The organism is Anaeromyxobacter sp. SG66, assembly GCF_022690805.1.
GTDB classification, from domain to species: domain Bacteria; phylum Myxococcota; class Myxococcia; order Myxococcales; family Anaeromyxobacteraceae; genus Anaeromyxobacter; species Anaeromyxobacter soli.
On the sequence record NZ_JALCZC010000014.1, the window covers coordinates 1 to 56,818 of the forward strand.

Sequence of the window (56,818 nt, forward strand, 5' to 3'; positions counted from 1 at the left end):
CGGCCGGGGGCGCTCGCCGCTCGCGGCGCGGGGCGCGGCGCCGCCGGCGGTCGCGGGCGCCGGAGGCGCCTTCGGCGCGGGCTCGTCCGCGAGCGCCGGGGCGGCGAGCAGGGCGGCGAGGGTCAGGATCAGGGCGCGGGTCATGGAACCTCCAGCTCCTGTGCATAGCACGGGCGGGCGCGGGGTCGTCCGGGATTGACCGCCGGGGGCCGCGCCGTCATGAGAGCAGGCATGTGCGAGCACCTGAGCAGCCTCCAGCGACCGAGGTCGCACGCCCTGACGCCGAGCTCGCTCGGCTGCGAGGAGTGCCTCCAGAGCGGCGACGCGTGGGTCCAGCTGCGGCTGTGCATGACCTGCGGCCACGTGGGGTGCTGCGACAGCTCACCGAACAAGCACGCCACCCGCCACTTCCACGCGACGAGGCATCCGGTCGCGAAGGCGTTCGAGCCGGGAGAGGACTGGGCGTGGTGCTACGTGGACGAGGAGCTGGTCGAGGCGATCCCCGCGTTCCCCGCGGAGTCGCCGCGAACGCACTACGCCGCTCACCCCCGCGGCTTCCCCTCTCCGTAGCCGCCCGCGGTCTGGACGCCGATCACCGCCTTGCGGTGGAACTCCGGCACGGTCAGCGCGCCCGCGTACGTGAAGGCGGACTGCACGCCGGTGATCACGTCGACGAGGATCGCGCCGACGCTCTCGCGCCCCTCGCGGATGTAGATCCGCGACGTCGAGATCCCCTCGCGGAAGAAGCCCTTCTTCGCGCGCTCGAACGCGTCGAGCCCCGCGGAGCGATCGCTCACCGCCCGGGCGCTGGCCATCCCGTAGTTCTCCTTGTACGGGCGCCCCTCGCGATCCTCCTTCACGTCGCCCGGGCTCTCGTAGGTGCCGGAGAGCGCGGTGCCGATCATGACGCGGGAGGCGCCGGCGGCGAGGTAGAGGGCCACGTCGCGCGGATCGCGCACGCCGCCGTCGGCCCACACGTGTCGCCCGCGCCGGTGAGCCTCGCGGGCGCACGCGAGCACCGACGAGAACGTCGGCCGGCCGGCCCCGGTCTGCATGCGGGTCGTGCACATGGCACCCGGCCCGACGTTCACCTTCACGATGTCGGCGCCCGCGTCGAGGAGGGCGCGGGTGCCCTCGGGGGTGCACACGTTGCCGGCCACGAGCGGCAGCGCGCCGATGGCGCGGCGCACCTCGCGGATCGCCTCGATCATGCGGCGCTGGTGCCCGTGCGCGGTGTCGAGCACGATCGCGGCGACGCCGAGCTCGGCGAGGGCGGCGGCCGCCGCGGCGGCGCCGGCCGAGATCCCGACGGCGGCGGCGACCATGAGCCTGCCCCGCGCGTCGAGCGCGGGCTCGAGCAGCTCCAGCCGCACAGCGTCGTCGCGCGTCAGCACGCCGGCCAGCCGGCCCTCGGCGTCGAGGACCGGCGCGGCCTTCACGCGCTGATCCTCCATGAGCAGGAAGGCGTCCCGGTTCGGGGTGCCGGCCGGGAGGGTCACGAGGCGCGACGACATGAGCGAGCCGACGGGCGAGTACTGGTCCCGGTCGCGCAGGTCGGCGTGCGTGACGATGCCGAGCGGCCGGCGCTCGTCGTCGACCACGACCACCATGTCGTGCGCGCGCTTGCGGATGATGCCGAGGACGTCGCGCAGCGTGGCGCGCGGCGACACGGCGAGCGGGGTGTCGTAGCGCGGGTCGGCGGCCTTGATGTGCCGGATGATGCGCGAAGCCGTCTCCAGGTCCATGTCCTGGGGCAGGACGCCGAGGCCGCCGAGGCGAGCCATGGTCTCGGCCATCCGCTTGCCGGTGACCGCGTTCATGTTCGCGGACACGACCGGGTGCGCGCCCCCGGAGAAGTCCACGGGGCGCAGGTCCACGTCGAGGCGCGAGCCGCCGTCGAAGTAGTCGGGGACGAGGAAGACGTCGTCGAGGGAGAGCTCGAGGGCCTCGTCGTGCTCGGGATGGAGGAAGCGCATGACCAGGCGATAAGCGAACGGGGGTCGCAAGGGAAGGAAAACGCTCAGAGCGTCTCCAGCACCTCCCGCGCCGCGCGCTCGCCGCTCCGGAGCGCCCCCTCGACGGTGCCGGCCAGCCCGGCGGCGGTGGCCTCGCCTGCGAAGAACAGCGTCCCCTCGACGCTGCGCGCGAGCGCGGCGGACGCGCCGTCCGAGCCGACCGGGAAGACCGCGTAGCCCCCGCGCGCGAACGGGTCGCGCGTCCAGTCGGCGATCGCCGCGCCGTCGAGCAGGTCCTCGAGCTCGGCCGGCGGCACGCCCAGGCCGTGCGAGGCGGACCGGATCGCCGCCCGCAAGACGTCCTGCTCCCGCTTCCCCGCGAGGCGGGCCGCGCCCGGTCCTCCCGCCCAGCCGACCAGCACCGGCGCGTCCACGGGCGCGAGCGTCCAGAAGACCGGCACGGCGGCGCCGGGGACGTGCAGGAACACGAGGCGCCGGCCTCCCCACGGCGCGCGCCGGAACCGCAGCAGGACCTTCACGACCGGCCCCATCGCGAGGGCCCTCGCGGCGCTTTGCTTCTCGGGCAGCGCAGGGACGAACCGGACCGCGCCGTCGCGCAGGATCGACAGCGGCAGGGTCACGATGGCGTGACTCCCCGTGATCGGCGCGAGCCGGCCTCCGGCGCGACCGCGCGCCCGGAGCCGCACCTCCCGGCGACCCCACCCGACCTCCTCGACGACGGTGCCGAGGCGGAGCACGCCGCCGCGAAGCGCTCGCGCCAGCGGGGAGAGGATCCTCGCGTAGCCTCCGTCGATCCGCGCGGCGGTGTCGCCGCCGAGCTCCTCCATCCCGCGGCTCAACCGCGCGAGGGCGAGGGACGACGCGGTGCGCGGCTCGGCGAGGTAGAACCCGCGCACGAGCTCCCGGGCCAGGGGGATCGCCTCCCGCGACCGTCGCAGGGCGGAGCGGCGTCGGAGCAGGGCTCCGATGCTCTCGTCGTCCCGGGTGCCGAGCGCGAGGAGCTCCTGCGCGCGCGCGTACGCGGCCGTGATCCCGGCGAGCCGACTCCCTCGCGGGCGCTGGTGCCGGTCCGGCACCTCGCGGATGGCGGCCCGAGCGCGGCGCGCGAGCGCGAGCGTCCGGTCCGGGTGGCCGTGCACGAACTCGGCGCCGTGCTCGAGAGAAAGGCCCAGCACCGGGTCGAGGCGCGTGTCGATGCGCCCGCCATACCGATCGCGCGCCTCGACGAGCGTCACCGCCACCCCGCGGTCGCGGAGCAGCGCGGCCGCCGCGAGCCCGGCCGCGCCGGCTCCCACGACGATGACGTGCGGTGCGCGTCTGGCCGCCATTTCTGCACGGACAGGCTACGTCTCCCCGCCTTCCCCCGCGCCTGCCCGGCCGGAGAGCCGTCCGCGCGCCGGGGCTCGTGCCGGTTCGGTCACAGCCCGGCGCCAGGCTCGTCCGCGCCCTTCGGCATGCGGTCGCCGCCCACGCCCGTGTCGTCGTCGGCCGCCCGTCGAGCGGGCATCCTCTCATCGGGAGCGTCGCGCCGAGGAGCCGGTACGTCCTCCGTCGTGCGGGCGGGCTTCACGGGAGCGCTCGTCTGAGTGCGCGGCCGCTCTCCACCTTCGTTCGGCATGTGGCACCTCCGCGCATGACGATGAGGACGGCGCCCGGCGTGAGCGAGCCCGCGGGAACGCCTTCAACGCGTCGGCGGACGTCGCTGCGGCAGAGCCCGTCTTGCGGCAGGGCGTCCCTCCAGGGGTGCTCCCGGCGGTCGGCAGACCATTCAAGGAGCTGCCAAGGAGTGCGATGAATCGCCCCGCATTTCCATAGGTTGACGTTCCGTGACCACGCCGGTGGGTGAAATCCCCCGGGTGAAATCACGCAGGGTAAGACCACACCCGTGCGACCCCGCCACACACGCCGCCGGTCGCGGATCGCCGCTTGTGGCCCTGGCAGAAAACGCCCGACCGCCGGGCCGGCTGCGGCGGAGGGACGGGCGCGCTCAAGGGCACGGGATCACTCGGCGCGCACGACACGTCGCCGCGCGGCTCGACCTCGCGGGGCTCCCATGCCGCCGTGACGACGTTACGCGGTACACGGTGAGTGCGGGCGATCAGCGAGCGAGCGGCCCGGCTCTCGCACGTGCACCGCGGGCACCGCCGGCCGTGTGACCGGCGGTGTCTCTGGAATCGACTCTTCACGTTAAGTAATTGGGGGGAATCCCTTCATGGATGCGACGAAGCATCGCGTGCTCTCGCTGGTGATGGTCCTCGCGCTCGCCGGCTGCTCCGGTGGCTCGAACGGCAAGGACGGCAGGGACGGGCTGAACGGCCAGGACGGCGCGGCGGGACCAGTGGGGCCGAGCGGCCAGGACGGCGCGGACGGCAGGTCGACGGGTGGGGTGATGGGCAAGCTGACGTTCAAGGTCGCGGGGAAGGAGTATCCGGCGACGAACGTCACGGTGACGAGCATTCCGGACTGGTGCGGGACCGCCACGTCCGACGCGAACGGCGAGTACGAGCTCGGCTCGGGCTGCGCCATCGGCGTCTACACCATCGTCTTCTCGGGCAACGGCTTCAAGACGCTCGAGGTGCCGAACATCTCGATCGCCGCGGGCAAGGAGTACATCCTGAACCGCGAGCTCACCGCGATCTCCCCGCTCGTCCTCAAGGCCGCGAAGCCGCCGAACCCGGCCGGCTTCGAGCGCGAGGTCACCCTCGGCGTCACGGTCACCGGCGGCACGCCGCCCTACGCGTACAAGTGGACGCCGCGGACCACGAACCCGACGGCGGTCACGCTGTCCGCGAATGACGTCGAGGCCCCGACCTTCACGACGGGCGCCCTCGCCGACATCGTCGCCGCCGACAAGAAGGTGATCGGGTTCGGTCCGTCGCTCGACGAGGAAGGGAAGCCCTTCCGCCCCGAGTTCCTGGGCGTCAGCAACCGGCAGCTCACGGAGATGACGTACAACTTCGACGTCGTCGTCACCGACCAGATGGGCTTCGAGGGCAAGGTCACCGTCGCGGTCGTCCCGGCGACGCTCGCCCAGGCCAATGGCTCCATCCCGACGGGCACCCTCGTCATCGCCAGCATCCCCGGCAACGCCGCCGCGCTCGTCTTCACCGAGAAGCCGATCGCCTCGAGCGCCGTGCTGAACGACGCCGACACCGCGTTCCCCTGGTTCATCGCGGACGCCCCGGGCGTCTACCGGTTCGACGGGCTCCGCGTCGCCGTCTCGAACTACGTCAGCTCGAACCCGAGCTGCGGCGGCTGCCACGAGTACCTCATGTCCGCCGAGAAGCAGGCGGCCATGGCGCTCAAGTTCAAGAAGTGGAGCAACTCGGCGCACGGGAACCACTTCTTCAAGTACATGGAGTACGACGCGAACGGCCAGCTGGTCTGGAAGACCGGCCCCGACGGCAAGCCCATCCCGGCGCCCACGGCGAACCCGACCGTCTTCTGGACCGAGCCCGGCGCGATGACGACGTTCGAGTACGGCATGACGGGCGCCGAGGGCACGCACTACGGCGAGAACTGCGTGGCGTGCCACACGACCGGCTACAACGCGGCGCTCCAGAACGACGGCTTCGACGACGTCGCCAAGGCCGCGGGCTGGACCTTCCCCGACCTCTCCAAGTACCTCACCGGCCTCACCGGCACTCCCCCCGACCTCGTCACGACGGAGCCGCAGTACGGCGCCTGGGACCTCGTCCCCGCGGACGCCAAGGCCTACGCCGGCATGCAGTGCGAGAGCTGCCACGGTCCGCTCGGCCGCCACGCCGCGAACGGCGGCTCGAAGCCGGCGGGCGAGTACGGCGTCGCCGCGTGCGCCGTGTGCCACGACCGTCCCACGAACCATGACCGCGTCGCGCTCTGGCGCCGCTCCGGCCACGCGAACACCGGCCTCGCCTTCGGCGAGTCGACCGGGGCCCGCGCCAACTCCAGCTGCGCGCGCTGCCACTCGGCGCAGGGCTTCGTGAAGTACGCCGCGAACACGCTGCAGGACTCGGTCGACAGCGGCGCCACGAAGGAGAACGTCGAGCCGCAGACCTGCGCCGCGTGCCACGACTCGCACTCCACCACCGTCCGCATCGACGGCAAGGCCCCCGTCTACGTCGCCGCCGGCTTCACCGTCTCCGGCGCCGGCACCGGCGCGCTCTGCATGACCTGCCACAACGGCCGCCGCGGTCTCAGGGGCGACGCCGTCCCGATGACGGGCTTCGCGACGCCGCACGCGCCGACCCAGACCGAGGTGCTGATGGGCATGAACGCGTACTTCATCGGCGACGCCAACGGCTACAAGGTCTCCGGCCACGCCGCCGTGTCCGAGACCTGCGTCGGCTGCCACATGAAGACCGCCGTCGAGGGCCTCCGCTACACGATCACGAACCACACGTTCGGCTTCACGAACGACGCGGGCTTCGACGCGGCGAAGTCGATCTGCAAGGAGTGCCACGGCGAAGAGGTGAACGGCGAGGCCATCGAGACGGCGTACGCGAACGCGCGCGCCCAGGTCATCGCGCAGCTCAGCGCGACCCTCGAGGCCGCGGTGGCCGGCACCGCCGGGTTCACCGTCACGCCCGCGGGCGCGGGCCACGGAGCCCCTGAGGGCACGCCGCTCGTCCTCGCGCTCACGAACATCGCGAGCATCGACGTGGAGGGCACGACCATCGTGTTCAACCTCGTCGCGGCGGTGGACGTCACGTTCCCGTCGGGAACGGTCTCGACCAAGACGGTCCGCGCCTCGGCCGGGAAGGTCATGGACGCGACGGGCGCGTTCGCGCTCGCCGGCGTGGACGGCGTCCTCTCGCGGTCGCTGTGGAACCTCGGCCTCGTGAACGACGGCTCGAACGCCATCCACAACCCGACGTTCGTGTTCGAGGTGCTGCAGGCGACGGACGAGGCGCTGAAGGCGGCGACGCCGGCGGCGGCCTGCGCGGCGACCTGCCTGTAGGCGACGCCCGCTCCCGGCGCGCTCCGCCGCGCCGGGAGCGTCGCTCCTGAAGCTCCGGGCCCGCGCCCGCCGGTCCACCGCGACCGGCGAGCCCGGGCCCGGCTCGGCGACGGCATCGCGCGTCTCGCGACGGCTCGACGCAAGCGACGGGCGCCATCAGCTCCGCGGCTCCTCGCGATCGTCCCGGTACAGCTCGTACGCCGCGGTGTACTCCATGACGCGCGCGACGTCGGCGATGAAGCTCTCCGGATACCCGGCGCGGCGGAGCAGATGGAAGCCCATCTCCATCCCCGACGTGATCCCCCCCGCGGTGATGATCCGTCCGGCGTCGACGACGCGGGCGCGGCTCGGCTTGCACGCCGGCGCGATCCGCGCGAGCCGCTCGAGCGGCACGAGGCCCGGCGGCGTCGCCTCGGCGCGGTCCGGCTCCTTGCGGTTCGTCGCGGGGAGGCCGTCGAGCAGGCCCATCGCGCCGTAGATCCAGGAGCCCGTGCAGACGGAGACGAGGAGCGTCTCCTGGGGCTGGCTGCGGATGAACTCGTGGAGGCGCCGGTTGTGCAGCTCCTGCCTCGTGCCGTAGCCCCCCGGGATCAGGAATGCGTCCATCGCAGGGCGGTCCGAGAAGCCGTAGTTCGGCAGGACCGTGAAGCCGGCCTGGGCCTGCACCGGGCGCATCGCGTCCGCGACCAGGAACGCGTCCAGCTCCGGATCGTACCGGCGCGCCACCGAGAAGACGCCGTGCGGAGCGGCGAAGTCGACGATCTCGGCGTCCTTGAAGACGTAGATGCCCAGGCGGAACCCCGGGCGAGTCGGGGCCATGTCGTACCTCCTCGTCGAGCTCTCCTCACCGATGCACGGCGCGCGCTGCCGTGTCGGGGCCTCGGCGGGGCGCGTCGCGCTCCGCTCGGGCGACGCGCCGCTCGGTCGTGCGGCCCGCGCGCGGGCGTCCGCCGAGCCCATCTGGGCCGCGCCGAGACGGCTGACGTACCGGTAAGCAGGTCTGCCGCGTCCCTGTTGCCGCGGCGCTTCGCGCTCAGGCCGGGCGCGTTCGCGGCAGCCGCCCGGCGCCGGACCGCGCGGCGAGCCGCACCACCGCCTTCTTCGCCTCCATCACCCACAGCACGGAGCTCGCGACGGCGACGCAGAGGAGCCAGTCCTTCGCGTCGAGCGCGACGGTCCGGAACGGACGCTGGAGGAACGGGGCGTGGACCACGGCGACCTGCAGGCCCGCCGAGATCGCCACCGCGAGCCAGAGCCAGCGGTTGGCGAAGGCCCGGTGGAAGGCGCTGCGGGCCACGAAGCGGGCGTTGAAGGCGTTGAACAGCTGGAACAGGACGAGGGTGGTGAACGCCAGGGTCTGGGCACGGCGGAGGCCCTGCCCCGGCGCCGAGGCGCCGCCGCCGAGGAGCCCGCCGGGCAAGGCGAGGTCCATCACCGCGAGCGTCCCGGCGGCCATGACCACGCCGACCAGGATGAGATCGAGCCAGGTCCGTGCGTCGATCACCCGGCTCCGGGGGTCGCGCGGCGGCTCGAGCATGACGTCACGGTCCGGGGGCTCGACCCCGAGCGCCAGCGCCGGGCCCGAGTCGGTCAAGAGGTTGATCCAGAGGATCTGGGTCGCGAGCAGCGGGACGACGACCGCCGAGCCCTCCTCGGGCGCGAGGCCGACGACCCCGGCGAGCAGCACGCCCAGGAGCATGACGAGCACCTCGCCGATGTTCGACGAGAGCAGGTAGCGCAGGAAGCGCTGGATGTTGGCGAAGATCGAGCGGCCCTCCTCGACGGCGGCGACGATGGAGGCGAAGTTGTCGTCGGTGAGGATCATGTCGGCGGCGCCCTTCGCGACGTCGGTCCCGGTGATGCCCATCGCCACGCCGATGTCCGCCGCCTTCAGCGCCGGGGCGTCGTTCACGCCATCGCCGGTCATGGCGATGATCTCGCCGTTCGCGCGCAGCGCCCGGACGATCCGCAGCTTGTGCTCGGCGGACACCCGGGCGTAGACGGAGACGTCGCGGGCGGCCTCGCGCAACGCCTCGTCGTCCATGCGCTGGAGCTCGGCGCCGGTCAGCACCCTGGCGCCGGCGGCGGCGATGCCCAGCTCGGCGGAGATGGCCGCCGCGGTGATCGGGTGGTCGCCGGTGATCATCACGGGCCGGACGCCTGCGCCCTGCGCCTGCGCGACCGAGGCGCGGGCCTCCGGGCGCGGCGGGTCGATCATGCCGACCACCCCGAGGAACACGAGCTCCTGCTCGACCTCGTCCGTCAGCTCGCCGGTGACCGCGTCCCGGCCCAGCGTGCGGTAGGCGACGCCCAGCGTCCGCAGCGCCGACGCGGCGAGCCTGTCGACGGCGCGCGAGAGCTCCGCGCGGCGCTCCTCGCCGAGCGCCCTCGTCCCCTGGCCGACCCGCTCCTGCGTGCAGCGCGCGAGCAGGATGTCGGGCGCCCCCTTCGCGAACACGAGCACCCGCTCCTGCTCGGCGTCCGCGTGGGCGGTGCTCATCATCTTGCGGTCCGAGGAGAACGGCACCTCGCCGACGCGCGGGTAGCGCGCCTCGAGCTCCTCCGCGGCGAGCCCCACCTTCCTCGCGGCGACGAGGAGCGCGCCCTCGGTCGGATCGCCCTGGATCGTGAAGCGGCCGTCCTGCTCGACGAGCGTGGCGTTGCTCGCGAGCCGCCCGGCGCCGAGCGTCTTCTCCACCTCCTCCAGCAGCGCGGGGTCCTCCACCGGCGCGCCGTCCCTCCGCACCTCGCCGGTGGGATCGTAGCCCGTCCCGCTCAGCTCGACGGCGCCGCTCGCCGTGACGACGGCGCGGACGGTCATCTCGTTCCGGGTCAGGGTCCCGGTCTTGTCGGAGCAGATCGTCGTGGTCGAGCCGAGCGTCTCGACCGCCGAGAGCTTGCGCACGATGACGTGGCGCGCGGCCATGCGCTGCGTCCCGAGCGAGAGCACGATCGTCGTGATCGCCGTGAGCCCCTCCGGGACGGCGGCCACGGCGAGCGAGACCGCCAGGAGCAGCACGTCGACCAGGTCGGTGAGCGACCGCAGCTCCTCCAGCACCAGGATCGTCGCGCTGATCGCGAGCGCGATCGCGACGACCGCGACGCCGAGCTGCTTGCCCACGCGGTCGAGCTCCCGCTGGAGCGGCGTCGCGACCTCCTCGGTCTCCTGGAGCGAGCCGGCGATCCGGCCGAGCTCCGTCGAGGGTCCGGTGGCGGTGACGACGGCCCGGCCGCGGCCGGAGGCGATGGCCGTGCCGCTCCACACCATGTTCGTCCGATCGGCGATCCCGGCCTCGACGGCGAGCGGGGCGCTGTCCTTCGAGACGGGCGTGCTCTCGCCCGTGAGGGCCGCCTCGGCGACCCGGAGCGCGATCGCCTCGAGCACGCGGGCGTCCGCCGGGACCGTGTCGCCCTCCTCGAGGAGCAGGACGTCGCCCGGCACGAGCCCGGCGGTCGGGACGAGCTCCTGCTTCCCGTCGCGCAGGACGCGGGCCGTCGGGGCGGTCATCGCCCGGAGCGCCGCGACCGCCTGCTCGGCCCGGCTCTCCTGGACGAAGCCCAGCACGCCGTTGAGGAGGACGATCGCGACGATGGTGAGCGTCTCGTACGGGAGCGGGGTCTCCCGCTCGATCCACCAGGCGACGAAGGAGACCACCGTCGCGACGAGCAGCAGGATCGTGAGGACGTCCGCGAACTGGGCGAGGAAGCGTCGCCAGGCGGGGACCGGCGGCGGCGAGGGCAGCTCGTTCCTGCCGTGGCGCCGGAGGCGCTCCTCGACCGCGCCGCCCGAGAGCCCGCGCCGCGCGTCGCTCGCGAGCGCGGCGACGACGTCCGCGACGGCGCGGCGCTGAGGAGATGCGTCCGTGGGGCTAATCGCGGCCAACGGCGTCCCCCGCCGGCCACCGCCAGCCCACGATGTCGGGCGGGTCGATGCCGTACTCCTGGGCGTGCAGCCGGCACTGGATCTGCCGGTTGCGGAACCGCTCCTTGGCGTGAGCGCCCGGGCCGAGCAGCCGCGGCACGCGGTCGATCACGTCCATGGCCAGGCTGAACCGGTCGATCTGGTTCTCGATCGCGAGCTCGAGGGGCGTGTTGATGCTCCCCTTCTCCTTGTAGCCGCGCACGTGCAGGTTCGGGTGGTTCCTGCGGCGGTAGGCGAGCCGGTGGACGAGCCAGGGGTAGCCGTGGAAGTTGAAGATGATCGGCGCGTCCCCGGTGAAGAGCGAGTCGAAGTCCCGGTCGGAGAGGCCGTGCGGGTGCTCCGTCTCCGGCTGGAGCTTGAACAGGTCCACGACGTTCACGAAGCGGAGGCGCAGGTCGGGGAACGCCTCCCGCAGCATGGCCGTGGCGGCCAGCGCCTCCAGCGTGGCGACGTCGCCGGCGCACGCCATGACGACGTCGGGGTCGTGCCCCTCGTCGCTGCTCGCCCAGTCCCAGATGCCGATCCCCTTCGCGCAGTGCGCGACGGCCGCCTCCATCGAGAGGTACTGAAGGTGGACCTGCTTGTCGGCGACGATCACGTTCACGTAGTTCTCGCTCCGGAGGCAGTGGTCCGCCACCGAGAGCAGGCAGTTCGCGTCGGGCGGGAGGTAGATGCGGGTCACCTCGGCGCTCTTGTTCACCACCACGTCCAGGAACCCGGGGTCCTGGTGGGTGAAGCCGTTGTGGTCCTGGCGCCAGACGGTCGAGGTGACGAGCAGGTTGAGCGACGCGATCTCCTCGCGCCACGAGAGGCGGTTGCAGATGGAGAGCCACTTCGCGTGCTGGTTGAACATCGAGTCGATGATGTGGACGAACGCCTCGTAGGACGCGAGGAGCCCGTGGCGCCCGGTCAGGAGGTAGCCCTCCAGCATCCCCTCGAGCGTGTGCTCCGAGAGCACCTCGACGGCGCGGCCGTCGGGGGCGAGCCGGCCGCCGTCGGCGTCCTCCGGGAGGCTCGCGCCGAGCCAGAGCTTCCCCGACGCCTCGTACACCGCGTCGAGCCGGTTCGAGGTGGTCTCGTCGGGCGAGAAGAACCGGAAGTTCCGGTCGTTCGCGCGCAGCACGTCGCGCAGGAAGGCGCCGAGCGGACCGGTGTTCCCCGCCTGCGAGCCCCCGGGCGACTCCACCGTCACCGCGTAGTCCCGGAAGTCGGGGAGCCGGAGCGCCTTCTTGAGGAGCCCGCCGTTGGCGCGCGCGCTCGCGCCCATGCGGCGCGGCCCCCGGGGCGCCGCCTCGCGCACGGCGGCGACCGGCGCGCCCGCCGCGTCGAAGAGCTCCTCGGGGCGGTAGCTCCGGAGCCAGCGCTCGAGCAGCGCGAGCCGGGCGGGGTCCCGCTTGACGCCCGGGATGGGGACCTGGTGCGCGCGCCAGGAGCCCTCGAGCGCGTGGCCGTCCAGCTCGGCCGGCGCCGTCCAGCCCTTGGGCGCGCGCAGCACGATCATCGGCCAGCGCGGCCGGGCGGCGACGCCGGTCCGGCGTGCCTCGGCCTGCGCCCCGCGCACGAGCTCCACGCAGCGATCGAGGGTGGCCGCCATCGCCTGGTGCATCGACTCGGGCTCGGAGCCCTCCACGAGGAAGGGCGTCCAGCCGTAGCCGGCGAGGAGCTGCGTGAGCTCGTCCGAGGGGATGCGGGAGAGCAGGGTGGGGTTGTCGATCTTGTAGCCGTTCAGGGACAGGATCGGGAGGACCGCGCCGTCGCGGATCGGGTTCAGGAACTTGTTCACGTGCCACGACGTCGCGAGCGGGCCGGTCTCGGCCTCGCCGTCCCCCACGACGGCCGCGACGATGAGGTCCGGGTCGTCGAACGCGGCGCCGCAGGCGTGGGAGAGCACGTACCCGAGCTCTCCGCCCTCGTGGATCGAGCCCGGCAGCTCGGGCGTGCAGTGGCTGCCGACGCCGCCCGGGAACGAGAACTGCTTGAAGAGGCGCCGGAGCCCCTCCTCGTCGAGGCTCTTGTCCGGGTAGACCTCGGAGTAGGTGCCCTCGAGGTAGACCGGGCCGAGCACGCCGGGCGCGCCGTGCCCCGGCCCCGCCAGGAAGAGCACGTCCAGGTTGCGCGCGCGGATGATCCGGTCGAGGTGCGCGTAGACGAACGACAGGGCCGGGCTCGCGCCCCAGTGGCCGAGGAGCCGGTTCTTCACGTGCTCGGGGCGGAGCGGCTCGCGCAGGAGCGGGTTGTCCTGCAGGAAGATCATGCCGAGCGCGAGGTAGTTGCAGGCGCGCCAGAAGGCGTCGATCCGGCCCACCTCCTCGGGCGCGAGCGGCGCTCCGCGCACGGTGGAGCGCGCAGGCCCGAACGCGGACAGGTCGGCGATTCCCGGGGTCCTCGGCGCTTGCTCGCTCACGGCTCGTCCCTCCCCCGCGACCGCGCGCGCCAGGATCCGGCGCGCGTGCCGCGCGATCATCAGCTCCTCGTCGGTGCGGACCACCCAGGCGGACACGCGGCTCCGGCCGCCGGAGATCCGCGGGCCCCCCGCGGCGTTCGCCGCAGGATCGAGCTCGAGGCCGAGCCAGGCGGCGTCGCGGCAGACCCGCGCCCGGATCTCGGCGGAGTTCTCGCCGATACCCGCCGTGAACACGACGGCGTCGAGTCCGCCGAGCGCCGCCGCGAGGGACCCCAGCTCGCGGTCGATCCGGTAGACGAAGAGGTCCACGGCGAGCCGCGCGCGCGGATCGGGCGAGGCGAGCAGCGTCCGGAGATCGCTCGAGATGCCCGACACCCCGAGGAGCCCGGACTCGTCGTACAGGAGCCGCTCGATCGCGCGCGGATCCAGGCCCCGCTCGCTCGCGAGCCAGAGCACGACGCCCGGATCCAGCGCGCCACAGCGGGTCCCCATGCAGAGCCCGTCGAGCACGCTGAACCCCATCGTCGTCGCGACGCTGCGACCCTCGAGCAGGGCGCACATGCTGGCGCCGCTGCCGAGGTGCATGACGACCGTCCGCCCGGACGCGGCGGCGGGATCGAGCGACCCGAGCGTCGAGGCTACGTACTCGTACGAGAGACCGTGGAAGCCGTAGCGCCGGAGGCCCGCCGCGTGCAGCTCCTCGGGGAGCGCGAAGCGCTCGGCCACGGGGGGCAGGGTGCGGTGGAAGGCGGTGTCGAAGCAGGCGACCTGCGGGAGCGCCGGGTCGAGCTCGCGCAGGATGCGGATGGGCGCGAGGCCGTGCGGCTGGTGGAGTGGCGCGAGCGGGACGAAGGTCTGGAGCCGGGCGAGCACGCCGTCGTCGACGAGCTCCGGCCCGGCGAAGACGGCGCCGCCGTGCACCACCCGGTGCGCCGCGCCCGCGAGCGCCCCGCCCTCCGCCGCCCCGCGGACGAAGTCGAGGAGCGCCCGCACCGCGCCCGCGTGGTCGAGGTACGCGCTCGCCGGCCAGCGACGCTCCGCGAGCACCGCGCCGCCCGGCCCGCGCGCCACGAAGCGCGGCGCGCCCTCGGGCGAGAGCCCGTCGACCTGGCCGCGGACGTCGGCCGCGAGCGCCCCATCGCGCCCGCGGAAGAGCGAGAACTTGATGGACGACGAGCCCGCGTTGAGGACCAGGATCCTATCGGGCATTTGCCGGCGCACCCCGTCGGTGCCGGATCTTCGACCCGCGCGCCTCGCGCGCAAGGCCAGGAGCGCGCACCGCCCCGATGGCCCGTGCGAGACGAGCCCTGCGCGCTCGGGCGCGGCATGGGACGCGATGAGCGAGGTTCGCACGATCGAGGCGGCCCGGAGAGGCTCGTGATCCTGGCAGGGGACATCGGCGGGACGAACGCCCGCCTCGCCACCTTCGACGTCCGGGGCGGACGGCCCGCGCTGCGCGCCCTCCGGATCTACCCGAGCGACCGCTTCGGCCGCCTCGAGGAGATCCTGGAGCGCTTCCTGCGCGAGGAGGGCGGCTCCATCGACTCGGCGGCGTTCGGCGTGGCCGGGCCGCTGCGGGCCGGCGTCGTCGTGACCACGAACCTGCCCTGGGTGGTCGACGCGGATCGCCTCGCGGCGGCGCTCGGGCTCGCCGAGGTCGTGCTCATGAACGACCTCGAGGCGCTCGCGTGGTCACTGGACGTGCTCGGCGCGGACGCGCTCGGGACGATCCACGCGGGCCGCCCGGACCCGTCCGCGGCGCGGGCCGTGATCGCGGCGGGGACGGGGCTCGGCGAGGCGGCGCTCCTGTCCATCTCCGGCCGCCTCGTCGCGCTCCCGAGCGAGGGGGGGCACGCGGACTTCGCGCCGCGCACCGACCTCGAGATCGAGCTCCTCCGCTGGCTCCGGGCGCGCCACGGCCGCGTGAGCTGGGAGCGCGTGCTCTCCGGCCCCGGGCTCGGCGACGCGTACCGCTTCCTCCGCGAGCGGAGCGGGGTCCCGGAGCCGCCGGAGCTCGTCCGCGCGATCGCCGGCGCGGGCGCGGCGAAGGCCGTGTCGTCGGCCGCGCTCGAGGGGCGCGATCCCGTCTGCGCGGCGGCGCTCGATCTGTTCGCCTCGGCGTACGCCGCCGAGGCGGGGAACCTCGCCCTCCGCGTGCTCGCGACGGGCGGCGTCTTCCTCGGCGGCGGCATCGCGCCGCACATCTTGCCCTGGCTCCGGCGCGGGGTGTTCCACGAGGTCTTCACGGACAAGGGACGGCTCGCCGCGCTGCTCGAGGAGATCCCGGTCCACGTCATCCTCGACGACCGCGCCGGGCTCCTCGGCGCCGCGCGCCGCGCGATGGAGGTCCCGGCGCGCGGTTGAGAAGAGCGCACGGAGCGCGCGTCCGTGCGGGCGCTCGCGCACTCGCAGGACGATCCGGTACGCGAGCGCCGAGGGGATGCGATCGGCGCGCGTCGCATCCAGATCAGGAGCCGTGGTGGACCGCGATGTCGACCAGCTCTCGGTGGCGACGCTCCGCACCCTCGCCATGGACGCCGTCCAGAAGGCGCGCTCGGGCCACCCGGGCACGCCCATGGCCCTCGCGCCGGTGGGCTACGTGCTGTGGCAACGCTTCCTGCGATACGACCCCGAGGATCCGGTCTGGCCGGACCGCGACCGCTTCGTGCTCTCGAACGGGCACGCGTCGATGCTCCTCTACGGGCTGCTCCACCTCGCGGGGGTGAAGGCCGTCGATCCCGACTACGAGACGCTGGGCCGGCTGGCCGTCGAGCTCGCGGACATCGAGCGGTTCCGCCAGCTCGACAGCAAGTGCCCCGGACACCCCGAGTACCGGTGGACGAGCGGCGTCGAGGCGACGACCGGTCCGCTCGGGCAGGGCGTCGCGACGAGCGTCGGCCTCGCGATCGGCGGCCGCTGGCTCGCCGCCCGGTACAACCGCCCCGACCTCACGCTGTTCGACTACGACGTCTACGCGCTGTGCGGGGACGGCGACCTCATGGAGGGGATCTCCGAGGAGGCGGCGTCGCTCGCGGGCCACCTCCGGCTGCCGAACCTCTGCTGGATCTACGACAACAACCGGATCACCATCGAGGGGCGGACCGAGCTCGCCTTCAGCGAGGACGTGGCGTGCCGCTTCATCGCGCTCGGGTGGAGCGTGACGCGCGTGGGCGACGCGAACGACCTCGACGCGCTCGCTCGCGCGCTCGAGCAGTTCCGCGCGACCCGCGACCGCCCGACGCTGATCGTGGTGGACAGCCACATCGCCTGGGGCGCGCCGCGGAAGCAGGACACCTCCGAGGCGCACGGCGAGCCCCTCGGCGAGGACGAGGTCCGCGACACGAAGCGGCGCTACGGGTGGCCGGAGGACGGCCGGTTCCTCGTGCCGGAGGGAGTGCGCGAGAACTTCCGCGCGGGGATCGGGGCCCGCGGCGCGCGCCTGCGCGGCGCGTGGGAGCGGACGTTCGCCGCGTACCGGGCGCGCCACCCGGACCTCGCCGGCGAGCTCGAGCGGATCCAGCGCCGCGAGCTGCCGGAGGCGTGGGACCGGGGGCTCCCGGCGTTCCCGGCCGACGCGAAGGGGATCGCCACGCGCGACGCGTCCGGGAAGGTCGCGACCGCCGTCGCCGCGAACGTCCCCTGGCTCCTCGGCGGCGCCGCCGATCTCGCGCCCTCCACGAAGACCCGCCTCGCCCTCGACGGCGCCCTGGACCTCGAGGCGGACACCCCCGGCGGCAGGAACCTGCACTTCGGGATCCGCGAGCACGCCATGGGCGCGGTGACGAATGGCCTCTCGCTCACGAAGCTGCGCCCCTTCGAGGCGACCTTCCTCGTCTTCAGCGACTACATGCGCCCCGCGCTGCGGCTCTCCGCGCTCATGGAGCTCCCCGTCATCGCCGTCTTCACGCACGACTCCATCGGGCTCGGCGAGGACGGCCCCACGCACCAGCCCGTGGAGCACCTCGCCTCCCTCCGGGCGATCCCGGGCCTCGTCACGCTCCGCCCGGCGGACGCGAACGAGGTGGTGGAGGCCTGGCGCGTCGTGATGCAGCGGCGCTACGGCCCGGTGGCCCTCGTGCTCACCCGCCAGCCGGTGCCGATCCTCGATCGCACCCGCTACGCCCCGGCGTCGGGACTCGCGCGCGGCGCCTACGTGCTCGCCGACGCCCCCGGCGGGCGCCCCGCGCTGCTGCTCCTCGCCACCGGGAGCGAGGTGCACCTCGCCCTCGCGGCCTGGGAGACGCTCTCGGCGCGGGGCGTCCGCGCGCGCGTGGTGAGCATGCCGTCGTTCGAGCTCTTCGAGCAGCAGCCGCCGGAGTACCGCGCGAGCGTGCTCCCACCCGAGGTGAAGGCGCGCGTCGCGGTGGAGCAGGCCTCCACGTTCGGCTGGGATCGCTACGTGGGGAGCGAAGGCGCCGTCGTCGGGATGCGCACCTTCGGCGCCTCCGCGCCGCTCAAGGCGCTGCAGACGCGCTTCGGGTTCACGCCGGACGCGATCGTCTCGACCGCGAGCGCGCTCCTCGCGCGCGGGGAGGGCTAGCGCCCGTGCGCGTCGCCCTCGCCGCCGACCACGCCGGCTTCGCCCTGAAGGAGGCGCTGCGCGAGGACCTCGCCGCCGGCGGCCACGAGATCGTCGATCTCGCCCCGCGCGCGCCGGGACCGGAGGACGACTACCCGGAGCACGCGGTGCGGGTGGGCGAGGCCGTCCGGTCCGGCCGGGCCGAGCGCGGCGTCCTCGTGTGCGGGAGCGGCGTGGGGGTGGCCATCGCCGCGAACAAGCTGCCGGGCGTCTATGCCGGCGTGTGCCACGACACCTACTCGGCGCACCAGGGCGTCGAGCACGACGCGATGAACGTCCTCGCGCTCGGGGCGCGGGTCGTCGGGGAGGCGCTCGCGCGGGAGATCGTCCGGGCCTTCCTCGGCGCCCGCCCCTCCGCCGAGGAGCGGCACCGCCGTCGGGTCTCGCTGACGCGCTCCATCGAGGCGCGGGCGCTGCAAGGAGGCGCACATGATCGAGCCGATCCGTGAGCTCGCGAGGTACGGGCAGAGCCTCTGGTACGACGGGCTGAAGCGGGATCTCCTCCGCACCGGGTCGCTCGCGCGGCTCGTCGAGGACGGCGTCCGCGGGCTCACCACGAACCCGTCCATCTACGAGAAGGCGATCGCGGGCACCGCCGACTACGACGCCGACATCGCCGCGCTGGGGCGGGGGACCGCGGACGCGAAGGCGATCTTCGAGGCGCTGGCGCTCCAGGACCTGCGCGCGGCGGCCGATCTCCTGCGCCCGGTCTGGGACGCGATGGACGGGCGCGACGGCTTCGTGAGCCTGGAGGTCTCGCCGCTCCTGGCGAAGGACACGCGAGGGACGATCGAGGAGGGCCTCCGTCTGTGGAGGGCGCTCTCGCGACCGAACGTCTTCATCAAGGTCCCGGGCACGCCCGAGGGCATGCCGGCCATCGAGGCGCTGGCCGCCGAGGGCGTGAACGTGAACGTCACGCTGCTGTTCGCGCGCTCGGCGTACCGACTGGCCGCGGAGGCCTGGATGGCCGGGCTCGAGGCGCGCGCGGCCAGGGGAGAGGAGCTCTCGCGGGCGGCGAGCGTGGCGAGCTTCTTCGTCTCGCGGATCGACACCGCGGTGGACCGCCGGCTCGACGCGCTGGCCGGCCGCGCGGCGGGGCCGAGCGAGCGCGAGCGCATCGTGGCGCTCCGCGGCAAGGCCGGCATCGCCAACGCGAAGCTGGCCTACCAGGACTACAAGGCCCTCGTCGCGACCGGGCGCTGGCAGCGGCTCGCGGCCCGCGGCGCCCGCACGCAGCGCGTGCTCTTCGCGAGCACGAGCGTGAAGGATCCGCGCTACCCGGAGCTCATGTACGTCGAGGCGCTGGTCGGCCCGGACACGGTGGACACGGTGCCGCCGGACACGCTCGAGGCCCTCCGCCGCGGCCTCACGGTGCGCCCCACGCTCGAGGAGGACGTGCCGGGAGCCCACGCCGACCTCACGGCGCTGAGGGCGCTCGGGATCTCGATGGACGCGGTCACGGACGAGGTGCTCGCGGAGGGGGTCCGGAAGTTCGCCGAGCCGTTCCAGGCGCTCCTCGCCACGATCGAGGCGCGGCGCGCGGGGCTCGGCGCGCCCGCGGCCCCATGAGAGGAGACGGCGCGATGCACCTCGGGATGGTCGGGCTCGGGCGGATGGGATCGAACATGGCGCGGCGCCTCCTGCGCGCCGGTCACCGCGTCGTCGCGTACGACCGCGAGCCCGCGGCGGGAGCGGCCCTGGAGCGGGAGGGAGCGGCCGCGGCGCCGTCGCTCGAGGCGCTCGTCGGCCGCCTCGCCCCTCCGCGGGCGGTCTGGGTCATGCTGCCCGCGGGAGCGCCCACCGAGGAGACGGTCTCGGCGCTGGCGGACCGGCTCCAGGCGGGCGACGTGGTCGTGGACGGGGGCAACTCCTGGTTCAAGGACGACGTGCGGCGGGCAGGGCGCCTCGCGGCGAAGGGCGTCCGGTACGTGGACGTCGGCACGAGCGGCGGCGTCTTCGGGCTCGAGCGCGGGTACAGCCTGATGATCGGCGGGGACGCCGAGGCGGTCCGCCTCCTCGAGCCGGTCTTCCGCTCGCTCGCGCCGGGGCGCGCCGCGGTGCCGGCCACGCCCGGCCGCGAGGGCCGGACGGGCACCGCCGACGACGGCTGGCTCCACTGCGGTCCGGCGGGCGCCGGGCACTTCGTGAAGATGGTCCACAACGGCATCGAGTACGCCCTCATGCAGGCGTTCGCCGAGGGGTTCGACATCCTGCGCGGCGCCGCCGGGGACGAGGTGCCCGAGGAGCTCCGCTACCGGCTCGATCTCGCCGAGGTGGCCGAGGTCTGGAGACGCGGCAGCGTCGTCTCCTCCTGGCTCCTCGACCTCGCCGCCGCGGCCCTCGCGCAGGACCCCGGGCTCGACGCGTTCGGGGGCAGGGTGCCGGACTCCGGCGAGGGGCGCTGGACGGTGCAGGCCGCTGTGGAGGAGGCGGTCCCGGCGACCGTCATCTCCGCGGCGCTCTACGCCCGGTTCCGCTCGAGGCAGGACCACACGTTCGGCGAGAAGCTCCTCTCGGCGATGCGGCGGCAATTCGGCGGCCACGCGGAGGCCCCGCCGCCGAGCGCGCCCGGGTCGGCGCCGGGGACCTCCCGGGAGCGACGGCGATGAGCGAGCCCGAGGCGCGGATCGCGCCCGACGAGGGAGGCAAGCCGAAGCCGGCTCCGCTCGAGCGGCCGGCCGACCCCGCCGCGCTCGTGATCTTCGGAGGCACGGGCGATCTCGCGCGCCGCAAGCTCTTCCCCTCGCTGTGGAACCTGTGGTCGAACGGGCTCTTGCCCGAGGACTTCGCCATCATCGGCGTCGGGCGCAAGGTCGCCTCCGACACCGCGTACCGCGAGGCGATCGGCGCGAGCGTGCGCGAGGTCGCGGCGTGCCCGCCGGAGGACGAGCGCAGCTTCGACGGCTTCGTCGAGCGGATGTGCGTCGTGCAGGGCGCGTTCGAGGACCCCGCCACCTACGGGTGGCTGAAGGCCCGCCTCGCCGAGGTGTCCGCGCGCCACCGGACCGGCGGGAACGTCCTCTTCTACCTCGCGACGCCGCCCGCGGCGTTCGGGACGATCGTCCGCCGCCTGGAGGCCGCGGGGCTCACCCGCGAGGCGCAGGGGTGGCGGCGCGTGGTCGTGGAGAAGCCGTTCGGGCGCGATCTCGCCTCGGCGAAGGCCCTCGGCGCGGAGCTGCACGCGGTGCTGCGGGAAGATCAGATCTTCCGGATCGATCACTACCTCGGGAAGGAGACGGTCCAGAACATCCTCGTCTTCCGCTTCGGGAACGGCGTGTTCGAGCCCATCTGGAACCGCCGCTACGTCGACCACGTCCAGATCACCGTGGCGGAGGACCTCGGGATGGAGGGGCGCGGCTCCTATTACGAGAGCGCGGGGGCGCTGCGGGACGTCCTCCAGAACCACGTCCTCCAGCTCGTCACGCTCGTCGCCATGGAGCCGCTCGCGAGCCTCGACGCCGACGCGGTCCACGCCGAGAAGGTGAAGGTGCTCCAGACGATCCGCGCGACGGGCGCCGTCCGCGGGCAGTACGGGGAGGGGACGATCGCCGGGGCGCGCGTGCCCGGCTACCGGTCGGAGCCGGACGTGGACCCGCAGTCGACGATCGAGACCTACGCGGCCGTGCGGCTCGACCTGGACAGCTGGCGCTGGTCCGGGGTGCCCTTCTACGTCAGATCGGGCAAGCGGCTCGCGCGCCGCTGCACCGAGATCGTGGTCCAGTTCCGGAAGCCGCCGCTCACGCTCTTCCAGCAGTCGGGCGTCGCGGAGCTCGAGCCGAACCGGCTCCACATCCACATCCAGCCCGACGAGGCGATCTCCTTCGACATCAAGGCGAAGGCGCCGGGCGCCGCCATCCGGGTCGAGGACGTGCGGCTCTCCTTCGACTACGGGAGCATCGGCGAGGGGTGCGCGGCGACGGGGTACGAGCGGCTCCTGTACGACGCGCTGGTGGGCGACTCGACGCTCTTCCACCGCGCCGACATGGTCGAGGCGGCGTGGCGGATCATGACCCCGATCCTCGACGCGTGGTCGAGCCGCCCCGCCCCCGACTTCCCGAACTACGCCGCCGGCTCCTGGGGGCCTCCGGCGGCGGACACGCTCCTGCGCCGCGACGGGCGGCGCTGGGTGGTGGGCTGAGGGCGGGCCGCGTGGGCGCGGAGGGGGACACGTCCGGGCGGGAGGTGCGGGTCCTCGACGACCACGTCGCGCTCGCTCGCGCCGCCGCCGACGAGTGGCGCCTCCGGGCCCTCGCGGCGGTGGCCGCGTCGGGGCGCTTCGCGGTCGCGCTCTCCGGCGGCGCGACCCCGCGCGCGGTCTACGCGCTGCTCGCCGATCCCGCCGCCCCCTACCGCGACGCGCTCCCGTGGGCGCGCACGCACGTGTTCTTCGGGGACGAGCGGGCGGTGCCGCCCGACGACCCGCGGTCGAACTACGGCATGGCGCGCGGCGCGCTCCTCTCGTCCGTGGCGCTCCCGCCGGAGAACGTCCACCGGATCCGCGGGGAGGACGAGCCCGGCGCGGCCGCCCGCTCCTACGAGGACGCGCTGCGCGCCTTCTTCGGCGTCGCGCCCCGCTTCGATCTCCTGCTGCTCGGGATGGGCGCGGACGGTCACACCGCCTCGCTGTTCCCGGGGAGCCCCGCGATCGACGAGCCGTCGCGGCTCGTCGCCGCGGTGCCCGCGCCCGCCGCGGGCCCCGCCCGGATCACGCTCACCCTGCGCGCGCTGCAGGCGGCGGCGCACGCCGTCTTCCTCGTCTCGGGCGCGCAGAAGGCGCCGGCGCTCGCGCGCGTGCTCTCCGGCGAGAGCGGGGCGGAGGCGCTCCCCGCGGCGCGCGTCCGGCCGGCGCACGGCTCGGTCCTCTGGCTCGTCGACCGCGCCGCAGCGCCCTTCCTCGCGGCGCCTTGACCCCGCCGGCGCGCGCGCCCGACCGCGCGCGGTTCCCGCCAAGGCAGCACCCGCGCAAAGGCGACGATGGCCCCGCGCGAGCCGCGATCGCGAGGGCCTCCTCGCCCTACGTTCATCGCGCCCGTACGGGCGGGAGGGACTCGAGATGCGCGTTTCGAAGCGTGGGTTCGTGGCGGCGATCGCCTCCGCCGCCGTCCTAGGGCTCGCCGGTGGCGCGCGGGCGGCCGGCGACACGGTCACGGTGGCGAAGAGCGAGAAGGTCGGGAGCTACCTCACCGACGACAAGGGCATGACGCTCTACGTGTTCAAGATGGACGCGGGCGGGAAGAGCGCGTGCGCAGGGTCGTGCGTGGCGAACTGGCCGATCTACTACCGCGAGAAGGTCGAGCCGGCGGGGGGGCCGAGCGCGGGCGACTTCGGCGCCATCACGCGTGAGGACGGCAAGAAGCAGACGACGTACAAGGGCAAGCCGCTCTACACGTTCGTCGGGGACAAGAAGCCGGGCGACACGAATGGGCAGGGCGTGAAGGACGTCTGGGTGGTCGCGGCGCCTTGAGTCACGCGTACTGCGCGATCCCGTTCCCGAACGACCAGTTCTCCTTCCCCACCTCCACGAGGGAGACGAGGACGTCCTCCCTTCGGACCCCGGGTGACGTGGAGAGCAGCTCGGCGATCCGGGCGTAGAGCGCCTTCTTCATCTCCACGGTCCGTCCCGCGTTGAGCGTGATCTGCACGACGACGAGATCGTCGCTCCGCGCGATGTCGAGATAGGACCGGTCGTAGACGAGCCCCGCGGCGTCGTGCTCGGTGATGACCTGGAAGCGATCCTTCGCGGGGACGTTCATCGTCTCCACCATGGCGCGGTGGACCGCGTCGCCGAGGGCGGTGCGGTAGGCCTCCGGCTTTCCGGCTCTGAGCGAGATGCGAACGAGCGGCATCGGGATCTCCCTGGGGAAAGGACCGGGGATCTATCGCCACGCATCCCCCTGCCGAGGGCCGCACTTGGGGCACGCGGAGCGTCCCTGACGCGCCCGGCCGGCTCCGCCGCTCCTCCCGTCGGCCGAACCCACGAGAGCTGGCGTTCCCGGGCGCCGAAAGCTCGACGGCCGCGGGACGGGGCGTAGCGTTGAGCTCGGCGTCCGAGGGGAGGACGGCATGGTCGAGCGGACGGGTGGCGTGGTGATGGTGGTCGACGACGACGAGGACCTCCGGGAGCTCGTCGTCCAGGTCCTGACCGACGCGGGCTTCGAGACGGTGACGGCGAGGCACGGGCGCGAGGCCCTCGCTCGGCTCAAGGCGGGCGAGCTCACGCCCGAGCTCATCCTGCTCGACCTCGAGATGCCGGTCATGTCCGGCTGGGAGTTCCGCCGCGAGCAGCTGCGCGACCCCGTGCTCGCCCAGGTGCCGGTGCTCGTCACCTCGTCGGCCGAGCCCGGCGCGCTCGCCGCGAGCGGATACCTGGCCAAGCCGTACGCCGCTTCCGACCTCCTCCGCGCCGTCGCCGCGGTCCGGGCCGGCCGCGCGATCGCGGCCTGAGCCGCGCGCGCTGCCCGGCGGCTCGCTCGCTCGCCCGGCCGCCGGCGGCTCAATCCTTCCGGGGGCGGGTCCGCTCGCCGAGCAGCGCCTCGACCTCCGCGGCCGATCCCAGCTCCACGGCGCGCTGCGCGAGCTCCCGGGCCGCGTCGAGGCGGGTCTCGCGGATGGCGTTCTTCACCTCGAGCATCTCGCCCGGGGCGACGCTGAACGCGCGCAGGCCGAGGCCGAGGAGGAGCTCGGTGTGGAGCGGATCGCCGGCCATCTCGCCGCAGATGGTGAGCTCACGGGCGGCGGCCTCCGCGGCCTCCGCGACGGAGCGGATGAGGCGCAGCACTCCCGGGTGCAGGGGCTGGTAGTAGGGAGCGATGGTCTCGTCCTCGCGATCGGCCGCGAGCACGTACTGCACGAGGTCGTTCGTCCCGAGGCTCAGGAACTCGACCTCCCGCGCCAGCGTGCGCGCCATCAGCGCCGCCGAGGGGACCTCGATCATCGCGCCCAGCGGGACGTCGGGGTTGAAGCGCAGGCCCTCGGCGGCGAGCTCCGCCTGCACCTGCCTCACCATCCGGCGGGCTTCCCGGACCTCTTCCAGCCCGCCGACGACGGGGAGCAGGATGGAGGCCGGGTGATCCGCGCTGACGCGCAGGAACGCCCGCAACTGCGGCTTCAGCACCTCGGGGTGGCGGAGCAGGAGCCGGACACCGCGCTGCGCGAGCGAGGGGTTGCGGGCGGGCGGCAGGGGGAAGTACGGCAGGACCTTGTCGCCGCCGAGGTCGAGGAGACGGAAGACGACCTTCCGCGGGTGGAAGCGCTCCGCCGCCCGCGCGAGGTACTCGTACTGCTCCTCCTCGGTGGGGAACGCCGGGCGGATCGAGAACGCGAACTCGGTGCGGTAGAGGCCGATCCCCTCGGCCTCGAAGCGGAGCGCGGACTCCGTGTCCGCGAGCTTGTTCACGTTGGCGTAGAGCGGGACCGCCGTGCCGTCGCGCGTCACCGAGGGCACGCCGACGAGGTGCGTGAGCTCCTCCTTGCCGGCGCGGAGCTCCGCCTCCACGCGATCGTACTCGCGCTCCAGCGCAGGCTCCGGGTTGACGAAGACCACGCCCCCGATGCCGTCCACGATCAGCCGATCTCCCGTCCTGATCCGGAGCGACGCCTCGGGCACCCCGGCGACGGCGGGGGTCCCCAGGGAGCGCGCCAGGATCGAGCTGTGCGAGAACCGGTTGCCCCGCTCCGTCACGAGGCCGCCGACGCGGTCGAGCTCGAGGCGCGCCGTCACGGACGGCAGGAGCTCCTCCGTCACGATGATGGCGCCCGCGGGGATGACGAGGCTCGAGGGGCCCCGGCGCTCGATGAGCGTCGACAGGACCCGGCGGCCCACGTCGCGGACGTCGGCCGCGCGCTCGCGGAGGTAGGCGTCGGGGATCGCCTCGATGATCCGCAGGTACTCGTCGATCACCTCCGAGAGCGCCGCCTCGACGTTGATGAGCTTCTCCCGGACCCGGCGGAGGACCCGGTCGCGCAGCTCCGGATCGTCCACCGCGAGCGCCTGGGCACCGAAGATGTCGGCCTGGCTCTGGCCGAGCCGCTCGGTCACGTCCGCCTGGAGCGCGGCCAGCTCCGCGCCGGCGGTGGCCAGGGCTGCGTCCAGGCGCAGCCGCTCGCCCTCCACCTCGGACGGGTGGATGCTGCGCCGGGGGGCCGCGGACCGGTAGCCGCACGCGATGACGAGGGCCTTGCCCCGCGCGACTCCCGGCGACACGCCCGTGCCTCTGAGCATCTGAGGGATCCTTTCTTCGCTCATAAGCGGCGGCGGGCCGCGGCCGCCACGAAGACGGGCCGCGCCGTCCGCCCCCGCTCCCCACCCGGTCGGGCGCGCGAGCGACCGGGGGAGCCCGCCTCGCGTGGGCCCCGAGCGTGCACGGGAATGGGGCGCGCCGCTGCCGCCGGGCCGCGCCCGGCCTTATCGAGCAGGGAGATGGAGCTCCTGCTCATTCGCCACGCCATCGCCGAGCGGGCCTCGTCGCGCGGCGAGGCGGCCGACGCGCGCCGGCCGCTGACGGCCGAGGGACGCCGGCGCATGGCCCGGGGTGCGCGGGGGCTCATGGCGCTCGTCGCGGAGCTCGACGCCGTCGTCCCGAGCCCCCTCGTCCGGGCCGTCGAGACGGCGCGGATCGTCGCGGACGCGTTCGAGCTCTCGCCCGAGGAAGGGCTCCCGGCGCTCGCGCCGGGCCATCCGCCCCAGGAGCTGCTCGAGTGGCTCCGCGCGTCGCGCCACGGCGGGACCGTCGCGCTCGTCGGGCACGAGCCGCACCTCTCTGGCCTCGCGGCGCTCCTCGTCGCCGGCGATCCCGAGCCGCTGTTCACCTTTCGCAAAGGCGGCGCGTGCCTCCTCGAGCTCGACGGCGCCCCGCGGCCGGGGGGAGGGCGGCTGCGCTGGCTCGCGACGGCGAGGCTCTTGCGCCTGCTCGGGGCGCGGAAGGCGAGGTGACGCGCACACCGTCGAGCGCGTCCAGGGAGGCGCTCGCTCGCCGCCCGCCTCGCCGGTGGCGGGTCGTGACGCCGGACCGCAGATTCGAGGCATGCCCATCTCGTCCGTTCCCGCCCGCACGGAGGGCGGATTCCACGTCGTCGTCGAGGCGCCGCGCGGCGCGACGCTCAAGCTCAAGCACGATCCGGAGCTCGACGTGATGATCGGCCACCGGCCGCTGCCGCTCGGGTTCGCCTACCCGTACGACTGGGGCTTCGTGCCGGGGACGAAGGCCTCCGACGGCGACCCGGTGGACGCGCTCGTCTACTGGGACGTCGCGAGCTACCCCGGCGTCGTCCTCCGCTGCCGCGCACTCGGGGTCCTCGCGCTCGAGCAGGACGCGAAGGGCGGAGGACGGGAGCGGAACGACCGGATCCTCGCGCTCCCGCTCGTCCACCCCCGCGGCGCCGCGCTGCGCACGCATCGGGACCTCGACGGCCGGGTGCTCGAGGAGATCGAGCACTTCTTCACGTCGTCCGTGTTCTTCGAGCCGAAGCACCCCCGCGTCCTCGGATGGCACGGGCCCGAGGACGTGGAGCGGCTCCTCGCCGGGAGCTAGCGCGTGGCGAAGCCGACGGAGATCCCCGGGCTCGAGCCCGGCACGCCGCTCTCCGTGGCGGGCCCGCTCCTCGTCCGCGCGCGCCTCGACGACGTGCGCCGGTACGAGGCCGCGGCCGTGGGGACGGGCGACGGCGAGCCGGACGTGGACGCGGTGCACGACATGCGGATCGCGACGCGGCGGCTGCGCGCCGCGCTCCAGCTCTTCGGCCGCGGCGACCTCGCGGCGCTCGAGGACGAGGTGAAGGCGCTCCAGGACGCGCTCGGCGAGGTCCGCGACGGCCAGGTGCAGCGGCGCTGGTTCGAGCGGCACGCCCGGAGGCAGGATGGCGGCGGGCGGCTCGCGGCGTGGGCGGGCGGAGGCCTGCCGAGGGCCAGCAAGCGGCTGCGCCGCGCGATCCGTGGCTGGCAGGGCGCCGTCGCGCCCTCGATCGCGCGCGCCGCGGAGGACGCGGCAGGGAAGGGGCGGCTCCAGGGGAAGCGGCTCGCGAAGGAGGTGAGGGCGCGGCTCGCGACCTTGAAGCGCCGCCTCGCGGCCGCGCGGGACGCGCGATCGCCACGGAAGGTGCACCGCCTCCGCATCGCGGCGAAGAAGCTCCGCTACGTCGCCGAGCTCGTGGAGCCCGGCTTCCCGGGCGCGGCGAAGGGGATGCTCGCCGCGCTCGTGCCGCTCCAGGAGCGGCTCGGCGATCTCCACGACACGGACGTGCGGATCGAGCGGCTCGAGCGCCTCGCCCGCCGGGGCCAGCGGCGCGAGCGCCGGGCCGCGCGCGCGACGCTCGCCGTCCTCCACGAGGAGCGCGCCCGCGAGGCCCGGGCGCTCCGGCGCGAGCTCTCGCGGTGGCGGGAGGAGAGGGTGGTCCGGGCGCTGCGGCGCGGGTTCTCGCGCGGCGGACGGCGCGTGAAGCTCGGGGTGAAGGTCGCGGCGGCGGCGAACGGGCACGCGGCGGACGCGCCGGCGGCGTGACGACGCGGCTCGAGGTCGCGGTCGCGGCTCGCGACCGGGCCCTACCTCCGCGCTCGCTCGACGTGGATCGACGCGTGGAAGACGGCGCGGAAGAGCGACGCCTCCCGGGCGACGTCCCACAGCTCGAGGTCCACGGGGCCGCGGGTCCGCGCGAGCACCCTCACGACGCCGTTCTTCCGGGCGGCCCGGACGGAGACGACCGGCTGGTGGTGGCTCCGGTCGAGCGCGTCCGCGACGCGCAGCAGGGCGACGAGCCGCCGCACGAGCCGGAACTCGCCCGCGGGGAGGTCCTCGAGATCCGGGCGGTGCCGCTCCGGCGGGCTGCGCCGGTGATAGCGGGCGACGAGCGCGACGAGGAGCCGCTCCCTGTCGGACAGCCCGGGGATGTCGGCGCTCGAGACGAGGTAGAAGGTGTGCTTGTGGTGGCGGGTCGGCGAGACGGCGTGCCCGACGTCGTGGAGGAGCGCCGCCGCCTCGAGCAGCCCGCGCGCGCTCGCGGGGAGCGCGTGCAGCTCGGCGAGCTGATCGAAGAGATCGAGCGCGAGGCGCGCCGTCTGCCGGGCGTGGCCCTCGTCGAAGTTGAACCGGCGGCCGAACGCGAGCGCCGCCGCGGCGCGAGAGGCCTGGGCGGCCGCGACCGCCGCCGGCGACCGGCGCGCGAGGTCGACGAGGATGCCGTTGCGGAGCCCGGTGTCGACCGCGGCGATCGAGTCGAGGCCGAGGTGGCGCATCGCCGCCTCGAGGATCACGGCGCCCGCGACGATGATCTCCGCGCGGCGGGGCTCGAACCGCCTGCGCCGCTCCGCGATGGAGTCGGAGGCGAGCTCCTCGACCGCGCGCTTCACGTCCCGGAGCGTCATGCGGCGGCCCTCGCCGTGGGCCGCGACGATGGCGTTGATCGTCCCGGACGACCCGAGCGCCACGTTGCCGTGCGGCAGCCGCCGCGGAACGGAGTCGCGGAACGCCTCGTCGGCGAAGCTGCGCATGGCCGCGAGCCGCTGCGGCGAGACCTTCCCCGCCGAGCCGAAGATCTCGGTCAGCCGGACCGCGCCGAGCCCGACGCTGTAGAGATCCTTCGCCTCCTCCCCCACGGCGGTCGCGACCTCGGTCGACCCGCCGCCGATGTCGAGGACGAGCGAGCGCGCGCGCCGGGGCCGGCCGTTCAGCACGCCGCGGCAGATGAGGCGGGCCTCCTCGCGCCCGGAGACGACCTCGAGGTCGAGCCCGGTCTCGCGCTTCACGCGCTTCACGAGGTCGTCGCGGTTCCGCGCCTCGCGGACGGCGCTCGTCGCGACGGCGCGCACGGTGGCGTGGTAGCGGCGGCAGAGGGCCGCGTACCGGCGGAGGGCCGAGAGGAGCCGGTCGGCGACCTCGCGGGACATCGAGCCGGTGGCGAAGACCCCCTCGCCCGGGCGCACCGGATCGCGCTCCTGGTGGAGGGTCTCGAGCGTGCCGTCAGGCAGCGGGCGCGCGATCTCGAGGCGCACCGCGTTCGTCCCCACGTCGATGGCCGCGAGGATGCGCTGTCCTTCGTGGTCGTGCGCCAATCGGCCTCCCGCGTCGAGTCTATTCGCCCGCACGGTCGCAGGAACGGCCGGGATGCGAGTGGGCTCACACGGGCCGGGTGGCGGACCGCGCCGCTCGGCAAGGGTTCTAGCACCGGGGGTGCCCCGAGGGTCCTCGATCCCCCTTACGTTCCAGACCGGAACGGCGTGGAACACGCGGGGCCGCGATCGTGTCGCCGGCGCGCCGGGCGCGCGGTCGGAGGCGCCCCGCGGGAAATCGCTGGGCCGGAGCGGCGAGCGCAAGAGCGCCGCGCCGGCGGGTCGCGCCGCGCGCGGAAGGCACGCGAGGTGCACCGCCCGGCGACCGAACCCCGTCCCGAGGAGCCTCTCCCGATGACCGGATCGCCCCGTGAGCTCGACCTTCGCAAGCTGCCGCCGGAGCTGCGGCACGGCCTCGTGTTCCAGACCTTCGACGCGCTCGGACCGGGCGAGGCGCTCGTGATCGTGAACGACCACGACCCGGCGCCGCTGCTGCAGCAGTTCCGGTTCGTGCGGCCCGGCCAGGCGGAGTCCGAGTACCTCGAGCGCGGCCCGGCCGACTGGCGCGTCCGCATCGCGAGGAGAGCGAGCCCCTGACCACGGACGGCGCGGGCCGGCCCCGCGCTCGCGGAGCCGGCCCGGACTCACCGCGCGCCAGGCGTCCTCACCTCGACGCGCTCTTCGGGGCGTCCTTCACGAGCTCGACGTCGAGCGTGATGGCGATCTCGTCCCCGACCGCCGGGCCGGCCTCGACGAGCTTGTTCCAGGAGAGGCCGTAGTCCTTGCGGCTGATCTTCGTGACGGCCGAGAACGCGCGGCGGGTCTCGCCGTACATGCCCTTCACCTCGGGCGACGTCGTCACGTCGAGGGTGACGGGCTTCGTGACGCCGTGCAGGGTGAGGTCGCCCGCGACCTTCAGCTTGTCCTTGCCCGCCTTGGTGACCTTGGCCGACTTGAAGGTGATGGCCGGGTACTTCGCCGCGTCGAGGAAGTCGGGCGACTTGAGGTGCGCGTCCCGGTCGGCGACGCGGGTATCGATGCTGTTCGCGTCGATCGTCACCTCGACCGTGGAGCGCGCCGGATCCGCGTCGTCGAGCTGCGCGACGCCCGAGTACTTCGTGAACTCGCCGCGGACCGTCGAGATGACGAGGTGCTTCACGGCGAAGCCGACCTGCGAGTGGGACGCGTCGACGTTCCAGGCGGCAGGCGCGGCGAGCGCGAGCATCGGGGCGACGGCGAGCAGCGAGGCGAGGAGCTTCTTCATGTTCGGCCTTCCTTCGGGAGAGCGTTGGGGGCCGCGGCGGCGGTCTCATCGGCGGGGCGGGGCCTTCTCTCGGCCCTCTCCCGCTGCCGCTCGGCACGGGAGCATTCTTGGCGGCGTTCCCGATGCGGCGCAATCGGCGCCTTAGCACAGGTCTGTTCCAGGATTGGAACGGTCGGTCCTGCCGGTCGGCGCGACCGCGTCGGACCGCGCCGCATTCGCGCGCACGTGCGCGGGCCGGCGGCGATCCGCGCCCTCGGCGCCGTTCGGGCGAGCGTCACTGCGCGCGGCCGTCCACGCGGATCGGTGAGCCAGAGGAGCGCACGGGTGATCTCCTCACCACGATGCGGGCACGCCGATCGTCCGAACCCGAAGGCCCTCGTCCGCAATGCGAAGGTGAGCGCGCCTCGGAGCGTATCGTGGGGTGGACCGGTCGAGGCGTGCGCGACGAGAGGCCGGGCTCGGGCAGGCTCGTCGCGCGGCGCGACCCGGCCGGCGTGGAAGGAGGCAGGGCATGTTCCCCGCATCGAGAGGCGTATTCGGGAGGGGTCTCGCGCTCGCGCTGGCGATGGCGCTGGCGAGCGGCATCGCACGGGCCGCACCGCCGCAGGCACCCGCCGAGGCTGCGGCATTCGAGGTGGACGCGAAGGTCGTGCTCGCTGCGTTCGTCGCCCTCGCGGACGGCCACCTTCGGAAGATGGCGGACTCGCTCCAGGTGCTCGCGCTGTCCGAGCAGACGCGCTCCGCCGACTGGGCAAACATCGAGCGCCAGCTCGGCGAGATCGCCAAGCTGAACGACGCCGCGCTCAACTGGTTCGCCCTGCCAGACGGGTCGTACTGGAGCGTCCAGAACGGCCGCGAGAAGGGAAACCTCTCCACGCGGGCCTACTTTCCGAAGGTCCTCGCAGGGGAGACCGTGATCGGCGACCTCGTCGTCAGCAAGGCGACGGGCAAGGGCGTCGCCATCGTCGCCGTGCCGGTGAAGGGTCGCGACGGCGTCGTGTCCGGCGTCCTCGGCGCGTCGATCTACCTCGGCAAGCTGAGCGCCCGGATCCGCGAGGAGATGAATGTCGGAGACGACCTCATCTTCTACTCGTTCGACGCGACGCCGCTCCTCGCGATCGTATGGGATCCCACGCTCGTCTTCACGAACCCGAAGGAGCTCGGCCCCGAGGTCGACAAGGCCTTCACGGAGATGCTGTCGAAGAAGGAGGGCGTGGTTCGATATACGTTCCGTGAACGCCAGCGGACGGTCGTGTTCAGCAAGTCCGCCGTGACCGGGTGGTGGTACGGGTTCGGCGTTGTCCAGGCGCCGCAGAGCGCCCGCGCCGAGACGCCGCCGGGGAAGGCGGGCGCGACGCGGTGACGGCGGGGGCGCGGCTCGCTCGGCGCGACGAGCCGCGCCGCCGTCAGGGCTTGATGAACGTCCCCGCGCGGAGCTCCGCGAGCGCCTCGGCGATCTCCTCGCGGGTGTTCATGACGAACGGGCCGTAGCGTGCGTACGGCTCGCGGAGCGGCTGCGCCGACAGGAGCAGGAAGCGCGCGCCCGCGCCGCCGGCGTGGACGCGGACGACGTCACCGTCCTCCAGGATGGCGAGGTGCGGGGCGCGGATGGCGGGCCCGCGCGAGGGCGCGGCGCCGCCCACGCTCACCTCTCCCTGGAAGACGTAGAGGATCGCGGTGTGGCCGCGCGGCACCGGCTGCTCGAAGGTCCGGCCGGCAGGGAGCGCGACGTCGAGGTAGGTCGGTCCCGCGAAGATCTCGCGGACCGCGCCGGGAACGCCGTCCACCTCGCCCGCCACCACGCGGATGCGGGCGCCGTCGGGGCGCGCGACCTCGGGGATCGCGCTCGAGGGCACGTCCTGGTAGCGCGGCCGGGTCATCTTGAGCTTCGCGGGCAGGTTCACCCAGATCTGGAAGCCGTCGAGCCGGCGCGGTCCGACCTTCGGCATCTCCTCGTGCAGGATGCCGCTCCCCGCGGTCATCCACTGCACGTCGCCCGCCCCGATGACGCCCGAGCTCCCGAGGCTGTCCCGATGGGCAACGCTGCCGTCGAGCATGTAGGTGATGGTCTCGATGCCCCGGTGCGGGTGCATGGGGAAGCCGGCGACGTAGTCGTTCGCGTTTTCCGACCCGAAATGGTCGAAGAGGAAGAACGGGTCGAGGTGGTCGAGCCGCTCCGTGGCGATGCTGCGCTGGAGCCGCACGCCTGCGCCGTCGCTCGTCGCGACGGGGGTCACCACGTCCTTCAGTCCTCGCTCGATCATGGGTCTCTCCGACGGGATCCATAACCGCCGAGGCGATCGGGACAAGTCGCGCGCGCGCACCACCGTGTCCCGCGTCGCGGAACAATCCCGGCTCGAGGCTCCTCGCGCGAGGGCCGTTCGCTCGCCCCGCGCGTCGCACCCGGCGGCGCGGCCCTGCCCGCCAGCCGCGATTGCGGGGCCCCGCGAGACGCGAGCAGCGTTACCCTTCGCCCGAGGAACCGCATGCGCCTTCCCGGAAATGGAGCTCGAGGCCGCCGGACCGAGCGCGAGACGAGCGTGGAGGGGCGCCCGCGGCTCGGCCGGAACGTGATCGCGCTCGCGGTGGTGAGCTTCCTCACCGACGTCTCGAGCGAGATGATCTACCCGCTCCTGCCGCTCTTCCTGTCGAGCGTGCTCCACGCGAGCGCGAGCGCGGTGGGGCTCATCGAGGGAACTGCGGAGACCACCGCCGCGCTCCTCAAGCTCGCCAGCGGGTGGTGGTCGGATCGGGTCCGGAGGCGCAAGCCGCTCGTCCTCCTCGGCTACGTGATCTCCTCGTTCGCGCGCCCGCTCGTCGCCGTCGCGCAGGCGGCCTCGCAGGTTCTCGTCATCCGGGTCGTGGACCGCGTCGGCAAGGGCGTGCGGACGTCGCCGCGCGACGCGCTCATCGCGGACTCGGTCGCGCCGTCCATCCGCGGCAGGGCCTTCGGCCTCCACCGGGCAGGCGACCACGCGGGCGCGGTCGTCGGGCCGCTCATCGCATTCGCGATCCTGACGTGGTGGACGGGCGCGCCGCTCCGGCGCGTCTTCTGGCTGGCGGCGATCCCCGGCGTGCTCTCGGTGCTGGTCCTCGCATCCGCCGTGTCGGAGGTGCCGCGCGAGGTGGACGGGAGGCGCGAGGCCCCCGCCGCGTCAGGCCCGCTGGGTCGAGGGTTCTGGCGCTACCTCGTCGTGCTCCTCGTCTTCACGCTCGGCAACGCGACCGACGCGTTCCTCCTCCTGCGCGCCTCCCAGCTCGGCGTGAACCAGGCGCTCACCCCGATCCTTTGGGCGCTGCTGCACGTCGTGAAGTCCCTCTCCAGCACCCCCGGCGGCGCGCTCTCGGATCGGGTCGGACGCAAGCCGCTCATCGTCGTCGGCTGGGCGGTCTATGCCCTCGTCTACTTCCTCTTCGGCCACGCGAGCGCAGCGTGGCACGCGTGGGCCCTCTTCTCCCTGTACGGCGTCTACTTCGGGCTCACCGAGGGAGCGGAGAAGGCGCTCGTGGCCGACCTCGTCCCGCCCGACCGGCGCGGCGCCGCGTTCGGCTGGTACAACCTCGCGATCGGGCTCGGCGCGCTCCCGGCCTCGGTGATCTTCGGCGTGATCTGGGACCGGCTGGGATCTCCCGCCGCGTTCGCCTACGGCGCGACGCTCGCGTTCGTGGCGGCGGTCGCGCTCCTCGTGGTCGTGCCCGGCAGGCGCGAGGCTCGTGGACGCTGACGGGCGAGGGGGTCGAGCGCCGGCAGGGCGCGCGAGAAGGCGAGGGCGGAGCGGCGGGGGGCGCTCGGGTCCCGGGACGCGGGGCCCGCCGACGGTCGTCAGGGACGCGTGGCGGCCTCCGGGCGGGCCTCTCCGAACCGGAGGGCGGTGTCGGCGGGGAGCTTGCGGAGCTGCTCGATCCGCAGCACGGGAGGCGACCACGAGACGGCGATCCGGACCTCGACCTTGTCCCCGACGCGCACGTCGTCGAGCGCGACCTCCGGCGAAACGTCGAACGGCATCACCATCGAGCCCATCCCCACCACCGTCCCCGCCTCGTTCGCGAAGTCGTCGATGGGCTCGTGACGGATGGAGACCTGCCGCGCCGCGGCGGAGGCGGGGAGCCGCACGATCTCGCCGCGCACGGTGTAGCGCCGCGCGTTCGCAGGCGCGGCGTCTCCGGAGCGTGAGCCACCCTCGCGGCAACCCGGGCCCGTCGCGAGGAGCGCGCCCGCGAGCGTCAGCATCACCGGAGAGAGCCACTTCAGCCACGCGGTACGGGTCGGACCGGAGGTCATCCCGTCATCTTCATCGCCGCCTGCCGCGGCCGCATGCGGCATGGTGTCACCTCGCGTGCTCCCCCGGCCCCTCCGCGATCAGGTCACGCAGCACGACGGCGCCGTTGTGCTCCCGGTCGCGCGCGCCGTAGACGAGCGTCACCGTACGGTGCGCTGCGCGGCGGCCGAGCTCCGCGAGGAGCGCCTGCGCCGGGCCCGTCCCGAGCTCGGCGTGGTAGCGCCGCGCGAACTCGTGGAAGCGGGCGGGGTCGTGCCCGAACCAGCGCCGGAGCCCCGGGCTCGGCGCGAGGTCCTTCGCCCACAGGTCGAGCGCGAGCGCCTCCTTCTTCACGCCGCGCGGCCAGAGCCGGTCCACGAGCACGCGGTAGCCATCGCTCCGCTCGGGCCCGTCGTAGGCGCGCTTCAATCGGATCATCCGCTCCTCGCCCGCGTTATACGGGGGCGCACACCGTCGCGCGCGAGAAACGCGACCGCGAGCCAGGAGGAGTGCGTTCATGATTTCCGAGGAGATTCGCGCAGCGCTGACGCAGGAGGGCTCGGCCGCCTTCGTGACGGAGGGGCCGGCGGGGCCGCACCTCGTCGCGACGTGGAACAGCTACCTCCGCGTCCTCGACGACACCACCCTCGCGTTCCCCGCCGGCGGCTACCGGCGGACGGAGGAGAACGTCCGGAGCGGCAGCGGGGTGCAGATGATCCTGGGGGCCAAGCACCCGAAGGGCGTCGGCTTCCGCCTCTCCGGACGCGCCGAGTTCCAGGTGGGCACGCCGGTCCACGAGCAGCTGAAGCGGGACTTCCCCTGGTGCCGGGCCGCCGTGCTGCTCCACGTGGCGCAGGCGGAGAAGGTGCTCGGGTAAGGCAGAGACCGGTCGACCTGGATCGCTACTGCGGCGCACGCTGGCTGGCTGCGCCGGGCAGACTCCTCCCTGCGCTGCTCGACGGGCCTTCCAGGCCCGCCTGCGCTGCTCGGTCGTCTTGTGCCCGGCTCGCCGACGCCATCGCGCGCCTCGTGACGCGACCAGATCAACCGGGCTCCGCTGGAGTCGGGGCGCGCGCCGCCCTCCCGGGAGGCGGACGCTCCACCTTCGCGTGCGCGTGAGAAGCGGCCGGCTCCTGCGGCTACGCCAGGGCGGCCGTCGCGCTGCACGCCTCGGCGCACGAGCGGCACGCGTCGGCGCAGGCCTTCATCTGCGCGTCGCCCGCGAACTCCTCGCAGGACTCCTCGCAGGCCTTGCAGATCTCCGCACACGTCGCGCACTGGTGGGCGTGGAACGCGGACTCGCGTGACATGAGCGCCACGCTCATGCGGCAGCTCTCCGCGCAGTCCATCAGGAGCTTCACGTGATCGGCGGCCGCGTGCTCGCCGCCCTTCTGCAGGCAGTGCGCGAGGGTCTGCTCGCAGACGCTGAAGCACGACAGGCATTCCTGGATGGACCGCCGCATCTGCTCGGCCATGTGGCTGAAGTGCGGCGTCGCCTGGAAGGTCGCCTGGAAGCCTTGCTGCCCGCTGACGGTGGCCATGTCCCCTCCGCTGGGGTTTCGAGGGTTCGGAGGGAACATTGGGGGGACGGGCCTTCGGGACAAGCCGGGCGGAGTGCCCGGCCCGTGCGTGAGCGCTCCGGCGCCGGCTCCCTACTGCTTCTCGACCACGCCGCAGGCGATGCGCGCGCCCGAGTTGCCGGCGGGATCGGTCTTCTCGTCGTCGGGGTCGGCGTGGATGACCAGGGCCGTGCCGTCCGGGCCGAACAGCGAGCCCTCGCCGGCGCCCAGGGTGGCGCCCTTCGCGGTGAAGGTCGCCTTCGCCTTGCCGTTCTTCCCGACCGTGAGGTTCGGCAGGTCGCCGGCGTGCACGCCCTCGGGGTTGTGGACGCCGTGCTTCTTGCCGAACGGGTTGAAGTGACCTCCGGCCGACTTGAAGTCGGGCGGCTCGCACTTCGCCGCTCCGTGGAGGTGGATGCCGTGCTTCCCCGGCGGGAGCCCGGCCACCGCGACCGCGACCTTCACGCCGCCGCGAGTCGGCGTGAGCGTGGCCGTCCCGACCTCCTTGCCGTCGGCGTCCTTCAGGACCGCCTTCGCGGCGGGAGCGGCGGCGGTGACGGTGAGTGGAACGGCGAGAGCCAGGAACAGGGAGAACGCTCGAGTCGTCATGCGCGACAGGTACGGCGGGCGTGTTGCCGCGGCTCGGACCGGAAGGGTGCGCCCTTTCGCGGGCAGTGCACCTCGATCCAGGGGCCAGGATCGCCGAAGCTCACGGCCGGCAGACCCGTGTGGCAGACGTCCGCAGAGTGTGGCGAACGGTCGCGGGCGCGGCAGAGTGTCGCGTCGTCCGATGATCCCGAACAATGGATTGGGCAATCACCGCCGATCCTCGGGCCTGACGCATTGCAATCGGGCCCCGTTCCTCTGCTACTGTCCGCCGCACGCCGCTCGGACCACGGTCACTGTTCTCCTCACAGTGCGCTCCCACGCGCACCCGCCCCGCGAGGAACACCCCATGGCGACGCCCGCCCTGAAGGCTCATCCCGACACGCTCCGCACCCTGCCCGGCGACGACGTCCGGCAGCTCATGTGGCGGTTCGCGGAACGGTACGACCTGCAGATGCTGGTGCAGTCCGCGCGCGGCGTCGCGCGCGGCCCGGTCGCGCGCCTCGTCGCGGAGGGCGGGAGGAACGAGCACGAGTGGACCGCGCGCAAGAACGAGCTCCTCGCCCACTACGACGCGTCGGGGATCACGGCGGCGTTCATGGAGCCGGAGGAGGGCGGCTTCATCGCCGGCCCGAAGAACCTCGCCCTCGCGCTCGCCGCCTTCGAGCTCGCCTGGGTGGACGCGGGCGCGGCGACCGGCGCCCTCGCCGGCTTCCTGGGCCTGTCGCCCATCCACGAGCGCGGCACGCCCGAGCAGGTGCGCCACTACATGAGCCTCGCCGCGCCCGCGAAGCCCGGCGAGGACCGGCGGCCCTGGCGCGCGGCGTTCGCGCTCACCGAGCCCATTCCCTACGTCGGCGTGGACACCGGCATGCTCTCCGGGAAGGTGAGCGTGGCGGAGTGGAAGGAGGGCGAGGAGCCCGTGCTGCGGGTCGAGAAGCGCGGCCGGTTCATCACGAACATGGGGTTCGCGAACTTCGTCACCGCCGCGGTGGACACCGACGATCCGCGCATCAAGTCCTCGTGCCTCGTCATCCTCGAGGAGACGGACGCGGGGACGTTCGACCGCGGCACCCCCACGAAGAAGCTCGTGCACCAGCTCTCCTCGACGAGCGATCCCATCTTCAGCCTGCAAGTTCCGGCGAGCCGCATCGTCGGCGGGTACACCGTGAAGGACGGCGTCATCGTCCCGAGGTTCGACCACTCCGAGGTGATCGAGGCGGTGTTCCGGCGCACGCGCGTGACGGTCGGCGTCATGACCTCCGCGAAGCTGCTCAGCGCGATCGAGCCGGTCATCCGCTACCAGCGCGGGCGGTTCCGCGGCGCCGAGCAGGCCGCGCCCGGATCGGTGCGCTACGAGCTCGGCATCCAGCAGCGCGAGGACGCGCTGCACCGGCTCGTCGAGGTCTGGGCGGCGGGCGAGGCGGGCGCGTCGCTGGGCTTCGCGACGGCTCGCCTGTTCGACGAGCTCGATCCGCTCGAGCGGCGCAAGGACGCCGCGCTCGCGGCCCAGGGCATCTCCGGCATGAAGGCCACCCTCAAGTGGACGAAGGCCCTCGAGCAGAAGGGGCTCGAGCTCCTGGAGCTCGAGGCGCACCCCCGCGGCGAGAAGCAGGAGGCGCGCATCGCGGAGCTCCGCGCCGACGAGCTCGTCCGGTTCGCGCTCCTCGACGCGCAGGCGAACGTCCTCTGCCCCGCGACGAAGCTCTGGAACACCGGCGTCGGCGCGAGCGTGATGCGCGAGGCGGTCTCGCTCATGGGCGGCTACGGCATCACGGAGGACTGCCCGGGGTTCCTCGGCCAGAAGTGGATGGACGCCCAGCTCGAGGCGACCTACGAGGGCCCCGAGGCCGTGCAGCGCCGGCAGCTCTCGGTGACGATGGCGAACCCGCTCTTCCTCGCGCAGCAGAAGGCGTGGGTCCGCGAGCTGCGCCACGTGGCGGGCGCGCATCCGGGCACCGGGGCCTGCGCGCTCGCGTCGGCGATGGAGCTCTGGCTCTGGACGTACCGGCACCTCGAGCGGTCGACGGACGCGGACGGCGCGAAGCTCGTCCAGTCGCCGCGGCAGGGGGTGACCTTCAAGCTCGCGGACGCGCTCGGCTGGCTCATGGCCGCGCGCAGCCAGATCCTCGACGCGGTCGTGCTCGCCGAGGAGGGCGCGCCGGTGCTCGGCGAGGCGCACGCGGGCACGGCCCGCTTCTTCGCGGACCTGTGCCACGTCCAGGCGGCGCGCGCCGCGGGCGAGGTGGGGCGCATCTGCGCCGAGCTCGTCCACGGCTACAACCGCCACCCGTCGTGGGACGCGGAGGGGTGCGCGGCGTGCTGGTCGGCGAGCGACGCCGAGGCGCTCGAGGGGATCATCCCCGGCCTCGCGGGCTGCACCGGCGACGTGGTCGCCGAGGGCGGCCACCCGGACAAGGAGGGCCCCTGCGCCTCCTGCCAGGGCATCAGCGACTTCCGGACGATGCGGGTGAAGATCGACGGGTGCCTGACGGGCGCGTTGCTCGCGAAGGACCGCGCGGCGGAGGCGCTCTCGAAGGTGATGATCCCCGAGGCGCTCGACTACCCGCAGTAGCCGCGGCGGCCTTCGTCGCCAGGGAGACGCCATTGCAGCCCCTCGGGACCCAGGAACAGCCGGAGCGCCAGACGATGTCCGTGGACATCGCCTGCGTCGGCTTCGGGCCGGCCACGGCCGGCTTCCTCACCACCCTGTCGCGCCGTCTCTCCGCGTCCGACCTCCCGCCACTCGAGAGCGCCGCGGCGCCGGGCCTGCCGCTGCAGGTGGTCTGCTACGAGCGCGCCGACGACCTCGGCTTCGGCGTGTCGGGCGTCGTGACGCGCGCCCGCGGCCTGCGCGCCGCGTTCCCGGACCTCGACGGCGCGCAGATCCCCATGGCGGCGAGGGTGAAGGACGAGCGCGTCCTCTACCTGCTCGATCCCCTCGGCGCGAGCCGCCGGTCGGCCTCGCTGCGCGCGGCGGATCGGACCATCCGCGCGCTGCGCGGCGTGCTGCCCTTCGCCGACGAGGCGCTCGAGCTCCCCTTCACGCCCGAGTTCCTGCACAAGCAGGACGGTTTCGTCTTCTCGATGGGCCAGCTCATGCAGTGGATGAGCGCCCAGGTGCTCGCGTCCGGCGCGGTCCAGCTCTGGCCGGGGACACCCGTCGCGCGGGCGCTCGTCGAGGACGGCAAGGTCCGGGGCGTCCGCCTCGTCGACCAGGGCGTCGATCGCCAGGGGCTCCCGGACGCCGCGTTCATGCCGGGCATGGACGTCCGGGCCGCGCTGACCGTCGTCGGCGACGGGCCGGTCGGCGCGGTCGGGCGCCAGCTCGACGCCGAGCTCGGCATGCCCCCCGGGAACGCGCGGCGCGAGTGGGCGGTCGGCATGAAGTTCGTGGTCGACCTCCCGGAGGAAACGCGCCTCGAGCCGGGCACGGTGCTCCACACGCTCGGGTTCCCGGAGCCGGAGATCTTCGGGTTCCTGTACGTCCACCCGGATCACGTCGCGTCGGTCGGCATCTTCGTCCCGAGCGGCTTCGCGTCGCCGGCGCGCACGACCTATCGCTACCTACAGCACTACGTCCAGCACCCCGCGATCTGGCGGCACCTCGAGGGCGCGCGCCTCCGGTCCTGGGGGGCGAAGTCGCTCCTCGAGTCCGGGCGGCGCGGCGAGCCGTTCCTCGCGGGCGACGGGTTCGCGCGGATCGGCGAGGGCTCCGGCTCGACGAACGTCCTCACGTCCTCGGGCGTGGACGAGGCCTTCACGACGGGCGTCCAGCTCGCGGAGGGCGTCATCGCGCTCCTAGAGGCGGGGAGGCCGCTCACGAAGGAGGGCCTGGAGGAGGCCTACGTCGCCCGTCGCCGCGCGAGCTGGATCGAGGCGGAGGCGAGGATCGCCGAGAAGGCGCGCGACGGCTTCCAGCGCGGGTTCGTGCCCGGCCTCGTCGGGATGGCGCTCGCGGGCCTCACGCGCGGCAGGGTGTCGCTCGGCCACGAGCCGCCGCACCCGGCCGACGCGGTCGGCACGCTGGAGGACTTCTACGCGGGCCGGATCCCGGCCGAGGAGCTCGCGCGGCTGCGGGCGGAGTGCGAGGCGAGGGGCGTCCCGCTGCACGACGCGCTCATGGATCGCGCCGGCTGGCCGGCCGTGCCGCTCGACGGGAAGCTCCTCGTGTCGCAGCAGGACGCGCTCCTCATGGGCGGCAAGGTCCAGGCGCCCCCCGGCTACGCGGATCACGTCGGGTTCCGCTCCGCCGAGCGCTGCCGCGCCTGCGGCAAGCGCGTCTGCGTCGAGATCTGCTCGGCCGAGGCGCTCCGGCCGGGCGCCGACGGCGTGCCGAGCTTCGATCGCGAGAAGTGCGTCCACTGCGGCGCGTGCCTGTGGAGCTGCACCGGACGCCTCGAGGGGACCGACGAGGTGAACCTCGAGCTCCGCGCCGGGACGGGCGGGCTTCACTCCGCGGAGAACTGATCGCAAACCCCGCCCCCGCCGCTCGCCGGCGGGCGCGCACGACGAGGAGCCCATGAGCACCGGATACCAGATCGTCGTCCTCGGGAGCGTCGTCCCGGACCCGCTCCAGACCCTCGAGCCCGCCCAGACGCCGCAGGGGCCGGGCCTCAAGAACGAGCTCATGCTGCCGCACGTGCTCGACCCGTGGGCCGCCCACGCGCTGTACGAGGCGGCGAACCTCGCGGCGCGAACGCCGGGCTCGAAGGTGACGCTCCTCTCGCTCGGCCCGAAGGCGAAGCTCCAGCAGGTCATGATGGCGGTCGGCCAGCGGGTCCCCTTCGAGCTCGTCGCGCTCGACGGCCCCGCCGGCGGCTTCACCGATCCCCACGAGGTCGCGGCGAGGCTCGCCGACGCCGTGAAGGCGCTCCCCGGCCTCGATCGCTCCCGGCTGCTCCTGTTCGGCGGCTGGGAGTCGGCCTCGCGCGGTGCGGGCGTCACCCTCCAGCTCGTCGGCGAGCGGCTCGAGATCCCCGATCAGTTCCAGGGCGTCGACCAGCTCACGCCAGGTCCGGACGGCGCGTTCGAGGTGCTCGAGCGCGTGGAGGGCGGGAGGCACCAGGTGTCCTCCTGCGCCGGCGCCCCCGCGGTGCTCGGCTGGGCGACCGGCAGCCTCGGCGAGCCCAAGAACAACCCGCAGGTCGGCATGGCCAACATGCGCGCGATCATGCCGGCCCTGCAGAAGGCCGCGCCCGCGCCGGTCGGCACCGGTCGCGTCGAGTACCTCTCGGTCGCCGTGCCGAGGACGCAGCGCGAGACCCGCATCGTGAAGGACATGAGCCCCGACGACGTCGCGCGCGAGCTCGTCGAGTGGATCGCCCAGGACTAGCGCGAGGGAGCCCGACCATGGACACCGTCCTCCTCCTCACCCACACCGAGGCCGATGGCGGCCTCCCGCGCGCCGCGCTCGAGGCGCTCTCCGCGGCGCGCGCTGTCGGCGGGCCGCTCGCCGTCGGCCTGTTCGGCGCCTCCGTCGAGCGGGCGGCCGCGGCGCTCGCGGGCGCAGGCGCCACGAAGGTGCTCGCCGTCGAGGGCCCCGCCTTCGACGACCCGCGTTACGGCACCGACGCGGCGGCCGCCACGGCGCTCGCCAAGGCCTCCGGCGCGACCGTCGTCGTCGCGCCCGCGACGAGCCGAATGGCGCGCGTGGCGGCCGGGGTCGCGCAGCGGCTCGGCGGGCGCGTGGACACCCACGTGACGCAGGTCGCGTCCGACGGCGGCGTCGCCATCACCCGCTGGTTCTACAAGCAGCGCATCGAGGCGAAGCTCCGGCGCGAGGAGCGCCCCTGGGTGCTGCTCGTCGATCCGGGCGCGTACCCCGCGGCGACGGTCGAAGGCGGCGCCTCCCCCGTGGTCGAGCGGCTCGCGCTCTCCGCCGACGGCCTGACGCGGACGAAGGTCCTGGGGCTGCGGGCGCCCTCGTCGGGCGAGCAGACGATCCGCCCCGACGCGAAGCTCCTCTTCGTCGCCGGGGCGGGCTGGACGAAGAAGCAGGCGTCCGGGAAGCCCGAGCCGGAGCGCGCCGAGCAGCTCATCCTCGGCCTCCTGCGAAGCGCCGGCGCCTCGCTCGGTTCGTCCAAGTCGCTCGTGGATCAGGCGGGGGAGGGGCAGAAGGTGTTCGAGTTCATGACACACCTGAACCAGGTCGGCCAGACCGGCTCCACCCCTCGCCATCCCAAGGGGCTCGCGACCTGCTGCCACGGTGAGGAGCCGCACGTCGTCGGCTGGCGCTTCATCCGCGAGCGGCGCGCGGTGAACCTCGACGCGGGCTGCGGGTGGGCGAGGGGCAAGGCGGACGTGCTGTACGTGGCGGACGCCTTCGCGGTGATGGAGAAGGTGAACGCGCTTCTCGCCGCGAAGAGGTGACGAACCTCGACCGGCCGGCGCCGGACCAGGCCCCGCTCCTCTCGCGTCGCCGGGTTCGCGGAGCCGGCAGACGAGCGCTCGCGCCAGGCAGCCCTTTGCCGACACCGCCCGGACGGTGTATGGCTACGCCCGCATGAAGACGCTCACCGAGCTCAGCGGATCCCTGATTAGGACGGCGGCGGCCGCGGTCGCCCAGGCCCGGCGTTCACTCCCGGCCGAGGAGAAGCCGGCCGCCCCCGTCGCCGCGGCCGCCGAGGCGCCGGCCCCGGCCGCGCCGGAGGGCGCTGTCGCCGAGGCGCCCACCGAGGCGCAGGAGGCCGCGCCGGTCGAGGCCGCTGCGCCCGCCGAGACGGCGGAGGCAGCGCCCGCGGCGACGGCAGAGGCGCCGAAGCCCGCGGCGGAGGGAGAGAGCGAGGCGGTCAAGGCCGCGCTCGACGCCGCAGTGGCGACGGCCACGGGCCTGTCGGGCGATCGGCTCGCCATGCTTCGCGCCGCCGTCGAGGTGGTGGGGCGCCGGGCCGAGGACGTGCGGCTCGTCCGCGTGTTCGGCGTCGAGGAGCCGGTCCCGGGCGCGAAGACGAGCGGCGGTCACCAGTACCTCGTGGACTTCTTCCCGCAGAGCATGAAGCAGACCGTGAGCTCTCCCCGCGACGAGCGCGGCGGCCGCGGTGGCCGTGGCGGTCGCGGTGGACCCGGCGGCGGTCGGGGAGGCGGCGGTGGCGGCCGCGGCGCTGGCGGCACCAAGGCCGGCGCGACCGGCGGCTTCTCGATGGACTCGCTCCGCGAGGATCGCAAGAACGAGCGCGGTCGCGGACGGCCGGGCGGCGGTGGCCGGAGGCCGGGTGGCGGCGCCGGTGGCGGTCGTCCGGGCGGTGCCCCGAAGAAGTAGCCTCGCGCAAGGACCCACCCGACGAGCATGCACGATCCCCTCGCACCGCTCCTGGCGGACGGCGTCATCGAAGAGGTCTGCGCGCGCCTCAAGAGCGGCAAGGAGGCGGACCTCTGGCTCGTCCGCCACGGCGGCGAGGTCGTCGCCGCCAAGGTCTACAAGGCGCGCGAGGCGCGGAGCTTCCGGAACAACGCCGGCTACAAGGAAGGGCGGCAGGTCCGCGACTCGCGCATGCAGCGCGCGATGGACCGGGGCAGCCGCTTCGGGCAGGCCGCCGCCGAGGAGGCGTGGAAGGCGAAGGAGGCCGACGCGCTCCACGCGCTGCACGCCGCCGGCGTCCGGGTCCCCAGGCCGGTGATGTTCTACGAGGGCGTGCTCCTCATGGAGCTCGTCGTCGACGCGAACGGACACCCAGCGCCGCGCCTCGTGGACGCGCAGGTCGCGCCCGAGGAGGCGGCGGCGCTCTACGCCGACCTGCGCAGCCAGATCGTCCGGATGCTCGGGTGCGATCTCATCCACGGCGATCTCTCGCCCTACAACATCCTCCTCGGCTGGAACGGCCCGGTGGTGATCGACTTCCCGCAGGTGGTCGGCGCCGCGCACAACAGCCAGGCGGAGTCGTTCTTCCAGCGCGACCTCGAGAACGTGCGGCGGTTCTTCGCCGGCATCGCCCCCGAGCTCCACGCCGCCTCCGGGGACGGGCACGAGATCTGGCGCGCGTACGTACGGCGCGAGCTCAGCTCCGACTTCGTGCCGAGTGGCCGGCCGCCGGAGCCCGCCGCGCGGGGAGGCGAGAGGCAGGGACAGCGGCACGGGCGCGGTCACGGCGAGCGTCACCCGCAGCGGCCGCAGCAGCAGGAGCCGCGCCGGGATCGCGTCTGGCAGGAACGGCGGGAGCGGCCGGCGCACGCGCCCCCGGCGCGCGAGACCCACGCGCCCGCGCAGCCGCGCGCCCACCACGAGCCCTCCGGGTCCGGGCCGCGGCAGATTTCGCACCTTTCGCCCGGCGCACGCCACGAGCCGACCACGCAGCAGGCCGGACAGCGTCCGGCGCAGCCCGGACAGCGCCAGCAGCAGCAGCCGGGACAGCGCCAGCAGCAGTCCGGGCCGCGCCAGCAGCAGCAGTCCGGGCCGCGCCAGCAGCAGCAGCAGTCCGGGCCGCGCCAGCCGCAGCAGCCCGGACCGCGCCAGCCGCAGCAGCCCGGACAGCGCCAGCCGCAGCAGCAGTCCGGGCCACGCCAGCCGCAGCAGCCCGGACAGCGCCAGCCGCAGCAGCAGTCCGGACCGCGCCAGCCGCAGAACGCGCCGCGCGCGGGCGGACCGCGGCAGCCTGGACGTGGCGGACCGGCCCGTCGCCGCGACGCTCCCGCGCCGGAGGTGATCCGCGTGAGTCGTCCGCCGCTCGGCCCGGCTGCACCCGTCGCACCGCAGCAGGGCAGACCCTCCGGTCCGCCTCCCGGCGCTCCGCGCGGGGAGGGGCCGTCCCCCCAGCACGAGCGCCGTCACCCGCACCGCAGGCGCGGGTAGAACATCGGTCGAGCCGGCGAGGCGCCCGGCGCGTCAGCGTCGCTTCGGCTTCGCCTGGAGCTCGATCGCCACCGGCGTGCTCTTGTCGAAGTCGAAGCGCGCGCGGATCTCGTCTCCCTCGCGCAGGTCCGACAGCTTGGCCGGACGGTCGTCGAGCGTCACGCGGGTCTCCTCCGCCACGTGAAGCTCTGCGGCGGGCGCGCCCTCGCGCGCGATGGTGACGCTGCGCCCCATCCCGAGGAGCCCATCGCCGACCGACTTCACGGTGCCCTTCACCTCGAACGGATGGTCGCTGGCGATGGGCGAGCGAGCGGCCGCCGGGCTGGCGGGCCGCTGGGTCTCGCGCGTGGACGTCGCGCAGCCCGCGAGCCCCGCGGCGAGGACGAGCGCCGACACGAACAGTGACAGTCGCATGATCTTCTCCCTCCCTGCAGAGAAGGTGGCCTCGCGCTCGGCGGGCGGCCACCGGCGCGGCCCGTGCGCCCCGCGGCGAACGCTTCAGGCGCCCTCGACGCGGTCGCGGAGCCGGTAGCCGACGCCCGGCTCGGTGACGAGCAGGCGGGGCCGGGCGGGGTCCGCCTCGACCTTCTTGCGGAGCTCGGCCATGTGCACGCGGACGTAGTGCGCCTCCGTCGCGTTCGGACCCCACACCTCCCGCAGGATCTGACGGTGGGTGAGCACCTTTCCGGCGTGTCGCGCGAGCAGCGCGAGGAGGCGGAACTCGGTCGGCGTGAGCCGCACCTCGCGACCGTCCACGGTCACCTCGCGCCGGGCGAGGTCCACGCGGAGCGGTCCGGCCTCGATCACGGCGGGCTCGCCGGGCCGCGCCTGGGCATGCCGCAGCGCGACCCGGAGCCTGGCGAGCAGCTCGTTCACGCCGAACGGCTTCGTGAGGTAGTCGTCCGCGCCCGCGTCGAGGGCGTTCACCTTGTCCTCCTCGCGGCCTCGCGCCGACAGCACGACGATCGGCGCCGTCGTCCACTCGCGCAGGCGCCGCGCCAGATCCACCCCGTCGCCGTCCGGCAGCGTGAGGTCGAGGAGGTAGACGTCGGGGGTGTGGCTCGTCGCGAGCTGCTCGGCCTCGCGCGCCGTCTCGGCCTCGAGGAGCCGGTACCCCCGCGAGGTGAGGGCGGCGCGCAGGAACCGGCGCACCTGCGCCTCGTCGTCGACGACGAGCACGAGCGGTCCGGTCGCCGTCATGCGCTGCCTTCCGCGGGCTCGGCGGGCGGCGGCCGCTCGGACGGCAAGGGCAGGGTGAGCCGGAACACGGCGCCCCCGCCGGGGCGATTGGCGGCGACGAGCCTGCCCCCGTGCACCTGGGCGATGGCGCGGGCGATGGGCAGGCCCAGGCCGACGCCCCGGACCCCGGCGTGCGCGCCGCGGTGGAACCGCTCGAAGATCCGCTCCTCGTCGCCCGAGGGGATCCCGGGGCCGCGGTCCGCCACGTCCACGGAGAGCGTACCCCCGTCGCGCTCCGCGCGGATGTCGAGCGGCGAGCCCGGGGGCGTGTACTTCGCGGCGTTCTCGAGGAGGTTCCTGAACAGCTGCTCGAGCAGCACCGGATCGATCGAGACGAGCGGCAGATCGTCCGGCAGCGTGGTCGTGACGGGCCTCCCCGCGAGCCGGCGCTCGAGCCGGGTGAGCGCCCCGCCGATCACCTCGACGAGCGGCACCCACTCGCGCTTCGGCTCCACGGTGCCGGAGTCGAGCCGGGTCATGTCGAGCAGGTTCGCGACGAGCCGCTCGAGCCGCTCCGCCTCCTCGCAGATCGCGTCCGTGAGATCCCTCCGCGTGGCGGCATCCAGCTCCGCCTCGGCGCGCAGCGTCGAGGCGGCCCCAGTGATGGCCGCGAGCGGCGTCCGGAGATCGTGGGAGACCGAGGAGAGGAGCCCGCTGCGCAGCTCCTCGGTCTTCGCCCGCAGCGCAGCCTGACGCGCCTCCGCGGCGAGCCGCACGCGATCGAGGGCGAGCGCCACCTGGCGCGCGAGCGCCTCGAGCAGCGTGTGCTGCTCTGCGCCGAGCCCGCGCTCGCCCTCGGTCCGAAGGGCGAGCACCGCGAGGACGTCACCCCACGCGCGCACGGGTGCGCAGATCACCGGCTCCCCGGGGAGGGTGTCGGTCCCGCGCCCGGCGGGCTGCCCGTGCGCGGCGACCCACTGCGCGACCGCGCGCTCGGACGGGCTGAGCGCCGCCTCGCGCGGAACCGCCGCGAGGTCGGAGAGATCGCCGTCGCCACGTACGCGCAGGAACACGACCTCGACGTCGAACGCCTCGGCGATCGCCCTGGCGCACACGGCCGCGACGCCCTCGTCGTCGAGGGCCGCGCCGAGCTCGCGGCTGATCCCATACAGCGCCGAGGTCCTGCGCTCGCGGCCGACCGCCGCCGCCTGCTGCTCGCGCAGCCGCAGCGTGAGGGTGCCGATGACGACGCTCACGCCGAAGAGCATCACGAAGGTGAGGAGGTAACGCGCGTCGGACACGTTCAGCGTGTACGGCGGCGGCACGAAGAAGAAGTCGTACGAGACGACCGCCAGCGCCGCCGCCAGGACGGAGGCGCGGCGTCCGGTGGTGAGCGCCGCGATCATCACCCCGAGCAGGAACAGCATCTCGACGTCGGGGACGCCGAGGAGCGCCCGCGCCGCGCGCGCCACGGCGGTGGTCAGCGCGATGACGACGAGCGCCCGCAGGTAGCCGGCGCCGCGCGCGGGCGCTCGCTGCACCGCAGAAACGCGCTCGTGATCCTCGTCGGCCCCGCCGGCGAGCACGGTCACCTCGATGTCCCCGCTGCCGCGGATGATGTCGTCGAGGAGGGAGCCGCGAAGCCGGTCGCGCCAGCGCGGGTGGCGCGGCTTGCCGAGCACGATGCGCGTGACGTTGCGCCGCCGGGCGAACTCCAGGATCGCGTCCGGGACGCCCACCCCCGTGAGCCGCGCGACCTCCGCGCCGAGCGACTCGGCGAGGCGCAGGTGGGCCTCGAGGCGTTCGCGATCCTCGTCGCCGAGCGGCGGCCTCCCCGAGGCCTGCACCGACGCGGCGACCCAGGGAGCTCGCAGGCCCGCCGCGATCCGGCGCGCGGCGCGGACGAGCCGGGCCGAGTCGGGCGCGGGGCCGACGCACACGAGGACGCGCTCCGCGGTGGGCCAGGGCACGTCCACCCCGTGCTCCGCGCGATACTCGAGGACGTCGGAGTCCACGCGCTCCGCCATGCGGCGCAGGGCGAGCTCGCGGAGCGCGAGCAGGTTCCCGCGCTGGAAGAAGTGCTCCCGGGCGCGCTCCGCCTGCTCGGGCAGGTACACCTTGCCTTCCCGGAGGCGCTGGAGGAGCTCCTCCGGCGCGACGTCCACGATCTCCACCTCGTCCGCGCGCTCCAGGATGGAGTCGGGCACCGTCTCGCGCACGGGGACGTGCGTGATCTGCTCCACCACGTCGTTCAGGCTCTCGACGTGCTGGACGTTGAGGGTCGTGTACACCTCGACGCCCGCGTCGAGCAGCTCGACCACGTCCTGCCAGCGCTTCGCGTGGCGCGAGCCGGGGGCGTTCGTGTGCGCGAGCTCGTCGAGGAGGAGGATGCGGGGGCGGCGTGCGAGCGCGGCGTCGAGGTCGAACTCCTCGAGCACCCGGCCGCGATACGGCAGCGCACGCCGCGGCAGCATCTCGAGCCCGAGCATGAGGCCGGCCGTGTCGTAGCGGCCGTGGGTCTCGATCGCGCCGATCACCACGTCGACCCCCTCGGCCTCGAGGTCCCGCGCGACCTGCAGCATGCGATACGTCTTGCCCACGCCGGGCGCGAAGCCGAAGAAGATCTTGAACCGCGTGCGCGCCTCGCGCCGCGCCTCGGCCGTGACGCGCGCGAGGAGCGCGTCCGGATCCGGGCGCCCCGGCTGCCGTGTCATGGCCGCGCTCCAGTCACCTCCGAACCCAAGCCATCACTGGCCGAGCCCGTCAAGCGCCAGGTTGAGCGCGAGGACGTTCACCCGGGGAGCCCCGAAGAGCCCGAGGAGCGGCCGCTCGACGTGCGCCTCGACGAGCGCGCGCACCCGGTCCGGCGGAAGGCCGCGCGCGCGCGCGATGCGCCGCACTTGATAGAGCGCCGCGGCGGGCGACACGTGCGGGTCGAGCCCGCTGCCGGAGGCGGTCACGAGATCCACCGGCACGGGCGCGACGTTCCCGGGGTCGGCCGTCCGGAGCGCCTCGACGCGGCGGCGAACGGCCGCGACGAGCGCGGGGCTCGTCGGGCCCAGGTTCGATCCCGCGGACGCGAGGCCGTCGTAGGGCACGCGGGTCGTCGCGGAGGGCCGGCTCCAGAAGTACCGCGGCGAGGTGAAGGGCTGCCCGACGAGCGCCGAGCCGGCGGGGCGAGCGCCGGCGCTCACGACGCTGCCGGTCGCCTGCGCGGGGAACAGCACGCGCGACAGGCCGGTCACCACGGCCGGGTAGACGCCGCCGAGGAGGAGGGTGAAGGCGGCGAGCAGCACGGAGACGGCGCGGATCACGGGCACCTCTAGGCCAGGTGGAGCGCAGCGAGCGCGAGGTCGATGAGCTTGATGCCCGCGAAGGGCAGGACGAGCCCCCCCAGCCCGTAGAGCAGCAGGTGCCGCGCGAGGATCGCGCTCGCCGGCGCGGGACGGTAGGCGATGCCGCGGAGCGCGAGCGGGATGAGCGCGACGATCACGAGCGCGTTGAAGATGACGGCCGACAGGATCGCGCTCGCGGGCGAGTGGAGCCGCATGACGTCGAGCGCGCGGAGGGGCGGGTAGGTCGTGGCGAACGCCGCGGGGATGATGGCGAAGTACTTGGCCACGTCGTTCGCGATGCTGAAGGTCGTGAGCGCCCCGCGCGTCATGAGGAGCTGCTTTCCGATCTCGACGATCTGGATGAGCTTCGTCGGGTTCGAGTCGAGGTCGACCATGTTGCCGGCCTCCTTCGCCGCCTGCGTGCCCGTGTGCATGGCGACGGCGACGTCGGCCTGGGCGAGGGCAGGCGCGTCGTTCGTGCCGTCGCCGGTCATGGCCACGAGGTGGCCCTTCGCCTGCCAGCCGCGGATGTGCGCGAGCTTCATCTCCGGCGTGGCCTCGGCCAGGAAGTCGTCGACGCCTGCCTCCGCGGCGATGGAGGCCGCGGTGAGGGCGTTGTCGCCGGTGATCATGACGGTGCGGATCCCCATTCGCCGCAGCTCGGCGAACTTCTCCGCGATGCCGCCCTTCACGACGTCCTTCAGCTCGATCACGCCGAGCGCCCTGCTCCCGTCGGCGACCACGAGCGGCGTCGCCCCGCGGCGCGCGACGTCCTCGGCGATCGTGCGCACGGTGTCCGGGAGGCGTCCACCCTCCGCCTCGACGAACCGGGCGACGGCGTCCAGCGCCCCCTTCCGCACGCGGCGGGCGCCGACGTCGACGCCGCTCATCCGCGTCTGGGCGGCGAAGGGGACGAACAGCGCGCCGGGCTCGAGCGTCCGCCCGCGGAGCCCGTGCCGCTCCTTCGCGAGCACCACGATGCTGCGCCCCTCCGGCGTCTCGTCCGCGAGGGACGCGAGCTGCGCCGCGTCGGCGAGCGCTCGCTCCGCGACGCCGTCGCCCGGCAGGAACGCAGTGGCCTGGCGGTTCCCGAGGGTGATCGTCCCCGTCTTGTCGAGGAGGAGCACGTCCACGTCGCCGGCGGCCTCGACGGCGCGGCCGGAGGTGGCGATCACGTTCGCGCGGATCATCCGGTCCATCCCGGCGATCCCGATCGCGGAGAGGAGCCCGCCGATGGTCGTTGGGATGAGGCACACGAGGAGCGCGACGAGCACCGTCAGCCCCACCGGCGCCCCGGCGCCGGCCGTCCGGACCGCGTGGACCGAGAACGGCAGGAGCGTGGCGGTCGCGAGGAGGAAGACCAGCGTGAGCGCGGCGAGCAGGATGTCGAGCGCGATCTCGTTGGGGGTCTTCTGGCGCTTCGCGCCCTCCACGAGCCCGATCATCCGGTCGAGGAACGACCCGCCAGGCTCGGCGGTGATGCGGACCACGAGCCAGTCGGAGAGGAGGCGCGTCCCGCCCGTGACCGCGCTCCGATCTCCGCCGCTCTCGCGGATGACGGGGGCGCTCTCGCCGGTGATGGCGCTCTCGTCCACCGACGCGATCCCCTCGATCACCTCGCCGTCGCCGGGCACGATCTGGCCAGCCTCCACCCAGACGACGTCCCCCGGGCGGAGGCGAGCGGCGGGGACGTCCTCGCGCGGCGAGGCGCGGGACGGGGTCGCGAGCCGCGTCGCCACCACCTCGCGGCGGGCGCGGCGCAGCGTGTCGGCCTGCGCCTTCCCGCGCCCCTCGGCGATCGCCTCGGCGAAGTTCGAGAACAGCACGGTGAACCAGAGCCAGGCGGCGACGGCGAGGATGAACCCGGCGGGCGCGTCGCCCCGCCCGGTCACGAGCGCGTGGAGGAAGAGCGCGGTCGTGAAGGCGCTGCCGACCTCCACCGTGAACATCACGGGGTTGCGGACCAGGGTTCGCGGGTCGAGCTTCCGCAGCGCGTCGAGCAGAGCGGCCCCGACGACCGTTCGTGGAAGCAGCGTCCGGCTTCGGGCAGGCGGATGGGCGGCGACGTCCATGGATCACCAGGAGTGGAGCTGCAGGTGCTCCACGATCGGCCCGAGCGCGAGCGCAGGCAGGAACGTGAGGGCGCCCACGAGGAGGACGGTCCCCACGAGCAGCCCGGCGAAGAGCGGGCCATGGGTCGGGAGCGTCCCTGCGCTCGGCGGAACGGTGCGCTTCTGCGCGAGCGCTCCCGCCATGGCGAGGACGGGGACGAGCACCCCGTAACGACCGACGAGCATCGCGACGTCCGTCGCGCGCGTCCAGAACGGTCCGTCCGCGGTCAAGCCGCCGAACGCGGAGCCGTTGTTGTTCGCCGCCGAGGAGAAGGCGTAGAGGAGCTCGCTGAACCCGTGGGCCCCGGGGTTCGCCGCCGCGGCCGCCGCGGAGGGGACGAGGCACGCGAGCGCCGTACCGCCGAGGACGACCGCCGACGGCAGGAGGATGGCGACGCTCGCCAGCTTGATCTCCCGAGCCTCGATCTTCTTGCCGAGGTACTCGGGGGTGCGGCCGACCATCAGGCCGGAGACGAACACCGCCACGACGACGAACAGGAGCATCCCGTACAGCCCGGAGCCGACGCCGCCGAACACGACCTCGCCGAGCTGCATGAGCCACATGGGCCAGAGGCCGCCGAGCGGCGTGAGGCTGTCGTGCTGCGCGTCGACGGAGCCGTTCGACGCGGCCGTCGTCGCCGCCGCCCAGATCCCGGCGTCCACCGGTCCGAGGCGCGCCTCCTTGCCCTCCATGTTTCCGCCCGCCTGGAGCGGCCCGGGCTGCTCGTCCACGCCGACCGCCGTGATCGCCGGGTTACCGGCCTGCTCGGCGGCGACGGTCGCCATGGTGAGCGGAACGAGGATGACGAGCATGGCCGAGTACAGCGTCCACGCGTGCCGCCGATCCCCCACCCACCCGCCGAAGGTGAAGCACAGCGCCGCCGGCACGAGGAGGATGGCGAGCGCCTCCGCGAGGTTCGTGAGCGGCGTCGGGTTCTCGAAGGGATGCGTCGAGTTCGCGGCGTAGTAGCCGCCTCCGTTGGTGCCGAGCTGCTTGATCGCGACCTGCGAGGCCACGGGGCCCATCGGGATGGCCTGCTCGACGACCGGCCGACCGCTCGCGTCGGGCACCGGGTCGCGGAGCGGCCATCGCCCCACGCCACCGAAGGACTGGACCACCCCCTGCCCGGCGAGCAGCAGGGCGAGGCCGAGCGACAGGGGGAGCAGGACGTGCAGCGTGCTCCGCGTCAGGTCGACCCAGAAGCTGCCGAGCCCCTGCGTCGAGCGGCGCACGAGCCCGCGCGTGAGCGCGGCGAGCACCGCGATCCCCGTCGCCGCCGAGAGGAAGTTCTGGACCGCGAGCCCTGCCATCTGGACGAGCGGGCTCAGCGTCGCCTCGCCGCCGTAGCTCTGCCAGTTGGTGTTGGTGACGAAGCTCACGGCGGTGTTCACGGCGACGTCGCGCGGGACCGCGGCGAGCCGCCCCGGGTCGAGCGGCAGCGCCGGCTGGAGCCGCTGCAGCGCGTAGAGCAGCAGGAGCCCGGCACCGTTGAAGGCGAGCACGGCCGCCGCGTAACGGCGCCAGCTCATCTCCTCCGCGGGATCGACGCCGGCGAGCCGGTAGACCGCGCGCTCCACGGGGCCCAGCAGACGTCCCACGAGCGGGGCCTCGCCGCGCATCGCGCGGCCGATCCAGCCGCCGAGCGGGACGGCCAGCACCGTGAGCGTGCCGAAGAACACCGCGATCTCGGCGTACGCCGCCCCGGTCACGAGAGCCTCTCCGGGAAGAGCAGCGCGAACACGAGGTACACGGTCAGGCCGAGCGCGAGCGCGCCGGCGATCGAGGTGAGGATCGTCACGCGGTCCTCCGGGCGCGGGCGAACGCCCGGACCTCGAGCCAGAGCTCCCGGCCCGTGACGAGCACGCACGCCGTCGCGAAGCCGAGCGTCGAGCCGCCCCAGCGGCCAAGGTGAGCGATCTCCCCGATCACGGGGACGAGGTTCACCGCGAGGAGCATGGCCAGGAGCACCAGATCTCCGCGGGCGGGCACGGACGCGGCCGCGGTGCCCTCTCGCGAGGTGACGACGAGTCGAAGTCGGCCGGGTCGTGACGGCATAATCTCTCCTCACCCTGGAGCGTACGGGCGGGGAGGTCAGCGCCGGGTCAAGCTTCGTCGCCGCGCCGTCAGCGTCCCGTCAACGAACACGGCGGCCGGCGGAGGTCGCGCTCGCCCGGCACCGGGCACCTTGACGCCGCCTTGATACGGGCATGCGCAGTCTTGATGCCGGGCCGAGGTCCCGGCCGCGAAGCTCTCCGTGCACATGGCAAACCCCCCGCTAGAGCCCCTCCAAGGACGCAAAGGGAACGGCGCACCGGCGCCGGCCGAGACGGCACCTTCCCAGGCGGAGAGCCCGGCGACCCTCGGCGCCCGCCTTCGACGCGTGCTGTTCGGAGCGCCGAGGGACGTCCAGGACCCGCGCACGCATCACGGCATCTCGCTCGTCGCGCTCCTCGCGTGGGTGGGCCTCGGGGCCGACGGGCTCTCGTCGTCCGCCTACGGTCCCGACGAGGCATTCCGGGCGCTCGGCCACCACACGTCGCTCGCGGTCGCGCTCGCGCTCGCCACCGGCCTCACGGTCCTCATCATCTCGGTCGCCTACGGGCAGATCATCAAGCGCTTCCCCTTCGGCGGCGGCGGGTACGTGGTCGCGACCGAGCTGCTCGGGGCGCGGGTGGGGGTCGTGTCCGGGGCGGCGCTGCTCGTGGACTACGTGCTCACGATCTCCGTGTCGATCGCCTCGAGCGGGGACGCGATCTGGAGCTTCCTCTCCGGCGGCTCCAGCCCGTGGAAGCTGCCCGCCGAGATCGCCGCCATCGCGCTGCTCGTCGTCCTCAACCTCCGCGGCGTGAAGGAGTCCGTCTCCTTCCTCGCGCCGATCTTCGGCCTGTTCCTCGTCACCCACGTGATCCTGATCGCCGGCGGCGTCGGCTCGCACGTCACCGAGGTGCCCCGCGTCGCGGGGGAGGTCACGCATGGCCTGCGCGCCGGCGTCGCCGAGCTCGGCGCGGTGGGCCTCTTCGCGGTCTTCCTCCGCGCCTACTCGATGGGCGCCGGGACGTACACCGGCATCGAGGCCGTCTCGAACGGCATCCAGATCATGCGCGAGCCGAAGGTCGCGACGGCCCGCCGGACCATGACCTACATGGCGGTCTCGCTCGCGGTGACGGCCGCCGGGATCCTCGTCTGCTACCTGCTCTTCCGCGCGGCGCCGGAGCCGGGCAAGACCATGAACGCCGTGCTGCTCGAGCGGTTCGCCGGCGGCTTCCGGCCCGGCGGTCTCGCCGTGGGCCACGGGTTCGTGGTCGTCACGCTGCTCGCCGAGGCCGCGCTCCTCGTGGTGGCCGCGCAGGCCGGCTTCATCGACGGTCCGCGCGTGATGGCGAACATGGCCACCGACTCATGGCTGCCGCACCGGTTCGCCCAGCTCTCCGACCGGCTCACCACGCAGAACGGCGTGCTGCTCATGGGCGCGGCGTCGCTCGCGACGCTCTACTACACGCGGGGAGACATCACCCGGCTCGTCACGATGTACGCGATCAACGTGTTCGTGACGTTCTCGATCTCCCAGTTCGCCATGCTGCGCTACTGGCGTCGCACCCGGACGGCCGGCCGCCGGCGCGGGCTCGCCATCCACGGGGTCGCCTTCGCGCTCTGCGCGTCGATCCTCGCGGGCACGATCTACGAGAAGGGCGAGCAGGGCGGCTGGATCACCATCGCCGTGACGGGGCTCGTCGTCGGGCTCTGCTTCGTGATCCGGCGGCACTACCGGGCCGTGCAGGACAGCCTGAAGCGGCTCGACGCGATCCTCGAGGTCCTGCCGCCGGCGCCGGGTGGTCCCCGGCCGGCCATGGACCCG

At 74.0% G+C, this 56,818-nt stretch carries 47 protein-coding genes (1 of these 47 cut by a window edge); 25 read left to right on the plus strand and 22 right to left on the minus strand.

Annotated elements, in window-relative coordinates:
* Positions 1–231: 231 nt before the first annotated feature.
* Complete coding sequence (locus tag MNZ39_RS06460) at positions 232–570, plus strand: ubiquitin carboxyl-terminal hydrolase 14 (protein WP_242336276.1); 339 nt, start codon at positions 232–234, stop codon at positions 568–570.
* Here MNZ39_RS06460 and MNZ39_RS06465 read toward each other — a convergent pair.
* Both MNZ39_RS06465 and MNZ39_RS06470 read right to left on the minus strand, forming a co-directional pair.
* The gene (locus MNZ39_RS06465) at positions 543–1,976 is read right to left on the minus strand and encodes a GuaB1 family IMP dehydrogenase-related protein (protein WP_242336277.1); all 1,434 of its coding nucleotides are present in this window, start codon (positions 1,974–1,976) and stop codon (positions 543–545) included. The two genes, MNZ39_RS06460 and MNZ39_RS06465, sit on opposite strands and share 28 nt — an antisense overlap.
* 44 nt (positions 1,977–2,020) lie before the next feature.
* On the minus strand, positions 2,021–3,304 hold the full coding sequence (locus MNZ39_RS06470; protein WP_242336280.1) for an NAD(P)/FAD-dependent oxidoreductase: 1,284 nt from the start codon (positions 3,302–3,304) through the stop codon (positions 2,021–2,023).
* 884 nt (positions 3,305–4,188) lie between these two features.
* Between MNZ39_RS06470 and MNZ39_RS06475 the strand changes: the two genes are divergently transcribed.
* Complete coding sequence (locus MNZ39_RS06475) at positions 4,189–6,915, plus strand: hypothetical protein (protein WP_242336283.1); 2,727 nt, start codon at positions 4,189–4,191, stop codon at positions 6,913–6,915.
* 156 nt (positions 6,916–7,071) lie between these two features.
* Here the strand turns inward: MNZ39_RS06475 and MNZ39_RS06480 are convergent, their stop codons facing one another.
* The 3 genes from MNZ39_RS06480 to MNZ39_RS06490 form a co-directional block, all read right to left on the minus strand.
* Positions 7,072–7,734 (minus strand): DJ-1/PfpI family protein, encoded by a 663-nt coding sequence (locus tag MNZ39_RS06480; protein WP_242336286.1) that lies wholly within the window; start codon positions 7,732–7,734, stop codon positions 7,072–7,074.
* A gap of 214 nt (positions 7,735–7,948) precedes the next feature.
* Positions 7,949–10,798, minus strand: coding sequence for a cation-translocating P-type ATPase (locus tag MNZ39_RS06485; protein ID WP_242336289.1), 2,850 nt, complete (start codon positions 10,796–10,798; stop codon positions 7,949–7,951).
* Entirely contained in the window at positions 10,785–14,450 is a 3,666-nt protein-coding gene (locus MNZ39_RS06490; RefSeq protein WP_242336292.1) for a phosphoketolase, read from the minus strand. The genes MNZ39_RS06485 and MNZ39_RS06490 overlap by 14 nt, the downstream gene beginning before the upstream one ends.
* Before the next feature lie 168 nt (positions 14,451–14,618).
* Here MNZ39_RS06490 and glk point away from each other — a divergent pair, with 168 nt between their 5' ends.
* From glk to MNZ39_RS06530, 8 genes are all read left to right on the plus strand, one after another.
* Positions 14,619–15,605 carry a glucokinase gene (gene glk / locus MNZ39_RS06495; protein WP_242336295.1) on the plus strand — a complete coding sequence of 329 codons (987 nt, stop codon included), beginning with the start codon at positions 14,619–14,621 and terminating at the stop codon, positions 15,603–15,605.
* A gap of 76 nt (positions 15,606–15,681) precedes the next feature.
* Complete coding sequence (gene tkt / locus MNZ39_RS06500) at positions 15,682–17,781, plus strand: transketolase (RefSeq protein ID WP_242336298.1); 2,100 nt, start codon at positions 15,682–15,684, stop codon at positions 17,779–17,781.
* A 5-nt stretch (positions 17,782–17,786) separates the two neighbouring features.
* Positions 17,787–18,269, plus strand: coding sequence for an RpiB/LacA/LacB family sugar-phosphate isomerase (locus MNZ39_RS06505; protein ID WP_242336301.1), 483 nt, complete (start codon positions 17,787–17,789; stop codon positions 18,267–18,269).
* Positions 18,250–19,389, plus strand: a complete 1,140-nt coding sequence (tal, locus tag MNZ39_RS06510) for a transaldolase (RefSeq protein ID WP_242336304.1) — start codon at positions 18,250–18,252, stop codon at positions 19,387–19,389. Before MNZ39_RS06505 ends, tal begins: the two co-directional genes overlap by 20 nt.
* 14 nt (positions 19,390–19,403) lie before the next feature.
* Positions 19,404–20,429: a phosphogluconate dehydrogenase (NAD(+)-dependent, decarboxylating) gene (gnd, locus tag MNZ39_RS06515; RefSeq protein ID WP_242336307.1), complete on the plus strand. Its 1,026-nt coding sequence runs from the start codon at positions 19,404–19,406 to the stop codon at positions 20,427–20,429.
* Positions 20,426–21,958 carry a glucose-6-phosphate dehydrogenase gene (gene zwf / locus MNZ39_RS06520; protein WP_242336310.1) on the plus strand — a complete coding sequence of 511 codons (1,533 nt, stop codon included), beginning with the start codon at positions 20,426–20,428 and terminating at the stop codon, positions 21,956–21,958. The genes gnd and zwf overlap by 4 nt, the downstream gene beginning before the upstream one ends.
* Positions 21,959–21,969: 11 nt before the next feature.
* A complete protein-coding gene (gene pgl / locus MNZ39_RS06525; RefSeq protein WP_242336313.1) occupies positions 21,970–22,728 on the plus strand; it encodes a 6-phosphogluconolactonase in 759 nt (252 codons plus the stop codon).
* A 145-nt stretch (positions 22,729–22,873) separates the two neighbouring features.
* A complete protein-coding gene (locus MNZ39_RS06530) occupies positions 22,874–23,284 on the plus strand; it encodes a hypothetical protein (protein ID WP_242336316.1) in 411 nt (136 codons plus the stop codon).
* Position 23,285: 1 nt separating this feature from the next.
* Here the strand turns inward: MNZ39_RS06530 and MNZ39_RS06535 are convergent, their stop codons facing one another.
* Complete coding sequence (locus MNZ39_RS06535) at positions 23,286–23,666, minus strand: tautomerase family protein (RefSeq protein ID WP_242336319.1); 381 nt, start codon at positions 23,664–23,666, stop codon at positions 23,286–23,288.
* 217 nt (positions 23,667–23,883) lie between these two features.
* Between MNZ39_RS06535 and MNZ39_RS06540 the strand changes: the two genes are divergently transcribed.
* Entirely contained in the window at positions 23,884–24,264 is a 381-nt protein-coding gene (locus MNZ39_RS06540) for a response regulator (protein ID WP_242336322.1), read from the plus strand.
* 49 nt (positions 24,265–24,313) lie between these two features.
* Here MNZ39_RS06540 and ptsP read toward each other — a convergent pair whose 3' ends face one another.
* Positions 24,314–26,041 carry a phosphoenolpyruvate--protein phosphotransferase gene (gene ptsP / locus MNZ39_RS06545; protein ID WP_242336325.1) on the minus strand — a complete coding sequence of 576 codons (1,728 nt, stop codon included), beginning with the start codon at positions 26,039–26,041 and terminating at the stop codon, positions 24,314–24,316.
* Between the two features lie 198 nt (positions 26,042–26,239).
* Between ptsP and sixA the strand changes: the two genes are divergently transcribed.
* The 3 genes from sixA (at position 26,240) to MNZ39_RS06560 (ending at position 28,316) form a co-directional block, all read left to right on the plus strand.
* Positions 26,240–26,752 (plus strand): phosphohistidine phosphatase SixA, encoded by a 513-nt coding sequence (gene sixA / locus MNZ39_RS06550; RefSeq protein WP_242336328.1) that lies wholly within the window; start codon positions 26,240–26,242, stop codon positions 26,750–26,752.
* A 91-nt stretch (positions 26,753–26,843) separates the two neighbouring features.
* A complete protein-coding gene (locus MNZ39_RS06555; protein WP_242336331.1) occupies positions 26,844–27,350 on the plus strand; it encodes an inorganic diphosphatase in 507 nt (168 codons plus the stop codon).
* Between the two features lie 3 nt (positions 27,351–27,353).
* On the plus strand, positions 27,354–28,316 hold the full coding sequence (locus MNZ39_RS06560; protein ID WP_242336334.1) for a CHAD domain-containing protein: 963 nt from the start codon (positions 27,354–27,356) through the stop codon (positions 28,314–28,316).
* Between the two features lie 41 nt (positions 28,317–28,357).
* Here MNZ39_RS06560 and MNZ39_RS06565 read toward each other — a convergent pair whose 3' ends face one another.
* Positions 28,358–29,863 carry a Ppx/GppA phosphatase family protein gene (locus MNZ39_RS06565; protein WP_242336337.1) on the minus strand — a complete coding sequence of 502 codons (1,506 nt, stop codon included), beginning with the start codon at positions 29,861–29,863 and terminating at the stop codon, positions 28,358–28,360.
* 351 nt (positions 29,864–30,214) lie between these two features.
* On the opposite strand from MNZ39_RS06565, the gene MNZ39_RS06570 reads away from it, so the two are divergent.
* Positions 30,215–30,457 carry a DUF2249 domain-containing protein gene (locus tag MNZ39_RS06570; RefSeq protein WP_242336339.1) on the plus strand — a complete coding sequence of 81 codons (243 nt, stop codon included), beginning with the start codon at positions 30,215–30,217 and terminating at the stop codon, positions 30,455–30,457.
* Positions 30,458–30,524: 67 nt separating this feature from the next.
* Here the strand turns inward: MNZ39_RS06570 and MNZ39_RS06575 are convergent, their stop codons facing one another.
* On the minus strand, positions 30,525–31,124 hold the full coding sequence (locus tag MNZ39_RS06575) for a YceI family protein (protein WP_242336342.1): 600 nt from the start codon (positions 31,122–31,124) through the stop codon (positions 30,525–30,527).
* Between the two features lie 511 nt (positions 31,125–31,635).
* Here MNZ39_RS06575 and MNZ39_RS06580 point away from each other — a divergent pair.
* Complete coding sequence (locus MNZ39_RS06580; RefSeq protein WP_242336344.1) at positions 31,636–32,487, plus strand: hypothetical protein; 852 nt, start codon at positions 31,636–31,638, stop codon at positions 32,485–32,487.
* Between the two features lie 43 nt (positions 32,488–32,530).
* Here the strand turns inward: MNZ39_RS06580 and MNZ39_RS06585 are convergent, their stop codons facing one another.
* Positions 32,531–33,388, minus strand: a complete 858-nt coding sequence (locus tag MNZ39_RS06585) for a pirin family protein (RefSeq protein WP_242336346.1) — start codon at positions 33,386–33,388, stop codon at positions 32,531–32,533.
* A 222-nt stretch (positions 33,389–33,610) separates the two neighbouring features.
* On the opposite strand from MNZ39_RS06585, the gene MNZ39_RS06590 reads away from it, so the two are divergent.
* Positions 33,611–34,849, plus strand: coding sequence for an MFS transporter (locus MNZ39_RS06590; RefSeq protein WP_242336349.1), 1,239 nt, complete (start codon positions 33,611–33,613; stop codon positions 34,847–34,849).
* 98 nt (positions 34,850–34,947) lie between these two features.
* On the opposite strand, the gene MNZ39_RS06595 is transcribed toward MNZ39_RS06590, so the two are convergent.
* Together MNZ39_RS06595 and MNZ39_RS06600 are read right to left on the minus strand one after the other, a co-directional pair.
* A complete protein-coding gene (locus MNZ39_RS06595) occupies positions 34,948–35,406 on the minus strand; it encodes a copper-binding protein (RefSeq protein ID WP_242336352.1) in 459 nt (152 codons plus the stop codon).
* Between the two features lie 46 nt (positions 35,407–35,452).
* Positions 35,453–35,821 (minus strand): DUF488 domain-containing protein, encoded by a 369-nt coding sequence (locus MNZ39_RS06600; RefSeq protein WP_242336355.1) that lies wholly within the window; start codon positions 35,819–35,821, stop codon positions 35,453–35,455.
* A gap of 79 nt (positions 35,822–35,900) precedes the next feature.
* On the opposite strand from MNZ39_RS06600, the gene MNZ39_RS06605 reads away from it, so the two are divergent.
* Entirely contained in the window at positions 35,901–36,260 is a 360-nt protein-coding gene (locus MNZ39_RS06605) for a pyridoxamine 5'-phosphate oxidase family protein (RefSeq protein WP_242336358.1), read from the plus strand.
* 262 nt (positions 36,261–36,522) lie between these two features.
* Here the strand turns inward: MNZ39_RS06605 and MNZ39_RS06610 are convergent, their stop codons facing one another.
* Complete coding sequence (locus MNZ39_RS06610) at positions 36,523–36,924, minus strand: four-helix bundle copper-binding protein (RefSeq protein WP_242336360.1); 402 nt, start codon at positions 36,922–36,924, stop codon at positions 36,523–36,525.
* Between the two features lie 111 nt (positions 36,925–37,035).
* Complete coding sequence (locus MNZ39_RS06615) at positions 37,036–37,551, minus strand: superoxide dismutase family protein (RefSeq protein WP_242336363.1); 516 nt, start codon at positions 37,549–37,551, stop codon at positions 37,036–37,038.
* A 346-nt stretch (positions 37,552–37,897) separates the two neighbouring features.
* Between MNZ39_RS06615 and MNZ39_RS06620 the strand changes: the two genes are divergently transcribed.
* From MNZ39_RS06620 to MNZ39_RS06645, 6 genes are all read left to right on the plus strand, one after another.
* Positions 37,898–40,123 carry an acyl-CoA dehydrogenase gene (locus tag MNZ39_RS06620; RefSeq protein WP_242336366.1) on the plus strand — a complete coding sequence of 742 codons (2,226 nt, stop codon included), beginning with the start codon at positions 37,898–37,900 and terminating at the stop codon, positions 40,121–40,123.
* Positions 40,124–40,155: 32 nt separating this feature from the next.
* Entirely contained in the window at positions 40,156–42,018 is a 1,863-nt protein-coding gene (locus MNZ39_RS06625) for a 4Fe-4S ferredoxin (protein WP_242336369.1), read from the plus strand.
* Between the two features lie 52 nt (positions 42,019–42,070).
* Entirely contained in the window at positions 42,071–42,883 is an 813-nt protein-coding gene (locus MNZ39_RS06630) for an electron transfer flavoprotein subunit beta (RefSeq protein ID WP_242336372.1), read from the plus strand.
* Positions 42,884–42,900: 17 nt separating this feature from the next.
* A complete protein-coding gene (locus MNZ39_RS06635) occupies positions 42,901–43,920 on the plus strand; it encodes an electron transfer flavoprotein subunit alpha/FixB family protein (protein ID WP_242336375.1) in 1,020 nt (339 codons plus the stop codon).
* A gap of 133 nt (positions 43,921–44,053) precedes the next feature.
* Positions 44,054–44,809 (plus strand): translation initiation factor 2, encoded by a 756-nt coding sequence (locus MNZ39_RS06640; protein WP_242336378.1) that lies wholly within the window; start codon positions 44,054–44,056, stop codon positions 44,807–44,809.
* A gap of 27 nt (positions 44,810–44,836) precedes the next feature.
* Positions 44,837–46,336 carry an RIO1 family regulatory kinase/ATPase gene (locus MNZ39_RS06645; RefSeq protein ID WP_242336381.1) on the plus strand — a complete coding sequence of 500 codons (1,500 nt, stop codon included), beginning with the start codon at positions 44,837–44,839 and terminating at the stop codon, positions 46,334–46,336.
* A gap of 33 nt (positions 46,337–46,369) precedes the next feature.
* Here the strand turns inward: MNZ39_RS06645 and MNZ39_RS06650 are convergent, their stop codons facing one another.
* The 8 genes from MNZ39_RS06650 to MNZ39_RS06685 all read right to left on the minus strand — a co-directional run bounded on the left by MNZ39_RS06650 (position 46,370) and on the right by MNZ39_RS06685 (position 54,930).
* Entirely contained in the window at positions 46,370–46,750 is a 381-nt protein-coding gene (locus MNZ39_RS06650) for a hypothetical protein (RefSeq protein ID WP_242336384.1), read from the minus strand.
* Positions 46,751–46,834: 84 nt separating this feature from the next.
* Entirely contained in the window at positions 46,835–47,536 is a 702-nt protein-coding gene (locus MNZ39_RS06655) for a response regulator (RefSeq protein WP_242336387.1), read from the minus strand.
* Entirely contained in the window at positions 47,533–50,229 is a 2,697-nt protein-coding gene (locus MNZ39_RS06660; protein WP_242336390.1) for a sensor histidine kinase KdpD, read from the minus strand. The genes MNZ39_RS06655 and MNZ39_RS06660 overlap by 4 nt, the downstream gene beginning before the upstream one ends.
* Before the next feature lie 33 nt (positions 50,230–50,262).
* Positions 50,263–50,829, minus strand: coding sequence for a potassium-transporting ATPase subunit KdpC (gene kdpC, locus MNZ39_RS06665; protein WP_242336393.1), 567 nt, complete (start codon positions 50,827–50,829; stop codon positions 50,263–50,265).
* An 8-nt stretch (positions 50,830–50,837) separates the two neighbouring features.
* Complete coding sequence (gene kdpB / locus MNZ39_RS06670; RefSeq protein WP_242336396.1) at positions 50,838–52,922, minus strand: potassium-transporting ATPase subunit KdpB; 2,085 nt, start codon at positions 52,920–52,922, stop codon at positions 50,838–50,840.
* 3 nt (positions 52,923–52,925) lie between these two features.
* Positions 52,926–54,671, minus strand: coding sequence for a potassium-transporting ATPase subunit KdpA (gene kdpA, locus MNZ39_RS06675; RefSeq protein ID WP_242336399.1), 1,746 nt, complete (start codon positions 54,669–54,671; stop codon positions 52,926–52,928).
* Positions 54,668–54,760 (minus strand): K(+)-transporting ATPase subunit F, encoded by a 93-nt coding sequence (kdpF, locus tag MNZ39_RS06680; protein WP_242336402.1) that lies wholly within the window; start codon positions 54,758–54,760, stop codon positions 54,668–54,670. The genes kdpA and kdpF overlap by 4 nt, the downstream gene beginning before the upstream one ends.
* On the minus strand, positions 54,757–54,930 hold the full coding sequence (locus tag MNZ39_RS06685) for a hypothetical protein (RefSeq protein WP_242336405.1): 174 nt from the start codon (positions 54,928–54,930) through the stop codon (positions 54,757–54,759). Before MNZ39_RS06685 ends, kdpF begins: the two co-directional genes overlap by 4 nt.
* Positions 54,931–55,342: 412 nt before the next feature.
* Between MNZ39_RS06685 and MNZ39_RS06690 the strand changes: the two genes are divergently transcribed.
* On the plus strand, positions 55,343–56,818 hold the 5' portion of the coding sequence (locus MNZ39_RS06690) for an APC family permease (protein ID WP_242336408.1). The gene runs 471 nt beyond the window's last position; 1,476 of the gene's 1,947 nt are visible here — the first part of the coding sequence; its start codon is at positions 55,343–55,345; its stop codon lies beyond the right edge, outside the window.

Coding starts and splice junctions, on each gene's coding strand:
- MNZ39_RS06460 (WP_242336276.1), top strand. CDS start 232: ATGTGCGAGCACCTGAGCAGCCTCCAGCGACCGAGGTCGCACGCCCTG.
- MNZ39_RS06465 (WP_242336277.1), bottom strand. CDS start 1,976: ATGCGCTTCCTCCATCCCGAGCACGACGAGGCCCTCGAGCTCTCCCTC.
- MNZ39_RS06470 (WP_242336280.1), bottom strand. CDS start 3,304: ATGGCGGCCAGACGCGCACCGCACGTCATCGTCGTGGGAGCCGGCGCG.
- MNZ39_RS06475 (WP_242336283.1), top strand. CDS start 4,189: ATGGATGCGACGAAGCATCGCGTGCTCTCGCTGGTGATGGTCCTCGCG.
- MNZ39_RS06480 (WP_242336286.1), bottom strand. CDS start 7,734: ATGGCCCCGACTCGCCCGGGGTTCCGCCTGGGCATCTACGTCTTCAAG.
- MNZ39_RS06490 (WP_242336292.1), bottom strand. CDS start 14,450: ATGCCCGATAGGATCCTGGTCCTCAACGCGGGCTCGTCGTCCATCAAG.
- tkt (WP_242336298.1), top strand. CDS start 15,682: ATGCGATCGGCGCGCGTCGCATCCAGATCAGGAGCCGTGGTGGACCGC.
- tal (WP_242336304.1), top strand. CDS start 18,250: ATGATCGAGCCGATCCGTGAGCTCGCGAGGTACGGGCAGAGCCTCTGG.
- gnd (WP_242336307.1), top strand. CDS start 19,404: ATGCACCTCGGGATGGTCGGGCTCGGGCGGATGGGATCGAACATGGCG.
- zwf (WP_242336310.1), top strand. CDS start 20,426: ATGAGCGAGCCCGAGGCGCGGATCGCGCCCGACGAGGGAGGCAAGCCG.
- MNZ39_RS06530 (WP_242336316.1), top strand. CDS start 22,874: ATGCGCGTTTCGAAGCGTGGGTTCGTGGCGGCGATCGCCTCCGCCGCC.
- MNZ39_RS06535 (WP_242336319.1), bottom strand. CDS start 23,666: ATGCCGCTCGTTCGCATCTCGCTCAGAGCCGGAAAGCCGGAGGCCTAC.
- MNZ39_RS06540 (WP_242336322.1), top strand. CDS start 23,884: ATGGTCGAGCGGACGGGTGGCGTGGTGATGGTGGTCGACGACGACGAG.
- ptsP (WP_242336325.1), bottom strand. CDS start 26,041: ATGCTCAGAGGCACGGGCGTGTCGCCGGGAGTCGCGCGGGGCAAGGCC.
- sixA (WP_242336328.1), top strand. CDS start 26,240: ATGGAGCTCCTGCTCATTCGCCACGCCATCGCCGAGCGGGCCTCGTCG.
- MNZ39_RS06555 (WP_242336331.1), top strand. CDS start 26,844: ATGCCCATCTCGTCCGTTCCCGCCCGCACGGAGGGCGGATTCCACGTC.
- MNZ39_RS06570 (WP_242336339.1), top strand. CDS start 30,215: ATGACCGGATCGCCCCGTGAGCTCGACCTTCGCAAGCTGCCGCCGGAG.
- MNZ39_RS06575 (WP_242336342.1), bottom strand. CDS start 31,124: ATGAAGAAGCTCCTCGCCTCGCTGCTCGCCGTCGCCCCGATGCTCGCG.
- MNZ39_RS06580 (WP_242336344.1), top strand. CDS start 31,636: ATGTTCCCCGCATCGAGAGGCGTATTCGGGAGGGGTCTCGCGCTCGCG.
- MNZ39_RS06585 (WP_242336346.1), bottom strand. CDS start 33,388: ATGATCGAGCGAGGACTGAAGGACGTGGTGACCCCCGTCGCGACGAGC.
- MNZ39_RS06590 (WP_242336349.1), top strand. CDS start 33,611: ATGCGCCTTCCCGGAAATGGAGCTCGAGGCCGCCGGACCGAGCGCGAG.
- MNZ39_RS06595 (WP_242336352.1), bottom strand. CDS start 35,406: ATGACCTCCGGTCCGACCCGTACCGCGTGGCTGAAGTGGCTCTCTCCG.
- MNZ39_RS06600 (WP_242336355.1), bottom strand. CDS start 35,821: ATGATCCGATTGAAGCGCGCCTACGACGGGCCCGAGCGGAGCGATGGC.
- MNZ39_RS06605 (WP_242336358.1), top strand. CDS start 35,901: ATGATTTCCGAGGAGATTCGCGCAGCGCTGACGCAGGAGGGCTCGGCC.
- MNZ39_RS06610 (WP_242336360.1), bottom strand. CDS start 36,924: ATGGCCACCGTCAGCGGGCAGCAAGGCTTCCAGGCGACCTTCCAGGCG.
- MNZ39_RS06615 (WP_242336363.1), bottom strand. CDS start 37,551: ATGACGACTCGAGCGTTCTCCCTGTTCCTGGCTCTCGCCGTTCCACTC.
- MNZ39_RS06620 (WP_242336366.1), top strand. CDS start 37,898: ATGGCGACGCCCGCCCTGAAGGCTCATCCCGACACGCTCCGCACCCTG.
- MNZ39_RS06630 (WP_242336372.1), top strand. CDS start 42,071: ATGAGCACCGGATACCAGATCGTCGTCCTCGGGAGCGTCGTCCCGGAC.
- MNZ39_RS06635 (WP_242336375.1), top strand. CDS start 42,901: ATGGACACCGTCCTCCTCCTCACCCACACCGAGGCCGATGGCGGCCTC.
- MNZ39_RS06640 (WP_242336378.1), top strand. CDS start 44,054: ATGAAGACGCTCACCGAGCTCAGCGGATCCCTGATTAGGACGGCGGCG.
- MNZ39_RS06645 (WP_242336381.1), top strand. CDS start 44,837: ATGCACGATCCCCTCGCACCGCTCCTGGCGGACGGCGTCATCGAAGAG.
- MNZ39_RS06650 (WP_242336384.1), bottom strand. CDS start 46,750: ATGCGACTGTCACTGTTCGTGTCGGCGCTCGTCCTCGCCGCGGGGCTC.
- MNZ39_RS06655 (WP_242336387.1), bottom strand. CDS start 47,536: ATGACGGCGACCGGACCGCTCGTGCTCGTCGTCGACGACGAGGCGCAG.
- MNZ39_RS06660 (WP_242336390.1), bottom strand. CDS start 50,229: ATGACACGGCAGCCGGGGCGCCCGGATCCGGACGCGCTCCTCGCGCGC.
- kdpB (WP_242336396.1), bottom strand. CDS start 52,922: ATGGACGTCGCCGCCCATCCGCCTGCCCGAAGCCGGACGCTGCTTCCA.